We start from the raw sequence: 56,830 nt of genomic DNA, 5'->3' as shown, positions 1-56,830 counted from the left end.
CCGTGCGGGCCCGCTGGGGCGCCGCTACGCGCCGCGGGGCAGCCCGGGCAGCTCACCCTCCACGCGCAGCCCCCTCGGCTCGCGTCGCGCGAGCCAGAGCAGCAGGTCGGCCAGGCTCCCCTGCGCGTATGCCGTGGGCCGGCCGAGCGTCCAGACGTCGCCCTCGTCGGCCCGCAGCTCCACCGCGAGGTCGTCGGCGTGACCCTCGAGGCGGGAGACGGCGTCGTCCACGAAGAGGCGCAACAGGTCGGCCGGGACGTCCTCGAAGCCGAAGCCGGCGTCGAGGTCGACGTGGTGGAACACGACCTCGCGCAGCCGCAGGAACGGCAGGGCGGCGGGCGAGACCATGAGCCCTCCGCGCATCTCGACCTGCTCGGCGGCCCAGGCTCCCCGCAGGCCGTCGAGCCGTGGCGCGAGGTCCTGGGCCGTCGTGGCGACGTCGTCGACCAGGACCTCGACCGGGCGACCGGCACCGGCCTCGATGTCGGCGTCGCGCCCGGCGGCACCGCCCGGGTACATGGCGGCCGGAGTGCCGCTCACGGCCCAGCCCGCGAGCCGCCCGATCGCCTCGGCGTTGCGGGCCACGTGGCTGAGCACGTGGCCACGGCTCCAGCCCTCGCACAGCGACGGGGCGTCCGGGTCCGTCAGGCCCCGTGCCGTGTCGAGCAACAGCTCGGTCTGGGCGGCGACGTGGGCCAGGTCTGTCGTCAGGTCACGCCCGGGGTCGGTCATGCCTTCGCCTCGGCGGCAGCGAGCGCATGGGCGGCGCCGATGAACGTGAGGTGTGAGAAGGCCTGGGGGAAGTTGCCCACCATCCGTCGCTCGTGGGGGTCGTACTCCTCGGAGATCAGGCCGACGTCGTTGAGCAGGGCCACCAGGCGGTCCATGAGGTCGCGGGCCTTGTCGAGCTGGCCGCACACGGCATACGCGCTCACCAACCACCACGAGCAGGCGAGGAACGGGTGCTCGTCACCCGCCAGGCCGTCGATCCCGGTCTCGGTGCGGTAGCGCAGCAGGAAGCCTTCGCGCATGAGGTCACGCTCCACGGCGGCGATCGTCCCCAGCACGCGCGGGTCGTCGGGTGGCAGGAACCCGACGAGGGGGATGAGCAGGAGCGAGGCGTCGACCTCGGTGGTGTCGTAGTGCTGGGTGAAGGTGTTCTCGCGCGTGTTGAACCCCTTGCTGAGCACCTCCTCGCGCACGCGTTCGCGCAGCTCGCGCCAGTGTTCGACCGGCCCCTCCTCGCCCCACTCCTCGACGCCCCTGACCGCGCGGTCGAGGGCAGCCCAGACCATGACGCGGGAATGGGTGAAGTGGCGCAGGGGACCGCGGATCTCCCACAGCCCGTTGTCGGGCTGGTCCCAGTGCTCCGCGAGGTTCTGCACGAGGGCCCGCTGCATGGCCCAGGCCTGGTGCGACACCTCGAGTCCGGCGCGGCGGGCCTCGTCGAGGGCGATCATCACCTCGCCGAGGACGTCGGACTGCCGTTGGTCGACGGCGCCGTTGCCGATGCGCACCGGTGTCGAGCCGGCGTAGCCCGGCAGGTGGTCCAGGGTGCGCTCCGGGAGCCGGCGGGAGCCGTTGATCGCGTACATGATCTGCAGGTCCTCCGGGTCGCCGGCCACGGCGCGGATCAGCCAGTTGCGCCACAGCCGTGCCTCGTCGACGTAGCCGGAGGCGACCAGCGCCTCGAGGGTGAGCGAGGCGTCGCGCAGCCAGCAGTACCGGTAGTCCCAGTTGCGCTCGCCGCCGAAGTCCTCGGGCAGGCTCGTCGTCGGCGCGGCGACGATGCCACCGAAGCGCGAGTGCGTCATGCCGCGCAGCGTCAGCAGCGAGCGGACGACCTGCTCGCGGTAGGGCCCTTCGTAGGTGCAGTGCGACGCCCACTCGTTGGAGACCCGGATGGTCTCGGCGATGCGGGAGTCGATGTCGAGGGGTGCCGGGACCCGCTCGTAGGACGGGAACCACGTCGTGGTCCACGTGTGCGTCTCGCCCGCGGCCACCTCGAACTCGTCCTCGTGGTGGCCGTCCCGCGCGTGCGGGAGGCGCGACCCTCGCAGGACGAGCATGTCGGGGCCGGCCACGGCCGTGATCACGTCGCTGTCGAGCCGGTGCCCGACGCTGTGCGACACCCACGGCCGGACCTTGCCGTAGTCGAAGCGGACGATCCACTCGTGGCGCATGAGGACGGTGCCGCGGACGCCCTCGACGCTGCGGATGATGTCGGCACGCCCGTCGCCCAGCGGCATGAGGTCGGTCACCTTGACGACACCGGTGTCGGTCTCGTGCACCGTCTCGAGGACGAAGGAGTTCTCGACGTAGCGACGGGTGCTCCGCGCCGGTCCCGCGGGTCCGAGCAGCCAGCGGCCGTTGTCGGGCGTGCCGAGCAGCGCCGCGAAGCAGGCCGTCGAGTCGAACCGCGGCAGGCACAGCCAGTCGATGGAGCCCTCCCGGCTGACCAGGGCCGCGGTCTCCGTGTCACCCAGGACGGCGTACTCCTCGATGGGGGTCGTCATGACGCGAGCGTATTGCGCGCTGCGGACCGCGGCGGGGCGGCGCACCGCGTCACCGGTCGGACTGCCAGAGGTGGGTGGCGCCGGTCGCGTCGCGGGTGACGACCAGGAGGTGGCCGTCGTGCGCGACGACGGCGACGGGGGTCCCGAGTGGGCCGTCCTGGACGTCCCAGCCCTGCGAGCCGTCGCCGGTGGACTGCATGACCAGCGTGCGCTGGCGGCCGGGCACGACCACGACGGGGCGCGTGGCGAGGTGCACCGGGGCGAGGGCCCTCGCGTCGTCGGCCAGCGTCACCTCCGGCACCCCTTTGCCGACCTGCGCCTCGGTGCCGGAGACCCACCACAGCACCAGACGGCCGCCTGAGGCGCCGGCCACGAGGCAGCGCCCCGGGCGACAGGCCGCGGCGTGGGCCTCGGTGGTGGCCGAGCCGGCCGGCCGCGGCAGGTCGACCCGCCGCCAGGGACCCGAAGGTCCCGCCGCGGTCCAGACCGCGGGGTCGACGCGGACGCTGCCCGGGCCCAGCCGGGTGACGGAGCCACTGAGCACCAGGCCGTCGTCGTCGCCGTCTCCGTCACGGTCTCCCGCCGACGCTATGGCCCCGGCGGACAGCAGCTCGGTCGGAGTGCTCCCCAGGGCGGTACCCGTGGAGCGCTGCCGGGCCCAGCGGTCGCCGGTGCGCAGCCACGTGGCGATGTCGAGCCCCGTCTGCTCGCTCTGCCACGCGCCGAGGATGACGGGGGAGTCGCCCGCGAACGCCACTCCCACGAGGTCGCCTGCGCCCCAGCTGCCGAACACCCCGAACGGCTGCTCCTGCTCGGCCAGGTGCCCCGTGCCGCCGGTGGTGCTGCTGCGGGTGCTGGTGGTGCTGGTAGTGCTGCTGGTGGTGGTGGTGCTGCTGGTACCGCTGGTGGTTCCCGTCCACGTCGACCAGCGGTAGTTGCCGTGGGCGCCCCCGCGGGCCCCGCCGACGGCCTCGACCCGGTCGCCCTTCGTCGCGATCGATAACCAGGTGGCCTCGAAGGCGTAGGGGGACCGTGGGGTGAGGGGAACCGCGTGGAGGTCGGTGGTCGTGGGCCCGGCGAGCAGACGGGGCACGGGTCGCTGCCCGGCCCGGGCACCGACGAGCAGCGTCGGCCCCGAGCTCGCCAGCGTGACGGGGGCAAGACCAGCCGGCAGCGGCACCTCGCGCCAGGCCAGCCTCGCGGCGCCGACGGGTTGGGGGCCCGTGTCCTGCCTGCAGGCAGCGGCCGTGCTCACCGCCACGACGAGGACGAGCACGCCCAGGGCCCTGCGAAACCTGCCACCCCTCCGCACACCGTCCACGGTAGGCGCACCCCCGTGGGGAAGGGCGGAAATGGCGTTGTCGGTGTGGCCACCTACGATGGGCCGGTGACTTCAGCCGTGCCCTCCCACCGCCACCAGCACGACCAGCTCATCGTGCGCGGCGCCCGCGAGCACAACCTGCGCGACGTGTCGGTCGAGCTGCCCCGCGACTCCATGATCGTGTTCACGGGCCTCTCCGGGTCGGGCAAGTCCTCGCTCGCCTTCGACACCATCTTCGCCGAAGGCCAGCGTCGCTACGTCGAGTCCCTCTCGGCCTACGCCCGGCAGTTCCTGGGCCAGATGGACAAGCCCGACGTCGACTTCATCGAGGGTCTCTCGCCCGCCGTCTCGATCGACCAGAAGTCCACCAACCGCAACCCGCGGTCCACGGTCGGCACGATCACCGAGGTCTACGACTACCTCCGCCTGCTGTTCGCCCGGGCCGGGCGGCCGCACTGCCCGGTCTGCGGCGAGCCGATCACCCGGCAGAGCCCCCAGCAGATCGTCGACCGCCTGCTGGAGCTCCCCGAGAAGACGCGCTTCCAGGTGCTCGCGCCGGTGGTGCGGGCTCGCAAGGGCGAGTACGTCGACCTGTTCGCCGAGCTCCAGAGCAAGGGCTTCTCCCGGGCTCGCGTCGACGGCGAGGTCGTGACGCTCACCGAGCCGCCCAAGCTCGAGAAGCAGGTCAAGCACACCATCGACGTGGTGGTCGACCGCCTCGTGTCCAAGGGGGGCGACTCCGGCGCCAAGCGCCGGCTCACCGACTCGGTGGAGACCGCCCTGGGCCTGGCCGGTGGCGTCCTCGTCGTCGAGTTCGTCGACCGCGACGCCGACGACCCCGACCGCGAGCGCCGGTTCTCCGAGCGCATGGCCTGCCCCAACGACCACCCCCTCTCGATGGACGAGGTGGAGCCGCGGTCGTTCTCGTTCAACAGCCCGTTCGGCGCCTGTCCCAAGTGCACCGGCCTCGGCACCGAGCTCGAGGTCGACCCCGAGCTGCTGGTCCCCGACGAGGACCTCACGCTCAACCAAGGTGCGATCGCGCCGTGGTCACAGGGCAGCGGGTCGGCCGAGTACTTCCAGCGCGTCATGAAGGCCCTCGGCGACGACCTCAAGTTCGACATGGACACCCCGTGGGCGGCCCTGCCGGAGCGGGCCAGGGAGGCCCTGCTGCACGGCCAGAACTACAAGGTCCACGTCAGGTACAAGAACCGCTACGGACGCGAGCGCTCCTACACCACCGGCTTCGAGGGAGTCGTGCCGTTCGTCAAGCGTCGGCACTCCGAGACCGACTCCGAGTGGAGCCGCGAGCGCTACGAGGGCTTCATGCGAGAGGTGCCGTGTCCCGAGTGCGGCGGCGCCCGGCTCAAGCCCGAGTCGCTCGCGGTGCACATCGGTGGGCGCAGCATCTCGGCCATCTGCGCCCTGGCCATCGCGGACTGCGCGAAGTTCCTCAAGGAGGTCGACTTCACCCCGCGCGAGCGCCAGATCGCCGAGCGCGTGATCAAGGAGATCGACGCGCGCCTCGGGTTCCTGCTCGACGTGGGCCTCGACTACCTCTCGCTCGACCGACCCGCCGGGACGCTGTCCGGTGGTGAGGCCCAGCGCATCCGCCTCGCGACCCAGATCGGCTCCGGGCTGGTGGGCGTCCTCTACGTCCTCGACGAGCCGAGCATCGGCCTGCACCAGCGTGACAACCACCGGCTGATCGAGACGCTCACCCGGCTGCGCGACCTCGGCAACACCCTCATCGTCGTCGAGCACGACGAGGACACCATCGCCACGGCCGACTGGGTGGTCGACATCGGCCCCGGGGCGGGCGAGCACGGGGGCAAGGTCGTCCACTCCGGCCCCGTCAAGGGCCTGCTCGAGCACCCCGACTCCATCACCGGCAAGTACCTCTCGGGCCGGCTCGAGATCCCGACGCCGTCGCTGCGCAGACCCCAGGAGCGGGGCCGCGAGGTGACCGTGGTGGGCGCGCGAGAGCACAACCTGCACGGGGTCGACGTGTCGTTCCCGCTGGGCAACCTGGTCGCGGTGACGGGGGTCTCGGGCTCTGGCAAGTCCACGCTCGTCAACGACATCCTCTACAACGTCCTGGCCAACAAGCTCAACGGTGCCCGCCACGTGCCGGGGCGCCACAAGACGGTCAGGGGGCTCGAGCACCTCGACAAGGTCGTCCACGTCGACCAGAGCCCGATCGGCCGCACGCCCCGGTCCAACCCGGCCACCTACACCGGGGTCTTCGACTCGATCCGCAAGCTCTTCGCCACGACGACCGAGGCCAAGATCCGCGGCTACCAGCCGGGGCGCTTCTCGTTCAACGTCAAGGGCGGTCGCTGCGACGCCTGCTCCGGCGACGGCACGATCAAGATCGAGATGAACTTCCTGCCCGACGTCTACGTCCCCTGCGAGGTCTGCCACGGCGCGCGCTACAACCGCGAGACGCTCGAGGTGCACTTCAAGGGCAAGACGATCGCCGACGTCCTCGACATGCCCATCGAGGAGGCCGCGGACTTCTTCGCGGCAGTGCCGGCGATCTCGCGCCACATGAAGACGCTCAACGACGTCGGACTCGGCTACGTCCGGCTCGGCCAGCCCGCTCCCACGCTCTCCGGTGGGGAGGCCCAGCGCGTCAAGCTCGCCTCCGAGCTGCAGAAGCGATCCACTGGCCGCACCGTCTACGTCCTCGACGAGCCGACGACGGGGCTGCACTTCGAGGACATCCGCAAGCTGCTCATCGTCTTGCAGGGGCTGGTCGACAAGGGCAACTCCGTCATCGTCATCGAGCACAACCTCGACGTCATCAAGAACGCCGACTGGGTGGTCGACATGGGCCCCGAGGGCGGCAACGGCGGTGGGCGCGTGATCGCCGAGGGCACGCCCGAGCAGGTGGCCGAGGTCGAGGAGAGCCACACCGGTCGCTTCCTCGCGCCGATCCTCGCGCGCAGCGCGCGGACGCCGCAGCGGCCGACTGGCGCCAAGCGCACGGCTGCGGCGGCTGCGCCCACCAAGACCAGGACCGCGACGGCCGCCACCACAACGGCCACCACCACAACGGCCGCCACCAAGGCCTCGGCGAAGAAGGCCCCGGCGAAGAAGGCCACCGCCACGAAGACGACCGCGAAGCGGGCCACTGTCACCAAGCCGGTCGCGAAGAAGGCCTCCACCCAAGCCGCCTCGCCCCGGCGCGCGCGCTAGGGCTCGTCTCGACAGCCGAACGGCGCCCCCGTCCGGGAGGCGCCGTTCGTGCGTATGCCGGCTGGGCGGCATACCGGGGTCGGCTCGGTCAGTCCTCGCCGAGGTAGGCCTTGCGGACGTCGTCGCTGGCGAGCAGCTCCTTGCCCGTGCCGGAGAGGACGATCTTGCCGACCTCGAGGACGTAGCCCTTGTTGGCCCGGTTGAGCGCGGCCTGGGCGTTCTGCTCCACGAGCAGGATGGTCGTGCCCTGCTCCTGGAGCGTGGTCACCGTGGTCATGATGCGCTTCATCATGATGGGTGACAGGCCCATCGACGGCTCGTCCAGCATGAGCAGCTTGGGGCGGCTCATCATGGCCCGGCCCATGGCGAGCATCTGCTGCTCGCCACCGGAGAAGGTCCCAGCCGGCTGGTTGCTGCGCTCACCCAGGATCGGGAAGAGGTCGTAGGCGGCCTTGAGGTCCTTCCTGATGTCGCCGTCGCGGCGCGCGAACGCGCCCAGCAGCAGGTTCTGCTCGACCGAGAGCCGCGGGAAGATCCGCCGGCCCTCGGGCGAGTGGGCCAGGCCGAGCGTCACGATGGAGTGGGCTGGGGTGTCGTCGATGCGGTTGCCCTTGAAGCGGATCGAACCGCTCGCGGGGCGCAGCAGACCCGAGATCGTCCGCAGGGTGGTGGTCTTGCCGGCGCCGTTGGTGCCGATCAGCGTGACCACCTCGCCCTCGTCGACCGAGAAGCTGATGCCCTTGACGGCCTTGATCTTGCCGTACGTGACGACGAGGTCCTTGACCTCGAGCATGGCGCTCACTGGTCCACCTCCGTGGTCGTGGCAGGGGCATCGTCGGGCGACGCCTCATCGGCCTCGTCGTCGTCGCCACCGCCGATGTACGCCTCGATGACCCTGGGGTCGGACTGCACCTCGGCCGGGGTGCCCTCGACGAGCACCTCGCCGCGGACCAGACAGAGCACGCGGTCGCAGAGGTTGAAGATGAACCGCATGTCGTGCTCGATCACCACGACGGCCAGACCGCTGTCGCGGATCTTGAAGATCAGGTCACTGGCCTGCCTGGTCTCCTGGGGGTTCATGCCGGCCGTGGGCTCGTCGAGCAGGATGAGCTTCGGGTCGGTGGCCAGGGCGCGGGCGATCTCGAGCCGGCGCTGGTCGCCGTACGGCATGTTGCGCGCGAGGTGCTCGGCCGACTTGCCCAGCCCCACGAAGTCCAGGAGCTCCTGGGCCCGCTGGCGGGTGGCTGCCTCCTCCTTACGGAACTTGGGGCCCCGCAGGATCGACGTGAGCGCCATCGAGCTGGTGCGGCAGTAGCGCCCCACCATGACGTTCTCGAGGGCGGTCATGTTCGCGAACAGCCGGATGTTCTGGAACGTGCGGGCCATGCCGGCGATCACGACGGCGCGGGGACGCGGTGGGATCACCGACCCCATCAGCGTCACCTCGCCCTCGGTCGGCTTGTAGAGCCCGGTGAGGCAGTTGAAGAACGTGGTCTTGCCGGCCCCGTTCGGGCCGATGAGGCCGACGATCTCGCCCTCGTTGACGGTCATGTCGACGTCCTTGACGGCCGTGAGGCCGCCGAAGCGCATCGTCACACCGCGGGCCTGCAGGATGGTCGCGCCCGCGGCGGGTGCCGCGGTGGTGGGGGGCGTGTCGGTGACGGTCATGCCGTGGCCTCCTGCTCCTCGAGATGGACCTCTTCTATTCGTTGCGCGAGCTCCTCGTCGTCCTCGTGGAACTCGAGCTTGCGCCGCTGGCTGGCCACGAGACCCTCCGGGCGGAATCGCATCATCAGCACGAGCAGCAGACCGAAGATGAGCAGCCGGTAGTCGGCGACGAACCGCAGCTTCTCGGGGAGGAGCTTGAGGATCGTGGCACCCACGAGGACACCGGCAACGGTGCCCATGCCGCCGAGGACGATCGCCGCGAGCAGGAACGCCGACTCGAGGAACACGTACTGGTCAGGGGAGACCGAGACGTCGTGGTGGGCCTTGACCGTGCCGGCCATGCCGGCGAGGAACGCACCACCGGCGAAGGCGAACAGCTTGAGCCCGAAGACGTTGACGCCCATGGCCTCGGCAGCCTTCTCGTCCTCGCGGATGGCAACCCAGCCACGACCGATCCGGCTGTTGTTGAGCCGGGAGAAGATCGTGATGATGATCCCCGCGATCAGCAGGAGCAGGAAGTAGTAGTTCGCGAACCTGCCCAGCGTGATGCCGAGGATGTCGTGCGGCTGGCCGAAGTCGAACGAGCCGAGCTTCAGGTCGGGGATGGCGGGGATTCCGTTGGGACCGTTGGTGAGGTCGGGTCCGTTGGAGCCGTCGAGGTTGCCCATCGTGAGGCGGAAGATCTCACCGAAGGCGAGCGTCACGATGGCCAGGTAGTCGCCGGAGACCCGCAGCGTGGGGGATCCGATGATGAGTCCCAGGGTGGCGGAGAACATCGCGCCCAGCAGCACGACCACGATGAACGGCGGCTTCCACCCGATCGTCGCGAACGTCGAGCTGGACAGCGTCGCGCCGACGTAGGCACCGGCTCCGAGGAAGGCGATGTACCCGAGGTCGAGCAGACCGGCGAGCCCGACGACGATGTTGAGGCCCAGCGCGGTGGCCGCGAAGATCAGGACCTGGGTCGCGATCGACATGTTCTCGTCGGAACCGCCCTGCGTGAAGGGGAACAGGAAGGCCACGGCGAACGCGCCGAGCATCAGCACCTGGCGGTTCTTCTGGGCGATCAGGCTGACCCACGTGAACGCGCCGGCCTTGGCCAGGGCTAGGGCCACGGCCCCGATGAACACGAGGAAGAGCACGAAGCTGCCACCGTCGTCGACGCCGAGCGCGTAGGCGGCGCCGAAGAGCACCAGCGCCATCATCGCGATGATCGTGCTGATCTCGAGCCACGACGACGTCTTGGCGAACAGCGGGTCCTTGTGGCTGCGGGGGAACAGCATGAGGCCCGACGCGGCCAGCAGCAGGGCGCCGAGGAAGGACACCCAGCCACCCGGGTTGACGTTGACGAGCCCGCCCGACTGGTAGGCGATGAGCACCAGCGTGAGCGTCATGTAGGCCAGCGCACCGAGCCCGAGGACCCGGACGGCGGTGGCGGAGTCCAGCCACTCACCCAGGCGGGTGAGCGGGCCCTGGTGGGCCAGCAGGAACCCCAGCGCGACGAGCCCGAGCACGATCATGACGATCTGCACGCCGCCGGGGTAGAAGTTGATCGACAGGTCCCCGAGGACGTCGTTCGTGTAGCTCCAGGAGAGGAAGCAGCCGGCGACCAGCAGGACGACGCCGGCGAGGCCGAGCGGCCACGCGGCGGCACTGCCGCGACCGGGGAAGCGCTCGAGGAGGGGGACCTTGCGCTCGTCGTCGTGCTCGACGACCTGGGTTGAAGTGCTCATGCGCGGTCCACCACCCTTGCGCCGAGGAGGCCCTGTGGTCGGAAGACCAGGACGAGGATGAGGAGCGCGAACGCCCACACGTCCTTCCAGGCCGATCCGCCGAACTGGCCGGGGATGAACTGGGTGGCCATGGACTCGGCGATACCGAGCGCGAGGCCGCCGACGACGGCGCCCTGGATGTTGCCGATGCCGCCGAGGACCGCGGCCGTGAAGGCCTTGAGGCCGGCGAGGAAGCCCATCCGGAAGTCGATGTTGGAGTTGAGCAGGCCCTGGGCGACGCCCGCGATCGCGGCCAGGGCGGCACCCACGGCGAACGCGATCACGATGATGAGGTTGACGTTGATCCCCATGAGCTGGGCGGTGTCGGGGTCCTGCGAGACGGCCTGCATGCCCTGGCCGAGCCTCGTGCGGTTGACGAAGTACCAGAGCAGCGCGGCACACATGAGCAGCGCGCCGACGGTGAAGACCGCAGCGCGCTGGATGGTGAGGCCGCCGATGGACAGGGCCGAACCTGTCACGACGTCGATCTCGGGGAAGGGCAGCTTGCTCTTGGCACCCGGGTAGAAGAGGCGGACGGCCTCCTGGAGGAAGACCGAGATGCCGATGGCGGTGATGAGGGGCGCCAGTCGTGGGGCGTTGCGCAGGGGTCGGTAGGCGACCCGCTCCATCACGACGGCGGTGAGCACCGACACGGCCACGGCTCCGAGGACCATGACCGGGAGCACCCACAGCCCGGTCTGTCCCTTGAAGAGCACGGTCCAGGTGGCGAGGGCCCCGAACGCGCCGATCATGAACACCTCGCCGTGGGCGAAGTTGATCAGCTGGACGATCCCGTAGACCACGGTGTAGCCGACGGCAATGAGGGCGTACAACGACCCCAGTGTCAGCCCGTTCACAATCTGTTGCAGGAACTCGGTCATCGCTAACCCGGTACCTCTCTGTGGTGGTGGTGGCACATGAAAGCAGGGGTGCCGCACATTCAAGCAGGGGCGGGCACCCGCCCGCCCCTGCTTGAACCAGTTACTTCTGAGTGAGCCCGGCCGAGTGACCTCAGCCGGGCTCAGCCGCTCAGCTCAGCGTCTCGGTCTTGACCGCGACCCACTTGCCGCCGTCGACCTTGTAGCCGGTGATGACCTTGGCGAGCGTGTCGCCGAACTCGTCGAACTTCACCGTGCCGGTGACACCGTCGAAGGACACGCCCGACATGGCGTCGACCGTGGGCTGACGGGCGCTCTTGGCGTCCTTGGCGTCCTTGAGCGACACCTTCAGCGCGGCGATGATCGCGTTGGCGGCGTCGTAGGAGTAGCCGCCGTAGGCAGCGGACGGCTCGGCGTACTTCTCCGCGTCGTACGCAGCGAGGAAGGTCTTGCCCGCGTCCGTGCTGTCAGTCGGGGCGCCGACCGAGGTGGCGAGGTCGTTGTTGGCTCCACCGAGCTCGATGTACTTCGGGTCGAAGATGCCGTCGCCACCCATGAGCGGAACAGCCAGGCCACCGGCCTTCATCTGCTTGGACAGCGGACCAGCCTGCGGGTACTCGCCACCGTAGAAGACCGCGCCGGGCTTCTTCGGGGCCACCTTGGAGACGACCGGGCCGTAGTTGGACTCGTCCGGGTTGATCGTCTCGGCGGCCACGATGGTGCCGCCGCCCTTCTTGTAGGCCTCGGTGAAGTAGCTCACCAGGCCCTGGCCGTACGTCTTCTTGTCGTGGATCGTCGCGACCGTCTTGATGCCCTGGTCGAGGAGGTACTTGGCAGCGAAGCCACCCTGCACGATGTCGTTGGTGCAGGTACGGAAGTACGTCTTGTAGGGGCGGGCCTTGAGGTCCGCACCACGGGTCAGCGTCGGGTTGGTGTTGGCCGGCGAGACCTGGGTGATGTTGGCGGCAGAGAAGACCGGCTGGGTCTGCTGGCTGACGCTGGAGTTGAGGTTGCCGACCACGCCGACGACCTGGTCGTCCGCCGCGAGCTTGGTGGCGGCGTTCTTGCCGACGTCGGCCTTGGCCTCGTCGTCGACTGCCTCGACCTCGAGGGTCCAGCCGGGGATGGCCTTCGAGTCGTTGGCCTGCTTGACGGCCAGCTCGACCGAGTGCTGGATGCCCTTGCCGAGTGCGGACAGGTCACCCGAAAGGGGGGCGATGACGCCGATCTTGGCGACCTTGCCGCCACCATCGCCACTGCTGTTGGTGTTGCTCTCGCCGCGGTTGCCACATCCGGCAAGCGCGAGAGAAGCCACGAGCAGCGAGGTGCCGACGGCTACCACGGAACGCTGAGGCACGTTTCCTCCTGAGACAAATTTTCTACGAGCGAGGGCTCGACGGCTCACGTTTGCTGCAAGCACTCGCAGGTTAGACCGTTGCGTGCGGGAAATCAGGCACCTGACGCAAGCCCGTGTTCATGTCGTTACCAGCCTCGGGACGCCCGGACGGAGCGCGGTGTGGCAGCGTCACAGGATGGACACAGGCGGGCGCGGCAGCGTGGTGCCCGCGAAACGACATCAGCACTGACTCGACCGAAAGGTGCACCGATGAACAACCCGGACAACATCCCCGCAGGGGGTGGCCCGACCCGCCGGACGGTGGTCGCCTCGGCCGGCCTCGTGGGCGTGGGCGCGATCGGCCTCACGGCGTGCGGTGGCGCGGGGGACGCTGCCACGGACGCGGCCAACTCGGCCGGCAGCGCGGCGACCGACGCCGTCAAGGACGCCATCTCCAAGGCCACGATCCCCGTGGGCGGCGGCAAGATCCTCTCCGACCAGAAGGTCGTCGTCACCCAGCCGACGGCAGGGGACTTCAAGGCGTTCACCGCGGTCTGCACCCACCAGGGCTGCATCGTGAGCAGCGTGTCGGGCGGCAGCATCAACTGCGCGTGCCACGGGTCGAGCTTCGACATCGCCACCGGAGCGGTCAAGAACGGGCCTGCGACCACGGCGCTGGCCGAGAAGACGGTCAAGGTCAGCGGGGACGGCATCACCGTCACGTGACCCGCACGTGACGGGTCGTATGCCGCGTGGGCGCCCACGCGGCATACGACCCGTCGGTGGCGCTCCATAGAGTGGAGTCGTGGCTGACCCGTCGACGTACCGTCCTGCCCCGGGCGAGATCCCGGTCGATGCGGGGGTCTACCGCTTCCGCGATGCGAGCGGTCGGGTCGTCTACGTCGGCAAGGCCAAGTCGCTGCGCCCGCGACTGTCGTCCTACTTCCAGGACATCGCCGCCCTCCACCCGCGCACCGCGACCATGGTCACCACCGCGGCGAGCGTCGAGTGGACCGTCGTCGCCAACGAGGTCGAGGCCCTGCAGCTGGAGTACTCCTGGATCAAGGAGTACGACCCCCGGTTCAACGTCAAGTACCGCGACGACAAGTCCTACCCGTACCTCGCGGTCACCCTCGGTGAGGAGTTCCCCCGGGCGCAGGTGATGCGCGGCGCCAAGCGCAAGGGCACCCGCTACTTCGGCCCCTACGCCCACGCCTGGGCGATCCGCGAGACGCTCGACCAGCTGCTGCGCGTGTTCCCCCTGCGCACCTGCTCCTCCGGGGTGTTCAAGCGCGCGGGCCAGGTGGGTCGGCCGTGCCTGCTGGGCTACATCGACAAGTGCTCCGCGCCGTGTGTCGGCCGGGTCTCCGCCGAGGAGCACCGCGCGATCGCCGAGGACTTCTGCGACTTCATGGCCGGCAACACGACCCGTTTCGTCAAGCGGCTCGAGCGCGAGATGAAGGCCGCCTCCGACGCCATGGAGTTCGAGCAAGCCGCCCGGCTGCGCGACGACCTCGTGGCCCTGGGCAAGGCGCTCGAGAAGTCCGCCATCGTCCTGGGCGACGGCACGGACGCCGACGTGTTCGCCCTCGCCGACGACGAGCTCGAGGTCGCGGTGCAGGTCTTCCACGTGCGTGGCGGGCGGGTGCGCGGACAGCGCGGCTGGGTCGCCGAGAAGGACGCCGAGACGCTCCCCGAGATCGTCGGCCACCTGCTCCAGCAGGTCTATGGCGGCGAGTCGGGCGACGGGGTGCCGCGCGAGGTGCTGGTGCCGGTGCGGCCCGAGGACGCGGGGGCGGTCTCGACCTGGCTCGGGTCCCTGCGGGGTTCGGCGGTCGACCTGCGGGTGCCCCAGCGCGGCGACAAGAAGGCCCTCATGGAGACCGTGCACCGCAACGCCCAGCAGTCGCTGGCCCGGCACAAGCTGGCGCGCGCCGGCGACCTCACTGCGCGCAGCCAGGCGCTGCAGGAGCTCCAGGAGTCGCTCGACCTCTCGGACGCCCCGCTGCGCATCGAGTGCTACGACATCAGCCACATCCAGGGCTCGCAGGTTGTGGGGTCGATGGTGGTGTTCGAGGACGGGCTCGCGCGCAAGTCCGAGTACCGCAGGTTCATCGTCCGCGGTGCCGAGGTCGACGACACGGCCGCGATGGACGAGGTGCTGACACGTCGGTTCCAGCGCTACCTCGAGGACCGCGACCAGGCCTCCGACGTCGAGATCGCGCCCGACCCCGGCGAGGGGCCGTCCGGGCCTGACCGGATCGACCCCGACACCGGCAAGCCCAAGAAGTTCGCCTACCCGCCCAACCTCGTCGTCGTCGACGGTGGGCTGCCGCAGGTCAACGCCGCCCACTCGGCCCTCACGACCCTCGGGATCGACGACGTGGCCGTCGTGGGGCTGGCCAAGCGCCTCGAGGAGGTCTGGGTGCCCGGGCAGGACCACCCGGTGATCCTGCCGCGCACCAGCGAGGGCCTCTACCTCCTGCAGCGGGTCCGCGACGAGGCGCACCGCTTCGCGATCACCTTCCACCGGCAGCGCAGGTCCAAGGCGATGACCACCAGCGTGCTCGACGGCATCCCCGGGCTGGGCGAGACCCGCCGCAAGGCGCTGCTGCGCGAGTTCGGCTCGGTCAAGCGCATCCGGGCTGCCTCCGTCGAGGACCTCCAGGCGGTCTCGGGGATCGGCCCTGCGCTGGCCGCCACTATTGCGGCAGAGTTGGCCACGCAGCGTGCCGCCGCCCCCGCGGTGAACCTGATGACCGGCGAGATTCTCGACGAGGACGGAGCAGGGCAGTGAGTGAGGGACAGGCCGAGCTCGTCATCGTCACGGGCATGAGCGGTGCCGGGCGGTCGACGGCCGCCAACGTGCTCGAGGACTCCGGCTGGTACGTCGTCGACAACCTGCCGCCACAGCTCCTGGTCGAGCTCACCGACCTGGCCGGCGAGGCGGCCCGGCGGGTCGACCTGCCACGGATCGCGGCGGTGGTCGACGTCCGGGCGCGCGGCTTCTTCGACCACCTGCAGACGGCGATCGACGAACTGCGGTCCCGCGGATGGTCTCCCAACCTGGTCTTCCTCGACGCCACCGACGAGGCCATCGTCCGGCGGTTCGAGTCGGTCCGCCGGCCGCATCCCCTGCAGGGGGACGGCCGCCTCCTCGACGGCATCACCCGGGAGCGTGACCTGCTCGCCGACCTGCGCTCGGTCGCCGACATCGTCATCGACACCTCGGGGCTCAACGTCCACCAGCTCGCCAAGAAGCTCCACCCGGTGTTCGCCCCCGAGGGCGGCCCTCGGATGCGGATCGCGGTGATGTCGTTCGGGTTCAAGTACGGCGTCCCGCTGGACGCCGACTTCGTCTTCGACATGCGGTTCCTGCCCAACCCGTTCTGGATCCCCGAGCTGCGCAACTTCACCGGCCAGGACAAGGCCGTGTCCGACTACGTCCTGGGTCAGGAGGGGGCCGGTGAGTTCATCGAGCGGGTCGTCGCCCTGATGCAGCCGGTGACGGCCGGCTACGTCCGCGAGGGCAGGCGCTACGTCACCGTCGCGGTCGGCTGCACCGGCGGCAAGCACCGCTCCGTGGCGGTGGCCGAGGCGTTGCGGGCCAGGCTGACGAGCGACGAGGTGGCGACCTTCGTCGTGCACCGCGACCTGGGGCAGGAGTGAGCGGTCCCGCGGTCGTCGCGCTCGGGGGCGGGCACGGGCTCGCCGCCTCGCTGAGCGCGCTCAAGCTGGTCTGCGACGAGATCACCGCCGTCGTGACCGTGGCTGACAACGGGGGCTCGTCCGGCCGGCTGCGCGAGGAGTTCGGGGTCCTGCCGCCCGGCGACCTCCGGATGGCGCTGACCGCGCTCTGCGACGACACCGAGTGGGGGCACACCTGGCGCGACGTGCTCCAGCACCGGTTCAGGGGTGACGGCCAGCTCGGCGGCCATGCCCTGGGCAACCTGCTCATCGCCGCGCTGTGGGACCTGCACCGTGACCCGGTGGCCGGGCTCGACCTCGTCGGGCGACTCCTCAACGCGCAGGGGCGGGTCCTGCCGATGGCCGCGGTGCCCCTCGAGATCACGGCCCAGGTGCAGGGTGCCGGTCCCACCGCTCCCCAGGCCGTGACCACCGTGCGCGGGCAGGTGGCGGTGGCCACCACCCGCGGCACCGTGCTGAGCATCGCCCTCGAGCCCGAGGACCCGCCGGCTGCCCCCGAGACGATCGACGCGGTCCGGGCCGCCGACTGGGTCGTCCTCGGCCCCGGGTCGTGGTTCACCTCCGTGATGCCGCACCTGATGGTGCCGGCGCTGCGCCAGGCGCTCCACGACACCACGGCGCGGCGGCTGCTCACCCTCAACCTCGAGGCGTCCGGCGAGACGGCGGGCTTCAGCGCCGCCCACCAGGTCGAGGTGCTCGCCGACCACGCGCCCCGCCTGCGTCTGGATGTCGTGCTCGCCGACCCCGGGGCGGTCGACGACGAGGCGGCCCTGCGCGACGTCGCGGCCCGGCTCGGGGCGCAGGTCGTCATCACCCAGGTGGCCAAACGCGGCGAACCGGGGCACCATGACACGCTGCGGCTCGCAGCGGCATATCGTGACGTCTTCGGGTGAGTGGCTGCCTGCGAGCGGCATGAGGCGCGGCATCACGCACGGTAGACACCGGGTGGGGGCATCCCCACCGAAGCACCACGGGGAAATGGCAGGATGACGGCATGGCGATGACGGCGCGGGTCAAGGACGAGCTCAGCAGACTCGACGTCACGAAGCCCTGTTGCCGCAAGTCCGAGGTCGCGGCGACCTTGCGCTTCGCCGGTGGGCTGCACATCGTCGGGGGGCGCATCGTGGTCGAGGCCGAGCTCGACACCGCCAACGCGGCTCGGCGCCTGCGCAAGAACATCTCCGACCTCTACGGCCACCCCTCCGAGGTGCTCGTGCTCGCCGCCGGCGGCCTCCGCAAGGGGTCGCGCTACGTCGTGCGCGTCGTCCAGGACGGCGAGGCCCTCGCTCGGCAGACTGGTCTGATCGACGCCCGCGGCCGTCCGGTCCGGGGCCTGCCGCCCAAGGTCGTCAGCGCCTCCGCGTGCGACGCCGAGGCAGCGTGGCGAGGTGCGTTCCTCGCCCACGGCTCCCTCACCGAGCCCGGGCGCTCGTCGGCCCTCGAGGTGACCTGCCCCGGACCCGAGGCGGCGCTCGCCCTCGTGGGTGCGGCCCGACGCCTCGGGATCCAGGCCAAGGCCCGTGAGGTGCGGGGCGTCGACCGGGTCGTGATCCGCGACGGCGACGCCATCGGGGCGATGCTCACCCGGCTCGGCGCGCACGACGCCGTCATGGCGTGGGAGGAGCGCCGGATGCGCCGCGAGGTCCGCGCCACCGCCAACCGGCTGGCCAACTTCGACGACGCCAACCTGCGGCGTTCGGCCCGTGCAGCGGTGGCCGCCGGGGCACGGGTGCAGCGTGCCATGGAGATCCTCGGCGAGGACATCCCGGACCACCTGCGCGAGGCCGGCTCCCTGCGGCTCGAGCACAAGCAGGCCTCCCTCGAGGAGCTGGGGCAGCTGGCCCAGCCGCCGATGACCAAGGACGCCGTCGCGGGACGCATCCGCCGGCTGCTCGCCATGGCCGACAAGCGCGCCCAGGACCTCGGCATCCCCGGCACCGATGCCAACCTCACGCCTGACATGCTGGAGGCGTGAACACGCGCATCGCGGTCGTCGGCACCGGCTATGTCGGGCTGTCGATGGCCGTCCTGCTGGCGCAGCACCACGACGTCATCGCCTTCGACATCGACCGCGACCGGATCGCGCGGCTGCGTGAGGGACACAGCCCGATCAGCGACCCCGAGATCGAGGACTTCCTGGTCAACCGCGACCTGCGGCTCACGTTCACCGACGACCCGGACGAGGCGTACGCCGACGCGCAGTTCGTCGTCATCGCCACCCCCACGGACTACGACCCGGTGACCAACTACTTCAACACCTCGACCGTCGAGAAGGTCGCGTCCGACGTGGCAGCCGCCAACCCGGCTGCGGTCATGGTGGTGAAGTCGACGGTGCCGGTGGGATTCACGGCCGACCTCGCGGCCCGGCTCGGCACCGACAACCTCATCTTCAGCCCCGAGTTCCTCCGCGAGGGCCGCGCCCTCTGGGACAGCCTCAACCCGTCACGGATCGTCGTGGGAGAGCGTGGCGAGCGGGGCAGGGCCTTCGCCGACCTGCTGGTCGAGGGAGCGCAGCTGAGCGACGTGCCGGTGCTGCTCACCGACAGCACCGAGGCCGAGGCGATCAAGCTCTTCGCCAACACCTACCTCGCGATGCGCGTGGCGTTCTTCAACGAGCTCGACACCTTCGCGGTGACCCACGACCTCGACACCCGCCAGATCATCGAGGGCGTCGGCCTCGACCCGCGCATCGGCCCCGGCTACAACAACCCCTCGTTCGGCTACGGCRGTTACTGCCTGCCCAAGGACACCAAGCAGCTGCTGGCGAACTACCGCAACGTCCCGCAGAGCCTCATCGAGGCGATCGTCACTGCCAACACCACCCGCAAGGACTTCATCGCGACCGACGTGCTGCGTCGCAACCCCCGGGTGGTCGGCATCCACCGGCTCATCATGAAGTCCGGCTCCGACAACTTCCGGTCCAGCAGCGTGCAGGGGATCATGAAGCGGATCAAGGCCAAGGGCGTGGCGGTCGTCGTGTTCGAACCCGCCCTCGCCGACGACGAGTTCTTCGGGTCGCGGGTGATCCGCGACTTCGACGAGTTCGCGGCGACCTCCGACGTCATCATCGCCAACCGGATGGTCCCCGAGCTGGAGTCCGTGGCCGACAAGGTCTACACCCGCGACCTGTTCGGCGGGGACTCCTGAGTGGCTGCAGTCACCAGTTACCCGCCCGTACGCCGGACCGCCGTGACTCCTGACCGGCCTGCTCGATAGGCTCCGTGACGAGCAATTCCGTGCCGCAGCACGCGGCATACCGTCCCCATCGTGAGAAGGACTTGGCATCGTGACTGTTCGCGTAGGTATCAACGGCTTCGGCCGCATCGGCCGCAACTTCTTCCGTGCCATCGAGGCGTCGGGAGCCGACATCGAGGTCGTGGCGACCAACGACCTGATGGACAACAAGACGCTGGCCCACCTGCTCAAGTACGACTCCATCCTGGGCCGCTTCCCCGGTGAGGTGACCTACGACGACACCTCGATCACGGCCGGCGGCAAGACCTTCCGGGTCTTCGAGGAGCGCGACCCCGCCAAGATCGACTGGGCCTCCGTCGGCGCCGACATCGTCGTCGAGTCCACCGGCTTCTTCACGGATGCGACCAAGGCCAAGGCCCACATCGACGGTGGCGCCAAGAAGGTCATCATCTCCGCGCCGGCGTCCAACGAGGACATCACCATCGTCATGGGCGTCAACGACGACCAGTACGACGCCGCGAAGCACACCATCATCTCCAACGCGTCCTGCACGACGAACTGCCTGGGCCCGATGGCCAAGGTCCTCAACGACGAGTTCGGCATCGTCAAGGGCCTGATGACGACCATCCACGCCTACACACAGGACCAGAACCTCCAGGACGCCCCGCACAAGGACCTGCGTCGCGCCCGCGCCGCCGCGCTCAACATCGTGCCGACCTCGACCGGCGCTGCCAAGGCCATCGGCCTCGTGCTGCCCGAGCTCAAGGGCAAGCTCGACGGGTTCGCGCTGCGCGTGCCGATCGCCACCGGCTCGGCCACCGACCTCACCTTCGAGGCCGGTCGCGAGACGACCGCTGACGAGGTCAACGCCGCCGTCAAGGCTGCGGCCGAGGGCCCGCTCAAGGGCATCCTCGTCTACACCGAGGACGCCATCGTCTCCAAGGACATCGAGACGGACCCGGCGTCCTGCATCTTCGACGCGGGCCTGACCAAGGTCATCGGCAACCAGGTCAAGGTCATCGGCTGGTACGACAACGAGTGGGGCTACTCCAACCGCCTCGCCGACCTCGTGGTCCTCGTCGGCCAGTCCCTCTGACGCGGGCCGGCCACTGCTGATGAAGTCCGTCTCCGAGCTGGGCGACCTGCGCGGCAAGCGCGTCCTCGTCCGGTCCGACCTCAACGTGCCCCTGGACGGCACGACCATCACCGACGACGGGCGGATCCGCGCGTCGGCGCCGACGATCCGCGCGCTCTCCGAGGCGGGTGCCCGCGTCGTCGTGTGCGCCCACCTCGGACGTCCCAAGGGCGCCCCCGAGGAGCGCTACTCGCTCGCCCCCGTCGCCGCGCGCCTCGACGAGGTGCTCGGCCGTGAGGTCACGTTCGCCACCGACACCGTGGGCGAGAGCGCGCGGGCAGCGGTCGAGGCGGCTCAGGACGGCGACGTCGTGCTGCTCGAGAACCTGCGCTTCAACCCGGGTGAGACCGCCAAGAACGACGAGGAGCGGGCCGAGTTCGCCCGCCAGCTCGCGTCGCTGGCCGACGTCTTCGTCTCCGACGGGTTCGGCGTGGTCCACCGCAAGCAGGCCTCGGTCTACGACGTGGCGCGACTGCTCCCGTCGGCGGTGGGCGGGCTCGTCGAGACCGAGGTGGGCGTCCTGCGACGCCTCACGGTCGAGCCCGAGCGCCCCTATGCCGTGGTGCTCGGCGGCGCCAAGGTCTCCGACAAGCTGGGCGTCATCGACAGCCTGCTCGGCACCGCGGACCGGCTGCTCATCGGTGGCGGGATGGTGTTCACCTTCTTCAAGGCGATGGGCTACGAGGTCGGCAGCTCGCTGCTTGAGCAGGACCAGGTCGAGGCGGTCCGGGGCTACCTCGACCAGGCCAAGGAGCGCGGGGTCGAGATCGTCCTGCCCGTCGACATCGTCGCCGCCACCGAGTTCTCCGCCGAGGCGGACCACGAGGTCGTGGCTGCCGGGGCGATCCCGGCCGACCGGATGGGCCTGGACATCGGCCCCGAGTCCGGGGTGCTCTTCGCCGAGAAGCTCAAGGACTGCCGGACCGTGTTCTGGAACGGCCCGATGGGCGCCTTCGAGATGCAGCCGTATGCCGCGGGCACGGCAGCCGTCGCGCAGGCCCTGGTCGAGCTGACCGAGGACGGTGCGCTCACGGTGGTGGGTGGCGGAGACTCCGCGGCCGCGGTGCGCCAGCTCGGCTACGAGGACGGCCAGTTCGGCCACATCTCGACCGGCGGCGGCGCCAGCCTCGAGTACCTCGAGGGCAAGGAGCTCCCCGGGCTGACGGTGCTCGACGAGACCACCGCCTGACCCAGCGCGGACCAACTACCCTCGGTGGGCCGGGCAGCGAGCCCGGCCCACCGGCATACCACCAAAGGAAACCTCCATGGCACCCAAGTCCTCCGGTCGCACCCCGCTCATGGCGGGCAACTGGAAGATGAATCTCGACCACCTGCAGGCCACCCACCTCGTGCAGAAGCTCGACTGGACCCTGCGCGACGGCCGGCACGACTTCGGGGCCGTCGAGGTTGCGGTGCTGCCGCCGTTCACCGACCTGCGCTCGGTGCAGACGCTGATCGACGGCGACCGGCTCGAGCTGGTCTTCGGCGCGCAGGACCTGTCGATGCACGACTCGGGCGCCTACACCGGCGAGGTCTCCGGCGCGTTCCTCGCCAAGCTGGGCTGCACCTACGTGCTCGCGGGGCACAGCGAGCGACGCGAGTACCACCGCGAGTCCGAGGACGTCGTCAACGCCAAGGTCAAGGCGGCCTACCGCCACGGCCTGACCCCCATCTTCTGCGTCGGGGAGCACCTCGAGGTCCGACAGGCCGGGACGCACCTGGAGCACGTCCTCATGCAGCTCGAGGCCGGCCTCGCGGATGTCACCGCCGAGCAGGCCAAGACGATCGTCGTCGCCTACGAGCCCGTGTGGGCGATCGGCACGGGCGAGGTCGCGACGCCGCAGGACGCCCAGGAGGTGTGTGCGGCGATCCGCACCAAGCTGGCCGAGCTCTACTCGGGTGACCTGGCCGACGCGGTGCGCGTGCTCTACGGCGGGTCCGTCAAGGCGGGCAACGTCGCCGCGATCATGGCGCAGGAGGACGTGGACGGCGCCCTCGTCGGTGGCGCGTCGATCGACCCCGCCGAGTTCGCCTCGATCTGCCGCTACAAGGACCACCTGGCAACCGCGTAGCGGTCGAACAGGTATCCTGACCGTCGCTGCCTCTTGGTGGCCGTTCCAACCTCGACACGATGGGTGATCACTACCGTGGAAGCCGTTCGCATTGGCCTGCAGGTCCTGCTGGTCATCGGTGGTCTGTTCCTGACCCTGCTGGTCCTGCTGCACAAGGGCAAGGGTGGGGGTCTGTCCGACATGTTCGGCGGTGGCATGTCCACCTCGCTGGGCTCGTCGTCGGTGGCCGAGCGCAACCTCGACCGCTTCACCGTCGCGGTGGGCATCGTGTGGTTCGCCTGCATCGTCGGCATCGGTCTCATCGACCGCTTCTCGTCCTGAACACCCCCGACCCGAAGGGAACCTGAGCAACCATGGCAGGTGGAAACGCAATCCGCGGCAGCCGTGTCGGCGCCGGCCCGATGGGCGAGGCCGAGCGCGGCGAGGCGGCCCCCCGGGTCTTCGTGTCGTACTGGTGCGCCAACGGCCACCAGACGCGCCCCTCGTTCGCCGAGGAGCCAGGCCTGGCGGTCCCCGAGACCTGGGACTGCCCGCGCTGTGGCTTCCCGGCCGGCCAGGACGAGGCCAACCCGCCCGCCCCGCCGAAGGTCGAGCCCTACAAGACGCACCTGGCCTACGTGAAGGAGCGCCGCTCCGACGCCGACGGCAAGGCCATCCTCGAAGAGGCCCTGGCGACCCTGCGCGACCGCAAGCTCATCCAGTAGTCGTCACGCACCTCGCACCTCGCACGTCGCTGCGAAGCCCCGCCCGGACTGCTCCGGTGSGGGGCTTCGCGCGTCTGGTGATCGTGGGGGAGTGCGCGGCTCAGCCTGCGAGCTCGCTGGCGGCGTCGGCGTCGACCAGCCAGATGGTCTCGCGGATGCCGTGCACCTGCGCCGCCGACGACTCGGCCGGGTCGGCTCCGGCCAGCGAGACCGCCACCGCATGCGCCTTGTCGGCACCGGCCACGAGGAACCAGACCCGCTCGGCGCGGCCCAGGCACTCGAACGTCAGCGAGACCCGGTCCGGTGGTGGCTTGGGGGAGTCGTGCACCGCGACGGCGATGGCATCCGCGCTGAGCTGCGCCGGATGCCCGGGAAACAGCGACGCGACGTGCGCGTCCGGGCCCACGCCGAGGATCACGATGTCCCAGGTGCCGCCGCTGCCGTGCCGGCGCAGCGCCTCGGAGTACGCCAGCGCACTGGCCTCCGCCGACTCACTCGTGTCGGGGCCGGCGACCCGGTGCACGTTGGCCGGATCCAGGCCGAGGCGGTCCAGCCCCGCGGCGTCGTTCTGGGTGTCGTTGCGGTCCGGGTCGCCGGCAGGCAGGTAGCGCTCGTCGCCCCACCACACCGACACGTTGGACCAGTCGACGGCCCGGTGCGCGGGCACCTGCAGGATCGAGGCGATGATCGCCGAACCCAGGGAGCCGCCGGTCAGTGTCACGTGGGGTGTGCGCCCCTCGGCCTGGACGTCCAGCAGCGTAGTGACCAGGCGAGCCGCCCCTGCGTCGGCGACAGCCTGCTTGTCAGGGTGGACGACGACCGCCGGGCGGGCGGTCACGACGAACCCTTCGAGGCCTTCGTCGCAGCCCTGGCCTTGGAGGTGGGACCAGCGTCCTTGGCCTTGGCGAGCTGACTGGCGGCCGCCTTCTTCACGACCTTGGGGTCGCTGCTCGGGGCCGGTGGGGGCGCTGTCACCATCTGGGAGCTGGCGGCCTTCGAGTTGGCCCGCGCGATCCGCTTGGAGGCGCGCTCGGCCTCGGCCACCGAGGGGGCTTCGCCCTCACGCACGGCCTCGCTCGCCGTCACGGACCGGGCTCCGATGCGGGGCAGGCCCTTGCGGATGGTCTCGTCGTATATCTCGTCGGGGTCGAGTCGTCGCAGCTCGTCGGCCAGGCACTCGGCCGTCGCCCGGCGAGCCAGCGAGATCCGGCGCGTCGGCTGGCCCGGCTGCGTCAGGGTGGCGATCGCGCCGTCGGGGCGGACCAGGTCGATCGCACCGCTGCGACGCTCGAGGCGGACACTGACCATGCCGGTGCCGGGCCGCGTCCTCGCCCGCGTCACCGGGCACTTGAGGGTCTGCGCGAGCCACGCGGCGAGCAGGTCGGTCGACGGCGAGTCGGTCCCGCCCGTGACGGTGGCCTCGAGGACGGGCTCGAAGGGCGGTTGGTCGAGGGCGGCCGCGAGCAGCCCGCGCCAGAGCGTGATCCGGGACCAGGCCAGGTCCGAGTCGCCCCGCGCGTAGTTCTTGGCGCGGCCCTTGAGGGCGGCCTTGGGGGAGCTGGCCTCGGCGGCGTCGGTGATCCGGCGCTGGGCCATCGAGCCGATCGGGTCGGTCGAGACGTTGGCGGGCGCGGCCGTGGGCCACCAGGCGACGACGGGGGAGTCGGGCAGCATCAGGGGGATGACCACACTGCGGCCGTGGTCGGTGAGCGGGCCGTAGAGCCGCAGCACGATGACCTCGCTCGCTCCGGCGTCACCCCCGACCCGGATCTGGCCGTCGATGCGGGACTGCCCGCGCTTGTTGCCGATGACGACGGCGATGATGCGGCACGGGTGCTGGCGGCTGGCGTCGTTGGCCGCCTCGATGGCCCCCTCGGCGTCGGCCTCGTCGACGACGATGAGCATGGTCAGGACGCGACCGAGGGCCATCGCGCCGGTGTCCTGGCGCAGCCGCACGAGCTTCTTGCTGATCGCGACGGTTGTCGTGTTGGGCAGGTCGACGATCATGGCATCCTCCAGACCCGGCCGTCGCGGTGCATCATCTCGTCGGCGCTGGCGGGCCCCCAGCCGCCCGCGACGTAGGAGTCGGGGCGCTTCTTCTGCTTGGCCCAGAACGCCTCGACCGGGTCGAGGATCTGCCAGGAGAGCTCGACTTCCTCGTGGCGCGGGAACAGCGGCGGGTCGCCGAGCAGGACATCGAGGATCAGCCGCTCGTAGGCCTCCGGGCTCGACTCGGTGAAGGCGCGGCCGTAGCCGAAGTCCATCGTCACGTCGCGCACCTCCATCTGGGCACCAGGCACCTTGGCCCCGAACCGCATCGTGATCCCCTCGTCGGGCTGCACGCGGATGACGATCGCGTTCTGCCCGAGCTCCTCCGTCGCCGTGTGGCTGAACGGCAGGTGCGGGGCCTTCTTGAACACGACGGCGATCTCGGTGACCCGCTTGCCGAGCCGCTTGCCCGTCCGCAGGTAGAACGGCACGCCGGCCCAGCGGCGTGAGTCGATCTCGACCTTCATCGCGGCATACGTCTCGGTGTGCGAGGTCTTGGCCACGCCGTCCTCGTCGAGGTAGCCGATGACCTGCTCGCCACCCTGCCACCCGCCGGCGTACTGACCGCGGGCCGTGGCCTTGGCGAGGTCCTTGGGCAGCCGCACCGCCGAGAGGACCTTCTCCTTCTCGGCGCGCAGGTGGTCGGCCTCGAACGAGACGGGCTCCTCCATCGCGGTCAGGGCCAGCAGCTGGAGCAGGTGGTTCTGGATCACGTCGCGGGCGGCGCCGATGCCGTCGTAGTAGCCCGCGCGCCCACCGATGCCGATGTCCTCGGCCATGGTGATCTGCACGTGGTCGACGTAGTTGGCGTTCCACACCGGCTCGAACATCTGGTTGGCGAAGCGCAGCGCCAGGAGGTTCTGGACCGTCTCCTTGCCGAGGTAGTGGTCGATCCGGAACACCGCGTCGGGCGGGAACACGCCCTCGACGATGTCATTGAGCTCGCGGGCGCTGGTGAGGTCGTGGCCGAACGGCTTCTCGATGACCACGCGTCGCCACGAGTCGCCCTCGGGCTTGCTCAGCCCCGAGCGCTCGAGCTGCTCACACACCACCGAGAAGAACCCGGGCGGGATCGACAGGTAGAACGCGAGGTTGCCACCGGTGCCGCGCTCGGCCTCGAGGTTCTTGACGGTGGTCGCGAGCAGGTCGAAGGCGTTGGGGTCGTCGAACGTGCCCGGCACGAACCGGAAGCCCTCGGCGAGGTTGCGCCACACGTCCTCGCGGAACGGCGTGCGGGCGTACTGCTTGACCGCGTCGTAGACGATCTTGCCGAAGTCCTGGTCGGCCCAGTCGCGACGGGCGAAACCGACCAGCGAGAAGCCCGGCGGCAGCAGACCACGGTTCGCGAGGTCGTAGATCGCCGGCATGAGCTTCTTGCGGGCCAGGTCGCCGGTGACTCCGAACAGCACCAGGCCCGAGGGGCCGGCGATGCGGGGGAGTCGCTTGTCGCGCGGGTCGCGCAGGGGGTTGGCACCCTGCGCCACTCGGGTCGGACTCATGCGTCGCCTTCCGTGGGGGAGAGCTGGGAGAGCACCTCGCTGACCTGTGCCAACCCGGCGTCGTGGTCGGTCAGGTGCAGCTGCAGGACCGGGCGCTGGTGCTCGGCGAGCACCTGGGCGTCACCGGCGGCCTGGCTGGCGATGAAGTCGCCGAAGCTGAACTCGCGTCCGGGGATCGCGAGGTCCTCGTGGGGTGCGGTCGTGATCTGGAGGTAGACGCCGGTCGGCGGGCCACCCTTGTGGAACTGGCCGGTGGAGTGCAGGAAGCGCGGCCCCCAGCCGAACGTCGTGGGACGTCCGGTATGGCGGGCCAGCCCCGCCCGCACGTCGGCCAGGGCGGCGTCGGTGAGCCGGTCGAGGTAGGCCATGACCGCGACGTAGCCGTGCTCCGGGTCGAGCTGGTCGAACAGGGCGGTCACGGCGTCGGACACGGTGGCGGCGTCACCCAGCCAGTCACCCCCGAGGGCGCGGATCTCCACCGCACCGTCGGTGGCGGCGGGAGCCTCTGCGGTGCCCAGGCCCTGGTCGAGGAGGGCACGGGCTGCCTTCTTGGCGCTCTCGACGTCAGGCTGGTCGAACGGGTTGATGCCGAGCAGGCGTCCCGCCGCGGCGGTGGCGACCTCCCACAGCAGTAGCTGCGCACCGAGCGGTCCACTGACCTCGACCTCGGAGCGCGACCCGTCGACGACCGTGTCGGCGAGGTCGTCGGCGTCCAGCTCGTCGGAGGCGGAGTCGGCGACGAGCCGGGCCACGGTCACGTCCGCTGCGGGCCAGGCCACCTCGGGGTCGGAGTCGCCGGCCACGACGACGGGCAGGATCCCGGTGCCGAGCTTGCCGGTGCTCTCGGCGATCAGCTGCTCGGCCCAGTCGGCGAACCCCACGATCCCGGAGCCGTTGTCGACGATGACCAGCTTGTCGCGCAGGGGCTCGGTGCCGGCCATGGCAGCACCGAGTCGCAGGGCGGGGTTGGCGTCGTCGTCGGCCGACAGCACGTCGGCCACTGCCTCGGCGTCGTCGAGCAACGCCTCGATGTCGGCACCGGCCAGACCCGACGGCACCAGCCCGAAGGCCGTCAGCGCGGAGTAGCGGCCGCCGACGTTGGGGTCGGCGTTGATGACGCGGTAGCCGCCGGCCCGGGACTCCTGGTCGAGCGGGCTGCCGGGGTCGGTGACGACGACGATGCGGGCGGTCGGGTCGATGCCCGCCTCGGTGAAGGCGGCCTGGAACGCCCGGCGCTGGGAGTCGGTCTCGACGGTGGACCCGGACTTGCTGGACACCACGACGACGGTGCGCTCGAGGTCGACGATCGCGGCCCGGACCATGTCGGGCTGTGACGAGTCGAGGACCACGAGGTCGACGCCGGCGGTCGCACAGATGACCTCGGGCGCGAGGGACGAGCCACCCATGCCGCAGAGCACCACCCGGTCGACACCCTGCTCGGCCAGCTCGCCACGCAGGGCCGCGACCTCTCCGAGGAGGGGGCGGGACGCGCGCGGCAGGTTGACCCAGGAGAGCCGGATCGCGGACTCGGACTCGGCGTCCTTGCCCCACAGCGTGGCGTCCTGGGCGAACAGCTTGCTGGCGAACTGGGCCTGCACCAGCTCGGGCACCGCGGTGGCGATGGCGTCTGCCGCAGCCCCCGATGCGACGACCCCCAGTGCGCTCACTGCTCGTCCTGCCCGCCGGTGTTGTCGACGTCGGCACGGGCGAGGTCCAGGTCGTGCTGGGCCTCGTCGATCAGCTCGCCCCAGGCAGTCTCGAACTTCTCGACACCCTCACGCTCGAGGAGCGCCGTGACCTCGGCGTACGAGATGCCGAGGTCCTCGAGGGCGTCGAGCACCTGGCCGGCCTCGCCGTAGGCACCCGTGACGGTGTCGCCGGTGACCTGGCCGTGGTCGATGACCGCCTCGAGGGTCTTCTCAGGCATCGTGTTGACGGTGTTGGGGGCCACCAGCTCGGTGACGTAGAGCGTGTCGGAGTAGGCGGGGTCCTTGACGCCGGTGGAGGCCCACAGGGGGCGCTGGGCGTTGGCGCCGTCATCCGCGAGGTTCTTCCAGCGCGGGGTCGCGAAGACCTCCTCGTAGGCCTGGTAGGCGAGCCGGGCGTTCGCGACGGCTGCCTTGCCCTTGAGGGCTTTGGCCTCGTCGGTGCCGAGGGCGTCGAGCCGCTTGTCGATCTCGGTGTCGACGCGCGACACGAAGAACGAGGCCACGGAGTGGATCTTCGACAGGTCGCGTCCGGCCTCACGCGCCTGCTCGAGCCCGGTGAGGAAGGCGTTCATGACGCCGCGGTACCGGTCGAGGCTGAAGATCAGCGTGACGTTGACGCTGATCCCCTCGGCGAGGACCTGCGAGATGGCCGGCAGCCCCTCGACCGTGGCGGGGATCTTGATGAGGACGTTGTCACGGTCGACCGCCGCGGCGAGCTCCTTGGCCTGCTCGACGGTCTTGGCCGTCTCGTGCGCCAGCCGGGGGTCGACCTCGATGGACACGCGGCCGTCGACGCCGTTCGTCGAGTCGTAGATCGGCTTGAGGATGTCGCACGCGTTGCGCACGTCCTCGGTGGTGAGGCCGAAGACGGTCTCGTCGACGGTCTTGCCCTCCGAGGCGAACTGGCGCAGGTCAGCGTCGTAGCGGTCGCCCTTGGCCAGCGCGGCCTGGAAGATCGACGGGTTGGTGGTCACGCCCACGACGCCCTTGGTGTCGATGAGCTCCTGGAGGTTGCCGGTCTCGATGCGCTCGCGCGAGAGGTCGTCGAGCCAGACGGAGACGCCGTTGTCGGCGAGGGCCTTGAGGGCTGCGTTGTCAGTCATGGCAGTTCACTTTCCCTTGACGGTCTTGAGGGACTTCTTGGCAGCGGCCACCACGGCAGCCGCGGTGAATCCGAACTCGCGGAAGAGGGTGGCGGCGTCGGCGGACGCGCCGAAGTGGTCGATGGCGATGATCTCGCCGGCATCGCCGACGATGTCGCGCCAGCCCTGGGGGACGCCGGCCTCGACCGAGACCCTGGCCCTGACGGCCGCAGGGAGGACCTTCTCGCGGTAGGCCGGGGTCTGCTCCTCGAACCACTCGCGGCAGGGCATCGACACGACGCGGGTGGCGACGCCGGACTTCTCGAGCGTCTCGCGCGCCTCGACGGCGAGCTGAACCTCGGAGCCCGTGGCGACGAGGATGACGTCCGGGGTGGGCTTGCTGGCCTCGAAGAGGACGTAGGCACCCTTGGCGACCCCGCTGACCTTGCCGGCGCCGTTGGCGCCACTCCGGTCGACGATCGGCAGGTTCTGGCGGCTGAGCGCGAGCCCGGCCGGACGCTTGTTGCGCAGGATCGCCAGCCACGCCGCGCCGGTCTCGTTCGCGTCCGCCGGGCGGACCACGTCGAAGGACGGGATCGCCCGCAGGGCGGCGAGGTGCTCGATGGGCTGGTGGGTGGGTCCGTCCTCGCCGAGGCCGATGGAGTCGTGCGTCCACACGAAGGTCACCGGCGCCTGCTGGATGGCGGCGAGCCGGACGGCGGGACGCATGTAGTCGGAGAACACGAGGAACGTGCCGCCGTAGGGGCGGGTGAGCCCCTCGAGCGCGATGCCGTTGAGGATCAGCCCCATGCCGAACTCGCGGATGCCGAAGTGCAGGGTGCGGCCGTAGGGGCCGCCGGACCACTCACGGGTCTGCTTGGACTTCGGGATGAAGGAGGGCTGGCCCTCCATGGTCGTGTTGTTGGACTCGGCGAGGTCGGCCGAGCCACCCCACAGCTCGGGTGCGACGTCGGCGAGGGCACCGAGCACCTTGCCCGAGGCGGCGCGGGTCGCGATCCCCTTGGCGTCCGGCGCGAAGGTCGGCACCGCCTTGTCGAGCCCGTCGGGCAGGTCGCCCTTGACGAGGCGGTCGAGCAGCGCGGCGCGCTCGGGCTGGGACTTGCGCCACGCGGCATACGACTTGTCCCACGTCTTGTGGGCGGCCTTGCCGCGCGCCACGACCTTGCGGGTGTGTGTCAGCAGCGACCGCGGGACCTCGAAGCTCTTCTTCGGGTCGAAGCCGAGCAGCTCCTTGGTGGCGGCGATCTCGGCGTCGCCGAGGGCGGACCCGTGCGACTTGCCGGTGTCCTGCTTGGTCGGGGCCGGCCAGGCGATGATCGTGCGCAGGACGATCAGCGTGGGCTTGCGGGAGCTGCGGCTCCTCTCGCAGGCGGCCAGCAGCTGGTCGACGTTCTCGACGTAGTCGCCGCTCGTGCCGTCGCCGCGCCAGTCGACGGTCACGGTGTTCCAGCCGTACGCCTCGTAGCGGGCGGCGACGTCCTCGGAGAACGAGATCTCGGTCTTGTCCTCGATCGAGATGGTGTTCTGGTCGTAGATCACGGTGAGGTTGCCGAGCTCCTGGTGACCGGCGAGGGCGGACGCCTCGTGGGTCACGCCCTCCATGATGTCGCCGTCGCTGGCCATGACCCAGATGTGGTGGTCGAACGGGCTCTCGCCCGCCTTGGCCTCGGGGTCGAACAGGCCGCGCTGGCGCCGCTGCGCCATCGCCATGCCGACCGCCGACGCGAGCCCCGACCCGAGCGGGCCCGTGGTGATCTCGACACCCTTGGTGTGGTGCACCTCGGGGTGGCCAGGCGTGAGCGAGCCCCACGTGCGCAGCGCCTTGAGGTCGTCGAGCTCGAGGCCGTAGCCGGAGAGGTACAGCTGGATGTACTGCGTGAGGGAGGAGTGCCCGCAGGAGAGGACGAACCGGTCACGACCGAGCCAGTGGGGGTCGGACGGGTCGTGTCGCATGACGTTCTGGTAGAGCAGGTAGGCCGCCGGGGCCAGGCTCATCGCGGTGCCGGGGTGGCCGTTGCCGACCTTCTGGACGGAGTCCGCCGCGAGCAGCCGCACGGTGTCGACCGCACGCACGTCGAGGTCGGTCCAACCCGCTTTGCGGGCCACCGGCTTGCGCAGCGAACTGCTGCGCTGGCGGGTGGGCTGGGACTTGGCGGAACGGGTGGGGGTGGGCACTGGTGGTTCTCCTCACACTGAGCGTCAGAGTCGGCGCGCGACAACGGTTCCGAGCCTAGCCCTGAGGGTGACCTGCGTCGCATCCAGTCCCCGTCCGTGGACTGCCCACCAGCGGGGATAGACTCGGGCGCGAAGCACCAGCACCCTGCCCCTGCACCACCCGCGAAGGACGCCGTGACCGCAACCGATCCGTCTGCCCGGATCTCCGCGTCCCCGCAGCCTCGTCGCGGAGGTAAGGCGGCGGCATACCTCGCGCTCACCAAGCCCCGCATCATCGAGCTGCTCCTGGTCACGACGGTGCCCGTGATGTTCTTGGCCCACAAGGGGATTCCCCCGCTGTGGCTCATCGTGGCGACGTTCGTCGGTGGGTGCCTGAGCGCCGGCGCCGCCAACACGTTCAACTGCGTCTACGACCGTGACATCGATGCCGAGATGCACCGCACGAGCAACCGGCCGATGGTCACCGGTGAGATCACCCCGCGCGAGGGACTCGTCTTCGGCGCGATCCTCACCGTGGCCTCCACGGTGTGGTTCGCGGCGTTCGTCAACGTCCTGTCGGCGGCCCTCTCGCTGGGCGCCATCGTCATGTATGCCGTGGGCTACACGATGATCCTCAAGCGCCGGACCGCGCAGAACATCGTGTGGGGCGGGGCGGCCGGGTGCATGCCCGTCCTCATCGGCTGGTCGGCGGTCGCGAACTCCGTGTCGTGGTCGGCCGTGGTGCTGTTCCTCGTGATCTTCTTCTGGACGCCGCCGCACTACTGGCCGCTGTCGATGAAGTTCAAGGACGACTACGCCGCGGCGCACGTGCCGATGCTGCCGGTCGTGGAGGGGTTCGTCGTGGTCGCGCGCCAGGTGGTCGCGTACTCGTGGGCCATGGTCGCCGCGTCCCTGGCGCTGGTCTGGGTCAACCCGATGGGCTGGATCTACCTCGTGACCGCGCTGGCGACCGGTGCCCTCTTCGTCGCCGAGGCGCACCGGCTGCTGCGTGCCGCGAAGGCCGGCGCCGGACCCACGGTGCTCAAGCCGATGCGGCTGTTCCACTTCTCGATCACGTACGTCGGCATCCTCTTCCTGGCCGTCGCGGTCGACCCGCTGGTCTACCTGCCCATCACCGCCGGCTGACCGGGCTGCTCCGCGTCGCGCGGGACGTCCGCGTCGTGCGGGGCCTCCGTGGCGTCCCGCTCCGGCATGTCACGCAGTCCCCGCAAGGGGCTCCACCACATGGCGAGGCAGGCGACGACGTGGATGGCTGCCATCAGCAGGATCGTCGGGCGCAGGCCGATGGTCGCGCCCAGCGAGCCCGCGGCGAGGCCCGCCAGGGGCATCCCTCCCAGGTTGACGACCTGGGCGGTCGTCACCTGGCGCGCCACCATGTGCTCGGGGACGTACCGGTTGCGCCAGGCTCCGCGGATCACGTTGCCGGCCACCACACCGATCCCGACCAGGAGCATGCCGGCCACCATGGCGACCAGGCCGGCCCCCGGCCGGCCCAGGGGCACGAGCAGGGCGGGCGGTCCCGCGACGACCTGCAGGGCGAGCAGGGCCCGGGCCGAACCGAGCCTGCGGGAGACCCGGGTGGCGATGGTGGCGCCGAGGACGCCGCCCAGCGACCCGATCGCCATGACGAGGCCGACCGCCCCCGCGGACAGGTGCACCTGACGGACGAGGAAGAGCACGAGCAGGGCGTTGTAGCCGGTCAGACCGAAGTTGCTGATGCACCCCATGACCGTGAAGAACCGCAGGAGCCGGTCGTGCCGGATGTAGTCGACACCCTCCCGGATGCGCTGGCGCAGGGGCGCCGGCTCCGGGAGGTGGTCGCCGTCCTCCTCGGGCAGCCGCAGCCGGAGCAGGCAGACCGCCGACACCACGAAACTGACGGCGTCGGCGACCAGCCCCCACGCCGCCGACGCGACCTGGGCCATCAGCCCGCCGACGCCGGGGCCGGCGACCTGCATGGCCGACTCCGTGCCGAACAGCGTGGCGAAGGCGGTCTCCTGTTGTTCGGCGGGAGCGACGCGCCGCACCAGCCCGGGGTACGCCGCGCGGAAGAACACCGTGCAGACGCCGTTGCAGAAGGCCGCGGCCGCGAGGTGGGGGAGCGTCAGCCAGCCGGCCAGCCACGCCACCGGCACGCTGGCGAGGGTGGCGGCCGCGGCGAGGTCGCTCACGACCATCACCCGGCGGGCTGGGAGCCGGTCGACCCAGGCGCCGGCGGGCAGGCCGACGACGATCCACGGCACCCACGCCGCAGCGGTCAGCAGGCCCATCCAGCCGGGGCCGGCGTCGAACTCGACGACGGCCAGCAACGGCAGCAGGATCGACGTGGTGGCGTTGCCGAGGACACTGACGCCCTCGCCGGTCCAGAGCAGGGTGAAGTTCCGGTTGCGCCTCAGTGGGGGAGCGGCAACCGGTGCGGGGTGGGTCGTCATGGCTGGGCCGGGAACCCTCGGGCGAACACGTACACCGACTCGCGTTCCTCGCCGTCGTCGGGGATGGCACGGGTGGACCAGCGCATCAGCACGTCGACCATCTCCTCGGCGACCTGCTCGAGCTCGGCCGGGGTCAGCCGCATCCAGTTCTGGGTGGCGAAGGCCGCGTCGTCCCAGACGGGCACCGTGGCCGCGTTGGCGTTCCACTCCTGGACGCGCTCGAACTGGCGCTGCAGGGAGAGCGCCTCGGCCGCATAGGCGGCGGTGACGGCGGCCGTGTCGTCGGCGAAGTCGCCGCGGGACCACCGGGTGCCGGCGTCGACGAGCCGCCACCAGCGCTCGCGCCGGTCCCTGGCGAGCTCGGGAGCCTCCTCGACCAGACCGGCCTCGGACAGGACCTTGAGGTGGTGGCTGGCGCTGCCGACCGCCTGGCCGGTGCGCTGGGCGAGCGCCGAGGCGGTGGAGGGGCCGTCGACCTTGAGGGCGTCCATCATCCGCGAGCGGAACGGGTTGGCCATGGCCGAGAGGGCCTTGGCGTCGGTGACCGTCCGGATGCCGGGTCGTTGCTTGGGTGCCATGCGCACAAGGGTACTTGCACAAGCGCTATTGCACAAGAGCTCTTGTGCAATCCGAGGTTGTGCAGCACCGGGACTAGGCCGCGGTGTCACCCCGCAGCGCGAGCATCGCGCGGGTGAGGGCGACCACCAGCAGGCTGGCCAGCAGCATGTGCAGCAGCACGACCGGCCAGGGCAACCCGGTGAAGTACTGCGTGTAGCCGACCAGCCCCTGGGCCACGGTGACGGCGCCGACCGCGAGCCAGGCCCGGAACGGGACCGCGGTGGGGGCGGTGAGCCGCGTGGCCACGAGCAAGGCCACGACCAGGCCGCAGAACAGCATCACCGAGTCGGCGTGCAGCCAGGAGACGCTGCGCGGGTCGAAGCCGAACCTGGCCGGCTCCTGCGCGTCGCCGGAGTGGGGCCCGGAGCCCGTCACGGCCGTGCCCAGCATCAGCACCACGATCGCGACGCCACAGGTGACCCAGCCGAGCCGCTCGACGAGCCTCGGGACGAGGAGCGTGCGCGGGCCCGGAGGTCCGGCCGAACGGAACACGAGGTAGGCCGACGTCGCCACCAGCACCATCGAGACGAGGAAGTGCGCGGCCACCGTCAGAGGGTGCAGGCCGGTGAGCACGGTGATGCCCCCGAGCACCGCCTGCAGCACGACCCCGGCGAGCACGACCAGGGCGGGGACGAGCAGGTCGCGACGGCGCGCGGCCCACCGCCACACGGCATACACGGCCAGCAGGGCGGCCACGCCCACGACGCTGGTGAGGGTGCGGTTGCCGAACTCGACGTACCGGTGCCAGCCCTCGGCCTGGTGGGGAACAGGGGTGTAGGACCCGGGCACGCACTGCGGCCACGTCGGGCAGCCCAGACCGCTGCCGGTGAGGCGCACGAGGCCGCCGGTCACCACGATGAGGACCTCGACCAGCAGGTTGGCGACCAGGACGAGTCGCAGTGGACGGGGTGGTGCGGCGGTCACGCGTCGAGGGTACGGGTCAGGGTCGACCCCGGTGTCTTTGGGGGAGGTCCCTCATGGTGGAGGCGGCTCGCGGCTGGCTGACTGGTTCCATGCTGAGGAACGCGTGGCGGGTGAGCGTGACCTGGATGGTGCTGTTCGCGGGGGTCCACGTCTACTGGGGGTTCGGCGGGACGCGGCTGCTGCCCGCGGGCGTGTCGGTGCTCGAGTCGGGCTCGCTGTTCGTCTTCGACCTCATCGCCATCCCACTGTGCCTCGCCGGCGCGGCAACGGCCTGGCTGCTGCGGCCGGGGCAACGGCACGGCAAGCTCGCGTCGCGGGCCTGGCTGTTGTGGCCGGCCACGCTGGCGACGGCCGTGCTGCTCGGGCACGTGGCCTCGAGCCTGCTCCTGGCGCTGCCGGATGAGCGCTCGCGCCCCGCGCTCGCCCACGAGGCGTTCTGGCTGGTCGGCGGCTTGGCGCTGCTGGGCACAGTCGTCGCCTTCCGCAGGGCGTGGGGTCAGTCGCTCCAGCGGAAGAACCTGCGGGCCAGGAGGGTCGCGCCCAGGGCCCACACCACCATGACGAGCCAATCGCCGACCCGGGCCTGGCCCGACACGAGGGCGGCCCGCAGGCTGTCGCCGAGCGCGCCCGAGGGCAGCAGCTCGACCACCGGTGCCAATGCCCCTGGCAGCTCCGTGCCGGAGACGACGACGCCGCCGAGGCCGAGCAGGGCGACCCAGACGAGGTTCGCGAGCGCGAGGACGCCCTCGGCTCGCACCGTGCCCCCGAGCAGCAGGGCCAGGGCGGTGAACGCCCACGTCCCGAGCAGCGTGGAGACGAGCGCAGCCGGTATGCCGGCGAGCGTGGGCTCCCAGCCCAGTGCCAGCGCCAGGGTGCCGATCACGACGACCTGAAGGGCGACGACCGCGAGGACGGCCAGTGCCTTGCCGAGCAGCAGTCCGGTGCGACCGAGGGGAGTCACGCCGAGCAGGCGCAGGACGCCGTAGCGACGGTCGAAGCCGGTGGAGATCGCCTGGCCGGTGAAGGCCGAGGAGATGACGCAGAGGGCCAGCACGCCGGGGACGGCCAGGTCGATGCGGCGCCCGGTGCCGAGCGGGACCGACTCGGCCTGGACGAGGCCCACGAGGACCGCGGCCGGCAGGACGAGCGCGACCAACAGCTGCTCGCCGTTGCGCAGCAGCGTCGTCGCCTCGAACCGTGCCTGGGCGAGGACGCGACGGGAGTGTGGTGCTGCGCTGACGCTCATCGGACTGACTCGTGGGTGAGGGCGAAGTAGCGGTTCTCGAGCGGCTCGCCGGCGGTGACCTCGGCCAGCGACCCCTCCGCCATGGTGCGACCCCCGGCGACCACGACGATGCGGTCGGCCAGCCGCTCGGCCTCGTCGAAGGAGTGCGTGGTCAGCACGACCGCAGTGCCGGCATCGGCCGTCTCGCGGACCAGGTCCCACACCTCCCGACGGGCGTGCGGGTCGAGGCCCGCGCTCGGCTCGTCGAGGAAGGCGACCTCGGGCTCGGCCACGAGGGCAGCCGCGAGGGCCAGCCGCTGCCGCTGCCCACCCGACAGCCGACGGGCCGCGGTCCCCGCGAACTGGTCGATGCCCAGCCGGGCGACGAGCTCGTCGACCCGGCCCGGACGGACTCCGGCATACAGGGACTCGAGGTGGTGCAGGAGGCGAAGGGGACGCACACCGCCCGGCAGGCCGCCGTCCTGGAGCATCACGCCCACGCGGGCCCGGTGGTCGGGTCCGGCCGCCCACGGGTCGGCGTCGAGCACCCTGGCCGTGCCCCCGTCGGGACGGCGAAGCCCCTCGCAGATCTCGACCATCGTCGTCTTGCCCGCGCCGTTGGGTCCCAGCACGGCCGTCACCTGTCCCGACTCGGCGCTCCACGTGGCGCCGTCGAGGGCGACCACGGCGCCATAGCGCTTGGTGAGGCCCGAGAGGGCGACGGCGGGGGACACGAGCGAAGTGTAGGTCCGGCTCGCCACCGCGGGCTGAGGCGGGTGGTCTGAGGTGGGTGGCCCGGCAGGCCCACCCAGGACTGGGCAGATGCCCCATGTCCGGGGGGACCTCAGACGCGGACGGTGGAGCCATCGCACCACCCGACCAAGGAGTCAGGATGAACCTCACCGCACACCCGCTCGTCGTGGCCGCAGAGCTCGCCTGGAAGCAGGAGTCCCTGGGCAGGGCCAACGTCCACCCGCAACGCGACGACAGTCGCCGCTGGCGCTGGCCGCGCCGACCGCGGCGTCACCCCGTGCCCGTCCAGCGGCACACGCCTCGACCCGTCTGACGACCGTGGTCGGCCCGGCCCGATGGCCACCTAAGGCCCCCGCCCTCGGACCGGCGGGAAGGGATAAGGCATCCGCCCCATGTGTCCGGCCACCTCAGACACGCACTGTCGAGTCGTCAGCAGGAACCACACCCCGCATCATCCAGAGAGAGGCACGACCATGAGCATCACCGCAGACCCGCTGTTCATCGCCGCCGAGATGCAGTGGCGCTACGACCGGCACCCGAGCGGCCCCGCCCTCGAGCTGCCGCTTCCCGAGGAGCACCGGCACCACTCGTGGCGCCGGGCCGTCTCCGACCGGATCCACCACCGCCACCACCGCCAGCAGGGCGCCACGCGTCCGTCGACGCCTCGCGTCGCGTGACGGCCGCCCCGGCGACGGCTCCCGTGCCGGCCACCCACCTCAGGACCCACGCGGACCTGTCGGACCTCTCCGACATACTGTGCTGCGTGGGTCTCGAGGGTGCCGCCGGGGGAGTGTTCGTCGGGCGCGACGACGACATCGACCGCATGGTCGACCTGTTGCGACTGGACCGCGAGTCCGGCTCCGGGCTGGTGCTGCTCTCCGGCGACGCCGGCATCGGCAAGACCCGCCTGCTGGCCGAGACGAGCGCCCGCGCGAGGGCCGCCGGCTGGACCGTCCTCGTCGGCCACTGCCTCGGTGAGGCCGGGCAGGCCCTTCCCTACCTTCCGTTCAGCGAGATGCTCTCGCGCCTCGAGGTCGCCGAGCCCGCCACGGTCGAGCGCATCATCGCCACCCACCCCCACCTCGCGGGCCTGTTCCCGAGCCGTCGGCGCCGGGCCGCCGATGCCACCGACGACCGGCTGCGTGACACCGTCGACCGCAGCGACCTCGTCGAGGACACCCACGCCGCCCTCGAGGACCTCGCCCTCGAGGCTCCCGTCCTGCTGGTCATCGAGGACGTCCACTGGGCCGACCAGTCCTCGCGCGACCTGCTGACCCTGTTGTTCACCCGGGGGTTCTCCGGGCGGGTGAGCATCGTCGCCTCCTACCGCAGCGACGACCTGCACCGGCGCCACCCGCTGCGCAGCACGCTGGCCCACTGGTCCAGGCTCGCCGACCTCCACCGCCTCGACCTCGAGCCGCTGACCGACGCCGCCGTCCGCGACCTGGTCCGTGGCGTGCAGCCCCGCGACCTGACCGAGCCCGAGGTGCGGGCCGTCGTCGAGCGCGCCGAGGGCAACGCCTTCTTCGCCGAGGAGCTCGTCGCCGCGAGCGCCCTCGGGGGCAGCGCCGAGGACCTCTCCCGGCTGCTGCTGGTCCGATTCGACCAGCTCGGTGACGCCGGCCAGCACGTCGTCCGCATGGCCTCGGCCTCCGGCCGCCACGTCACCCACCTGCTGCTCGCTGCCGTCGCCGGCCTCGGCGACGCCGAGCTCGACCAGGGCCTGCGTGACGCGGTCGAGCACCACGTGCTCGTGTCCACGGACAGCGGCGGCTACGCCTTCCGGCACGCGTTGCTCGCCGAGACCGTCTACGACGACCTGCTGCCGGGCGAGCGCGTCCGCGCGCACGAGCGGTATGCCGCGAGCCTGGCCGCCGACCCCTCGCTGGGCACCTGGGCCGATGTCGCCAGGCACGCCGCTGCCGCGGGCGACCGGGCCCTCGCCCTGACCGCCAGCGTGAGCGCGGGCGATGCGGCGATGTCCGTCGGTGGCCCGCAGGAGGCCTGGCGCCACTACCAGCAGGCCCTGGCCCTGATGCCCGACGGTCACGACGACGCCGACCGGGTCGTCCTGCGCGCCGCTGCCGCCGCCACCGCCAAGGGCGAGGCGGTCAAGGGCGTGGCCCTGCTCGTGGAGCGGCTGACCCGGCGCTCCGCCGACGCCGATCCCGTGGGGCGGGCCGCGCTGCTGGCGTCGCTCGCGACGACCGCCCGGCTGACCGAGAGCACGCTCGACACGCTCGCCGCCACCAAGGAGGGGCTCGGCCTGCTCGACGCGGTCGACCCCAGCGACGAGGTCACCGAGGTCCGGGCCAGGCTGCTCGGCGCCCGCGTCCAGGCCCTGGTCGACCGCGGCCGCGACGAGGAGGCCGTCACGGCCGCCTCCGAGGCCGTCGAGGCCGCGACCGCGGCAGGCCTGCCCGAGGTCGCCAACGAGGTGCGGGTCGTCGAGACGCGGGTGCTGGAGCGCGTCGGTGACCCCGAGACGAGCCGCGAGACGCTCGAGCAGATCATCGCGGCGAGCACGACCGTCGGCGACCCGGCCCAGGTGCGGGCCTTCCACCACCTCGGGTCGCTGCACCACCGGTCGGGCCGGCTGGAGTCCGCTGTCGAGATCTACATGCAGGGCGCCGAGGCGGGCCGGGCCGCCGGGCACGCCTGGGCTCCCTACGCGTTCGACTCGCGGCTGTTGGCGGGCATCGCGGCCTACGAGGTGGGTCGCTGGGACGAGGCTCTCGAGATCCTCGACGACGCCACCGACTCCGCACCGCAGCCGGCCGGCGCCCTGCTCACCAGCGCCCGCCTGTACATCTCGGCCGCGCGCGGTGACACCGACTTCGCCGAGGCCCTCGAGTCGACCCGCGAGTGGTGGGAGTACGAGGGCCTCGTGGCCGTCCTGGCCGGTGGCGCGGGGATCGACCTGGCCGGGCACGCGGGCGACCTGTCCGGGGCGCTGGCCGTGCACGACGACGTCGTCGACACCCTGACGCGCATCTGGCACCCCCACTTCCAGGCGCAGACCCGGGTGAGCGCGCTGCTCCTGGGGCAGCTGGCGTCGTTCGTCCAACGGGTCCCGACCGCTGACCGGGCACACCTGCTCTCCCGAGGCCGTGACGCCGCGGACGCCGCCGAGCAGGTCTGGGCGCGCGTGTCCGAGGTCCCGGGCCAGCACGGACCCGAGGCCCAGGCCTGGATCGCGCGTTCCCGGGCCGAGTCGCTGCGGCTGCGCTGGCTCGGCGGCGAGCAGGTCGACCCCAGCGAGCTCGAGACGGCGTGGCGCGAGTCGGTCCAGCGCTTCGTCGACTACGGCCACCGCTACGAGACGGCGCGGTCGCAGGCTCGGCTCGGGGCAGTGCTCCAGGCCGCCGGGTCCGCCGAGGCCTCCGAGGTGCTGCAGACCGCCCTGGCCACCGCGCGCGAGCTCGGGGCCGAGCCGCTGCGGGCCGAGCTGCGTGGGGCGTCGGGACGCACGGCACCGGGGCGCGCGCTCGACCGCCACGGTGAGGCGCTGACGCCTCGCGAGCGCGAGATCCTCGAGCTCGTGGCCCTCGGCCGCAGCAACCGCCAGATCGGCACCCAGCTGTTCATCAGCGGCAAGACCGCGAGCGTCCACGTCTCCAACATCATCGCCAAGCTGGGGGTGGCCGGCCGGGGAGAGGCCGTGGCCGTGGCCCGCGAACGCGGCCTGCTCGACTGACCGATGACCGACCGACCGACGGCCGGTTCGCAGGTTAGGTTCACCTTGCTTTCCCCTGCGGGCGGCAATTACGTAACATCAGTGTTGTGAATATCCCGGCCCCGAGCGCGCCGACGGCAGAGCGGCCCCCCGTGGGCCCGCTGGCCGAGGCCCGCACGCGCGACCGGGTGCTCCAGGCGATCAGCGAGCGGGGCCCGATCACGGCGGCCACCCTCGCCGACGACCTCGGCCTCGGCTCGCCGGCCGTGCGACGCCACCTCGAGAACCTCGCGGACGCCGGCCTCATCGCCGAGCGGGAGGTCTCGCACACCACGCGCGGCCGCGGCCGTCCCGCCCGGGCCTTCGTGCTCACCGACGGCGGTCACCAGGCCCTCGAGTCCGACTACGACCACCTCGCCACGCAGGCGCTGCGGTTCCTCGCCGACGAGGCGGGGGAGCCCGCGGTGCGGCGCTTCGCCGAGGCGCGGGTGGCCGAGCTCGAGCAGCGGTATGCCGTCGAGCTCGCCGAGGCGGGCACCGACACCCCCGCACGGGTGGACGCCCTGGTCGGCGCGCTGACGCGCGACGGGTTCGCTGCCTCGGCCCGCCCCGTGGGCGAGCCGGGCTCGGCAAGCCCCTTCACCGGCATACAGCTGTGCCAGGGTCACTGCCCCGTCCAGCACGCCGCCCGGGAATTTCCCCAGTTCTGTGACGCTGAGACAGATGCGTTCTCCCGACTGCTGGGCGTCCACGTCCAGCGACTCGCGACGCTCGCGCACGGCGACCACGTCTGCACCACCTTCGTCCCGACCAGCACGGTCGCCTCCCACCACGTCCCCACCGATTCCTCCACGTCTGTCCCCCCAACAGAAGGGTCCACACGATGAGCACCCACATCGAAGAGCTCAACCCGGGTCTGAAGGACCTCGGGCGCTACGAGTACGGCTGGGCCGACAGCGACACCGCCGGCGCCACCGCCAAGCGCGGGCTCAACGACGAGGTCGTGCGCGACATCTCGGCCCGCAAGAACGAGCCCCAGTGGATGCTCGACCTGCGCCTGAAGTCGCTGCGCCTTTTCGGCAAGAAGCCGATGCCCAGCTGGGGTTCCGACCTCACCGGCATCGACTTCCAGAACATCAAGTACTTCGTGAAGTCGACCGAGAAGCAGGCGACCACCTGGGACGAGCTGCCGGCCGACATCAAGAACACCTACGACCGGCTCGGCATCCCCGAGGCCGAGAAGCAGCGCCTCGTCTCCGGCGTGGCCGCCCAGTACGAGTCGGAGGTCGTCTACCACCAGATCCGCGAGGACCTGGAGGAGAAGGGCGTCATCTTCGTCGACACCGACACCGGTCTGCGTGAGCACGAGGACCTGTTCCGCGAGTACTTCGCCTCGGTCATCCCCGCCGGTGACAACAAGTTCGCCGCGCTCAACACCGCGGTCTGGTCGGGTGGCTCGTTCATCTACGTCCCGCCGGGTGTCCACGTCGACATCCCGCTGCAGGCCTACTTCCGGATCAACACCGAGAACATGGGCCAGTTCGAGCGAACGCTGATCATTGCCGACGAGGACTCCTACGTGCACTACGTCGAGGGCTGCACGGCGCCGATCTACAAGTCCGACTCCCTGCACTCCGCGGTCGTCGAGATCATCGTCAAGAAGAACGCGCGCGTCCGCTACACGACCATCCAGAACTGGTCCAACAACGTCTACAACCTCGTCACCAAGCGGGCGACCGCGGCCGAGGGAGCGACGATGGAGTGGATCGACGGCAACATCGGCTCCAAGGTCACCATGAAGTACCCGGCCGTCTTCCTCCTCGGCGAGCACGCCAAGGGCGAGACGCTGTCGATCGCGTTCGCGGGCGAGGGCCAGCACCAGGACGCCGGCGCCAAGATGGTGCACGCGGCCCCGCACACCTCGAGCACCATCGTCTCGAAGTCGGTGGCCCGCGGCGGTGGCCGCACGTCCTATCGCGGTCTCGTGCAGATCCTCGAGGGGGCGCACGGCTCGCGGTCCAGCGTGGTCTGCGACGCCCTGCTGGTCGACACGATCAGCCGCTCCGACACCTACCCGTACGTCGACATCCGCGAGGACGACGTGACGATGGGCCACGAGGCGACCGTCTCCAAGGTGTCCGAGGACCAGCTGTTCTACCTCATGTCCCGCGGCATGACCGAGGAGGAGGCCATGGCCATGATCGTGCGCGGGTTCGTCGAGCCCATCGCCCGTGAGCTGCCCATGGAGTACGCCCTCGAGCTCAACCGCCTCATCGAGCTCCAGATGGAAGGGGCCGTCGGGTGACCGCTCCACGACGTCCTTCCTCCACCCCGTTCCCCCAGACCCTTCGCGAGGACCCCGCCCGATGAGCCTTCTGGCCCAGAAGAACCCCACCGACGACGCCCACACCGACTCCGTCGCTGCCTTCGTCCCCGACCAGTCGCGGGCCGAGCGCAAGACCTCGTATGCCGTGGACGACTTCGCCGTCCCCGGTGGCCGTGAGGAGGAGTGGCGGTTCACCCCCGTCGACCGCCTCTCGTCCCTGTTCCAGGTCGCAGCGACCGAGGCCGACAAGGTCACGGTCGACGTGCAGGCGCCGGCCGAGGTGACCACCACGCGGGTCGACCCGCAGGCCGCCGGTGTGCTGGTGCCCGCCGACCGCGCCTCCGTGGTCGCGTGGGCCGGCGAGGACCAGGCCACCCTGGTGAGCATCCCCGCCGAGGCCGAGCTGAGCGAGCCGGTGCGCATCACCGTGACCGCCCGTGACCTCGCCCGCGTCAACGGCCACCTCGTGGTCGAGGCCGGTCGCCACTCCCGGGCGACCGTGGTGCTCACGCACCGCGGCTCCGCCGAGTGCGGCGCCAACGTCGAGCTCAAGGTCGGCGACGGCGCCGACCTCACCTTCGTGACGGTCCAGGAGTGGGACGACGACTCCCTCCACCTGACCCAGAACGACGCGGTCATCGGCCGTGACGCCAAGCTGCGCCACATCTCGGTGACCTTGGGCGGCAAGGTCGTCCGCGTCTCGACGAACGCGCGCTACTCGGGTCCGGGTGGCTCCTTCGAGGGTCTGGGTGTCTACTTCGCCGACGCGGGCCAGCACCAGGAGCACCGCCTGTTCGTCGACCACGAGGCGCCGCACTGCCACTCGAACGTCGAGTACAAGGGCGCGCTCCAGGGCGACACGGCGCACACGGTCTGGGTGGGTGACGTCCTCATCCGCGCGAGCGCCGAGGGCACCGACACCTACGAGCTCAACCGCAACCTCATCCTCACCGACGGCGCGCGAGCGGACTCGATCCCCAACCTCGAGATCGAGACCGGCGAGATCGTCGGCGCGGGCCACGCCTCGGCGACCGGCCGCTTCGACGACGAGCAGCTGTTCTACCTGATGGCCCGGGGCATCTCCGAGGAGGTCGCCCGACGCCTCGTCGTGCGCGGCTTCTTCGCCAGCATCGTGGCCCGGATCGGCGTGCCCGAGATCTCGGAGCACCTCATGGAGGTCATCGACGCCGAGCTGGGCGCCGTGCCCGGCATCGCCGCCGCCGAGGACGTCGCGTGAGCGCAGCCGCCGAGTTCGTGCGCGACGACTTCGTCCGGGTCTGCCGCGTCGACGAGCTGCCTGCCACGGGCGCAGCCGCCGCCGACCTCGGCGACGGCCAGGTCGTGGCGATCGTCCGCACCGAGGACGGCACGATCCACGCCGTCGACGACACGTGCAGCCACGCCAACGTCTCGCTCTCCGAGGGTGAGCTCGACGGGTGCACGCTCGAGTGCTGGTTGCACGGCTCGCGCTTCGACATCCGCACCGGTGAGCCGTCCGGCCCGCCCGCGATCGTCCCCATCAACGTCTATCCAGTCCGGGTCGAGGACGACGAGGTCTTCGTCGGCACGACCCCCCTGAACTCCTGAGCTTCGAACAGAAGGAACGAGAAACCATGTCCACTCTGGAAATCCGCGGCCTCACGGTCACCGTCGACGTCGAGGACGGTGTCAAGGAGATCCTCCGCGGCGTCGACCTCACCGTGAAGTCGGGCGAGACCCACGCCATCATGGGCCCCAACGGCTCTGGCAAGTCGACCCTGGCCTACTCCATCGCCGGGCACCCGAAGTACACGATCACCGGCGGCACCGTCACCCTCGACGGCGAGGACGTGCTCGCGATGAAGGTCGACGAGCGTGCCCGCGCCGGCCTCTTCCTCGCGATGCAGTACCCCGTCGAGGTCCCCGGTGTGACGGTCAGCAACTTCCTGCGCACCGCCAAGACCGCCATCGACGGGCAGGCCCCCAAGCTGCGCACCTGGGTCAAGGACGTCAAGGGCGCCATGGAGGACCTCCGCATGGACCCGGCCTTCGCCGAGCGCAACGTCAACGAGGGCTTCTCCGGTGGCGAGAAGAAGCGCCACGAGATCCTGCAGATGGAGCTCCTCAAGCCCAAGATCGCGATCCTCGACGAGACCGACTCCGGCCTCGACGTCGACGCGCTGCGGATCGTGTCCGAGGGCGTCAACCGGGTCAAGGAGGGCACCGACGTCGGCGTCCTGCTGATCACCCACTACACGCGCATCCTGCGCTACATCAAGCCCGACTTCGTGCACGTCTTCGTCGACGGCCAGATCGTCGAGGAGGGTGGCCCCGAGCTGGCCGACCGCCTCGAGGCCGAGGGCTACGACCGCTACCTCGTCCCCCAGGCCTGAGCGCCAGACCCAGCCACACGGCATACGCCATGAGTGCAACGACCTTCAGCGACCGGGAGCTGGCCCAGATCCGGGCCGGTTTCCCGATCCTGTCCCGCACCGTCCGCGACGGGAAGCCGCTGGTCTACCTCGACTCCGGAGCCACCTCACAGCGGTATGCCGGTGCGCTTGACGTCGAGCGTGCGTTCAGCGAGCAGGTCAACAGTGCCGTCCACCGCGGTGCCCACCAGCTGAGCGAAGAGGCCACCGACGCCTACGAGGGCGCCCGCGCCAAGGCCGCGCGGTTCGTCGGGGGAGCCGACGAGGAGGTGGTGTTCACCAAGAACGCCACCGAGTCCCTCAACCTGGTCGCCTACGCGTTCTCGAACTCGGTCGCCGGCCAGGCCAAGGACCCCCGGCTCGACCTGCGCGAGGGTGACGAGATCCTCGTGACCGAGATGGAGCACCACGCCAACCTCGTGCCGTGGCAGGAGCTGGCCCGCCGGACCGGTGCGACCCTGCGATGGGTCGGCGTCACCGACGACGGACGGCTCGACCTCGACGGCCGGCACGGCCCGGCGCTGGACGACCTGCTCACCGAGCGCACCAAGGTCTTCGCGTTCACCCACGTCTCCAACGTCCTCGGCACCATCAACCCGGTGCGCCGGCTGACCGAGACTGCCCGTGCCGTGGGTGCGCTGACGGTCCTCGACGCCTGCCAGTCGGCCCCTCACCTCCAGCTCGACCTGGATGAGCTCGGGGTCGACTTCGCAGCCTTCTCCGGGCACAAGATGTTCGGTCCCACGGGGGTCGGGGTGCTCTGGGGGCGCAGCGAGCTGCTCCACGCGATGCCGCCGTTCATCACGGGGGGCTCGATGATCGAGACCGTCCGCATGGAGGCGACGACCTATGCCGCGCCGCCGCAGCGGTTCGAGGCCGGGTCACCCAACTCCGCGCAGGCCGTCGGCCTCGGCGCGGCCATCGACTACCTCGGCGAGCTCGGCATGCAGCGCATCGCCGACCACGAGCACGCGCTCACCGAGCGGCTGCTGGCCGGCCTCGCCGCGCGGCCGTGGGTCCGCGTCGTCGGCCCGGCCGACGCCACCGACCGGGTCGGTGCCGTGGCGTTCGACGTCGACGGCGTGCACGCCCACGACGTCGGGCAGGTGCTCGACGACCAGGGTGTCGCGGTCCGGGTCGGCCACCACTGCGCCTGGCCGCTGCACCGCCGGATGGGCGTGACCGCCACCGCGCGGGCCACGCTCGCGGCCTACAACACGCCCGCCGAGGTCGACACCATGCTCGACGCGCTCGACCGGGTCCCCGAGATCTTCGGGGTGGCGAGCTGATGGACCTCTACCAGGAGCTCATCCTCGAGCACTCCAAGCGGCCTCACCACGCGGGCCTGCGCGAGCCGTTCGGCTCGCAGGTGCACCACGTCAACCCCACCTGTGGCGACGAGGTCACCCTGCGCGTCCACGTCGAGGGCGAGGGCACCACCGCCGTCATCCGCGACGTGTCCTACGACGCCCTCGGCTGCTCGATCTCGACCGCCTCGACGAGCGTCCTCACCGACGAGGTCATCGGCCGCACCGTCGCCGAGGCGATGACCACCCACGAGGCGATGCGCGTCATGCTCACGTCCCGGGGCGAGGTCGAGGGCGACGAGGACGTCATCGGCGACGGCGTCGCATTCGCCGGCGTCAGCAAGTACCCCGCACGCGTGAAGTGTGCTCTGCTGGGATGGATGGCGTTCACGGACGCGTTGCACCAGGCAGGCATTGACACCAGCCAGACCAAGGAAGAGCAGGACGATGACTGAGACCACCGCAGTCCCGAACGTTGCAGACGTCGAGGAGGCCATGCGCGACGTCGTCGACCCCGAGCTCGGGATCAACGTCGTCGACCTGGGGCTCGTCTACGGCATCACCGTCGACGCCGAGCGGCACGCCGTGCTCGACATGACCCTCACCTCGGCGGCCTGCCCGCTGACCGACGTCATCGAGGACCAGACCGCCCAGGCCCTCGAGGGTCTCGTCGCGTCCTACCGGGTCAACTGGGTCTGGATGCCGCCGTGGGGACCCGACAAGATCACCGACGACGGCCGCGAGCAGCTGCGCGCCCTCGGCTTCAACCTCTGAGTCCCCCGACGCGCGCCGGCTGGCCACCCCGATGACCACCCGCGTCGTCGAGGTCGCTCCCGAGCGCCTCGAGGGGTGGCTGGAGCGTTTCGCCGCCAACAACCCCGAGGCCCCGGGCTCGCCCGCGCCGCAGCGCATCGTCGCGCGTGAGGACTTCGCGCACGACCCGTTGGGGGTCCTCCTGGTCCGCCGCGGGGGGTATGCCGTGGGGCTGGCCCGCGGCGTCGCGTTCGCCGACTCCAAGGTCGGGAAGCGCCACGTGCAGTCGCGGACCGCGGCGGGTGGCTGGTCGCAGCAGCGTTTCGCCCGGCGACGCGGCAACCAGGCCGACGAGCTCGTGCGCGCCGTCGCCGAGCACACCCTGCGGATCCTGCCGCACGGCATACCGGGGGCCCTGGTGGTCGGGGGAGACCGCGCCCTCGTGCGCGCGGTCCTCGACGACCCGCGGCTGGCCCACCTCGACGCGCTGCCGCGGCGCGAGCTGTACGACCTGCCCGACCCGAGGCGCGCGGTCCTCGAGGAAGCCCTGCGCCGTGGCCGCGCCGTTCGGGTGACCATCGAGGGCTGACCTGTCGCATGATGGCGGGATGGCGAAGTACACGGTCAACCGCGCAGCCGTACGGCACTGCCGCGACCTGATCGAGGCCGGCAAGGTGGTGCTCGACAGCGAGTGGGGCGAGGTCCAGCCCGACGCGGACGCGCAGAACACCTTCCTCGAGGAGAACGGCTGGGACGACTACCCGCTGTGGTTCCTCGGGCTCACCGAGGGCGCCAACGACGAGACCAAGGCACGGCACGCCTTCGCCTACGGCGACTTCACCAAGGTCCACCGCAGCGGGCTGATCGCCTGTGTCTACCGCGCTGCCGAGTGGCGCCACAAGGACGTCGAGCTGGCCGCGCACCGGCTCCTGCAGGAGCTCGACAAGGCGTACCCGGGGTCCCACGGGTGACGGCGTCGGGTCACGGCGTGGTGACGGCGTCGGGTGACGGGGTGAGGACGACGGCTACTCGACGTTGTCGACGCTGAACGTGTCGCAGTTGTTGAGGTTGCCGCTCTCGTAGCCGGTCGTGAACCACTTCTGCCGGGCCGCTGCGGAGCCGTGCGTCCAGGACTCGGGGTTCACCCGTCCCTGCGTCTTCTGCTGGATCCGGTCGTCGCCCACCGAGGAGGCCGCCGAGAGGGCGTCCTTGATGTCCGCATCGGTGAGGGGCTTGAGGAGGGTCTTGCCGTCCTTGTCCTTGGTGGTGGCTGCGTGGTGGGCCCAGACGCCTCCGAGGCAGTCGGCCATCAGCTCGATGCGCACGGCGCCGCTCTCGGCCCCCTTGGGGTCCTGCTGGGCGCGGTCGAGCAGGCCGAGGGTGTCCTGGATGTGGTGGCCGTACTCGTGGGCCACGACGTACTCCTGGGCGAGCGGACCGCCGCTGGAGCCGAACTGCTGCTCGAGGATCTGGAAGAAGCTCGCGTCGATGTAGACCTGCTTGTCGAGCGGGCAGTAGAAGGGCCCGACCTGGTTGCTCGCGGTGCCGCACGCCGACTGCGTCGAGCCGTTGTAGATGATCGTCTTGGCCGGGGTGTACTCGCGCTTGTACTTCGGCAGCTCCTGGGCCCAGAAGGCGTTGACGGAGTTCACCGTCCCGATGATCCGGCACGTGGTGTCGCGGTTGGCGTCGGCGCCGGTCTTGCACTGGGAGAAGGCGCCCGCGTCCTGGTTGCCGCCCGGCTCGACCTGGCTCTGGTCGATGCTGCCGCCACCGGGGTCGGTGGGCAGCTGCCCGGGGTTGATGCCGAAGATCATCATGATGATGAGCAGGATGATGCCGCCGATCCCGCCTCCGACGACCATGCCGCCGGGTGCGCCGCCACCGCCTCCGCCGGACCCCACCTGGGAGGTGTCGAGACTGGCGTCCTCGTTGAAGCTCATCTGTCCTCCGCGTCCGGGTGGGCGTCAGCCCAGTGCGTTCCTGCTCGCTAGACTAGTGATCTCAGCCCCTGAGCGGCGTTTCCGCAAACTGTCGGAGCGTCCCCACCTGCACTGATGTCTGGAGTTCCGTCGTGATTGCCGCCAGTGGAATCGAGCTGCGCGCTGGGTCCCGACTCCTCCTGGACGGCGCGACCTTCCGCATCGCCGCCGGTGACCGCGTGGGTCTCGTGGGCCGCAACGGTGCGGGCAAGACGACGCTGACCAAGGTGCTCGCCGGGCAGGGCCAGCCCGCCGCCGGGTCGGTCACGAGCACGGGCGAGGTCGGCTACCTGCCCCAGGACCCGCGGACCGGTGACCTGCACGTCCTGGCCCGCGACCGCATCCTGTCGGCCCGCGGTCTCGACCGGATCATCACGCAGATGCGCGAGGCCGAGGGCGCGATGGCCAGCGCCGACGACGAGACGCGCGACAAGGCGATGCGCCGCTACTCGCGCCTCGAGGGCGAGTTCACCACCCAGGGCGGGTATGCCGCCGAGTCCGAGGCCGCGACCATCGCCAGTGCCCTGTCCCTCGAGGAGCGGGTGCTCGGTCAGCCGTTGTCGACGCTGTCCGGTGGTCAGCGCCGTCGGGTCGAGCTGTCCCGGATCCTGTTCTCGGGCGCCTCGACCCTCCTGCTCGACGAGCCCACCAACCACCTCGACGCCGACTCGATCGGCTGGCTGCGTGACTACCTCAAGGGTTACCAGGGGGGCCTGGTCGTCATCAGCCACGACGTCGAGCTGCTCGACTCCGTCGTCAACCGGGTCTTCCACCTCGACGCCAACCGCGGCGAGCTCGACGTCTACAACGTGGGCTGGAAGCCGTACCTCCAGCAGCGCGAGACCGACGAGCGCGCCCGCAAGCGGGAGTACGCCAACGCCACGAAGAAGGCTGCGGCCCTGATGGAGCAGGCCGAGAAGATGCGCGCCAAGGCCACCAAGGCCGTGGCGGCCCAGAACATGATCAAGCGGGCCGAGCGGATGCTCGCAGGTGTCGAAGGGGAGCGGACCTCCGACAAGGTCGCCAAGCTGCGCTTCCCCGACCCTGCGTCCTGCGGCAGGACGCCGCTGCGGGCCTCGGGGCTGTCGCGGTCGTACGGCAGCCAGGAGGTCTTCACCGACGTCGACCTGGCCATCGACCGTGGGTCCCGGGTGGTCGTGCTCGGCCTCAACGGCGCCGGCAAGACGACGCTGCTGCGGATGCTGGCCGGGGCGGACACCCCCGACACGGGTCAGGTCGAGCCGGGGCACGGCCTCAAGCTCGGCTACTACGCCCAGGAGCACGAGAACCTCGACGTCAACCGCAGCGTCCTGGCCAACATGAAGTCGGCGGCTCCGGACTCGTTCGGCGAGACCGAGGTCCGCAAGGTGCTCGGGTCGTTCCTGTTCAGTGGCGACGACGTCGACAAGCCCGCCAAGGTGCTCTCCGGTGGCGAGAAGACGCGGCTGTCGCTGGCCATGCTGGTCGTCTCGAGCGCCAACGTGCTGCTGCTCGACGAGCCCACCAACAACCTCGACCCGGCGTCGCGTGAGGAGATCCTCGGGGCGCTGCGGACCTACAAGGGCGCCGTCGTCCTCGTGACCCACGACGAGGGCGCCGTCGAGGCCCTCGAACCCGAGCGGATCCTGCTGCTGCCGGACGGCGTCGAGGACCACTGGGGCCCGGACTACCTGGACCTCATCTCGCTGGCCTGAGGGTCCGCGCGGTGGTCCAATGTCCCCCGATTCGAGGGGATTAGGGGTCAGATAATGGACGGTTATGCAATCCATAACCGAATTGGCAGAATGGATGGGTGACCCAGACCCCCACCCGACCGCAGCGCCAGGCCGGCAAGGCCACCGGCGCCTGGGCGGACGGCGACCGCACGCCGCTGAACCCCAACGAGGAGTTCAAGGCGGCCGACGACGGCCTCAACGTCCGGACGCGGATCGAGGAGGTCTACGCCAAGGAGGGCTTCGCCAGCATCCCGGGTGAGGACCTGCGCGGCCGGATGCGCTGGTGGGGCCTCTACACGCAGCGCAAGCCCGGCATCGACGGTGGCAAGACGGCCACGCTCGACCCCAGCGAGCTCGACGACGAGTACTTCATGCTGCGGGTCCGCTCCGACGGTGGCGCCCTCGACGGCGCCCAGCTGCGCACGGTGGCCCAGATCAGCACCGAGTTCGCCCGGGACACCGCCGACATCACCGACCGGCAGAACATCCAGCTGCACTGGATCCGGGTCGAGGACGTCCCCGAGATCTGGTCGCGGCTCGAGGCGGTCGGCCTCACGACGGCCGAGGCCTGTGGAGACACCCCGCGGGTCATCCTCGGCTCGCCCGTGGCCGGGATCGCCGCCGACGAGGTCGTCGACGGGACTCCCGCGGTCCAGGAGATCCTCGCCAAGTACATCGGCAGCCCCGAGTTCTCCAACCTGCCGCGCAAGTTCAAGACAGCGATCTCGGGCAGCCCCAGCCTCGACGTCGCGCACGAGGTCAACGACGTCTCCTTCGTCGGGGTCGAGCATCCGGAGCACGGTCCCGGCTTCGACCTCTGGGTCGGTGGCGGACTCTCCACCAACCCGATGTTCGCCCAGCGGCTCGGTGTGTGGGTCGCCCTCGAGGACGTGCCCGAGGTGTGGAAGGGCGTCGTGTCGATCTTCCGCGACCACGGCTACCGGCGGCTGCGCAACCGCGCCCGCCTCAAGTTCCTCATGGCCGACTGGGGCCCCGAGAAGTTCCGGGACGTCCTCCAGAACGACTACCTCAAGCGCGTCCTGCTCGACGGGCCGGCGCCGCAGCCGCCCAGCCGGCACCGCCGCGACCACGTGGGAGTGCACGCCCAGCAGGACGGTCGGTTCTGGGTGGGAGTGGCTCCCGTCGCCGGCCGCGTCAGCGGCACCAGCCTGTATGCCGTGTCGGAGCTCGCTGCCAAGCACGGGTCCGGCCGGGTGCGGCTCACCGCACACCAGAAGCTCCTGCTGCTCGACGTGCCGCAGAAGCAGGTCGCGCCGCTCACCAAGGCCCTCGACGAGCTGGGCCTGCCGAGCGCGCCCAGCGAGTGGCGGCGCGGCACCATGGCCTGCACCGGCATCGAGTTCTGCAAGCTCGCGCTCGTCGAGACCAAGGCCCGCGCCCACACCGTCATCGCCGAGATGGAGCGGCGGCTGCCGGACTGGGACGTGCCGTTCTCGATCCACATCAACGGCTGCCCGAACTCGTGCGCCCGGTTCCAGGTGGCCGACGTCGGCCTCAAGGGCATGGTGCAGGCCGGTGACGACGGCACCCTCGTCGAGATCTTCCAGGTCCACCTCGGTGGTGGCCTGGGCACCGAGCCGCAGCTGGCGCGCAAGACCCGGGCCCTGAAGGTCCGCGCCGAGGAGCTCCCCGAGTACGTCGAGCGCCTCGCCACCCGCTTCCTCGCCCAGCGCGACGGCGACGAGTCGTTCGCCTCCTGGGCCCACCGCGCCGACGAGGACGACCTGCGATGAGCGACTCGCCCCGCGCAGCCGTCTACCACTGCCCCTTCTGCGCCGAGGAGGACCTCTGGCCGGTCGAGGAGCCGCAGGGTGCCTGGGAGTGCCGCGCGTGCGCCCGGGTCTTCACGGTCACGCTGGTCAAGGTCGACGCCGCCGCCATTCCCGGGCGGATCCGTGAGGAAGCAGAGCTCGAGCAGGGGAGGCAGCCGTGAGCACCACCACCGGGACGCGCACCGTCGAGGAGCTGCGGCTCCTCGCCGCCGACGCCCAGCAGCGCTTCGCCGTGCTCGAGGCGGATGGCGACGGCACGTCATACGACCAGCGGGTGGAGCTGGCCCGGCAGGCGCTGGTGTGGGCCCATGAAACCTTCGGCGAGCACCTCACGGTCGCCTCGTCGATGGGCGACGAGGTGCTCGTGCACCTCGTCGGCACCACGATTCCCGGCGCCGACGTCTTCTTCCTCGACACCGGCTACCACTTCGTCGAGACGCTCGGCACCCGCGACGCCTACGAGGCCATGCTGCCGCTGCGGATCCGCACGATCCTGCCACTGCTGACCGTGCCGCAGCAGGACGACAAGTACGGCGCGAGGCTGCACGACCGCGACCCGAACTCCTGCTGCGCCATGCGCAAGGTCGAGCCGCTCAACCGGGCCCTCGAGACGCACCAGGCATGGGTCACCGGCATGAGGCGGGTGGACGCCCCGACGCGCACCGACATCGGCATCGTCGGGTGGGACGACAAGCGCTCGATGGTCAAGCTCAACCCGATCGCGGGCTGGAGCGACGACGACGTCGAGCGCTACGTCGCGGAGCACGGGGTCTTCCTGAACCCCTTGCGCCAGGAGGGCTACGCGTCGATCGGGTGCGCGCCCTGCACCCGCCCCGTCGCCGAGGGCGAGGACGCCAGGGCCGGCCGGTGGGCCGGTCAGGACAAGACCGAATGCGGGTTGCACACATGACCACCTCGACGACCACCTCGACGACCGCGGCGTCGGGCTCTGCCTCGGCTCAGGCCGGCGTGCACGACTACACGCTCGACCACCTCGACCACCTCGAGTCCGAGGCGGTGCACATCTTCCGCGAGGTCGCGGGGGAGTTCGAGCGCCCGGTGATCCTCTTCTCCGGGGGCAAGGACTCCGTGGTGATGGTGCACCTGGCGCGCAAGGCCTTTGCGCCCGCGCCGCTGCCGTTCACGCTGCTTCACGTCGACACCGGCCACAACTTCCCCGAGGTGCTCGACTACCGCGACGAGACCGTCGAGCGGCTCGGCGTGCGGCTGGTCGTCGCGCACGTCCAGGACTACATCGACGACGGCCGGCTGCGCGAGCGCCCCGACGGCACCCGCAACCCGCTGCAGACCGTGCCGCTGCTCGACGCCATCGAGGCCGGCAGGTTCGACGCCGTCTTCGGTGGCGGGCGCCGCGACGAGGAGAAGGCCCGGGCCAAGGAGCGGGTCTTCAGCCTGCGCGACTCCTTCGGTGCCTGGGACCCCCGCCGGCAGCGACCGGAGCTGTGGGACCTCTACAACGGCAAGCACGCCCCGGGGGAGCACGTGCGGGTGTTCCCGCTGTCCAACTGGACCGAGCTCGACGTGTGGCGCTACATCGAGCGCGAGGGCATCGCCCTGCCCGACCTCTACTACGCGCACGACCGCGAGGTGTTCCAGCGCGACGGCATGTGGCTGGCCGGAGGCGACTGGGGTGGTCCCAGGCAGGGGGAGTCGGTGGTCACCCGTCGCGTCCGCTATCGCACGGTCGGTGACATGAGCTGCACCGGGGCGGTCGACTCCGACGCCTCCGACGTCGCGGGCGTGATCCTCGAGCTCGCGGCCTCCCGGCTCACCGAGCGTGGTGCCACCCGGGCCGACGACCGGATGTCGGAGGCCGCCATGGAGGACCGCAAGAAGCAGGGGTACTTCTGATGAGCGCGACCCAGGAGGCACAGGCGCCCGTGGAGACCCCCGCACCCGCCCGTCGTCACGACCTGCTGCGGCTGGCCACGGCAGGCTCGGTCGACGACGGCAAGTCCACCCTCGTCGGTCGGCTGCTCTACGACACCAAGTCCGTGCTGGCCGACCAGCTCGACGCGGTCGAGCGGGTCAGCCGTGAGCGCGGCCTCGACGCCGCCGACCTCGCGCTGCTCACCGACGGCCTGCGGGCCGAGCGCGAGCAGGGCATCACGATCGACGTCGCCTACCGCTACTTCTCGACGGCAACCCGCTCCTACGTCCTCGCAGACACCCCCGGGCACGTCCAGTACACCCGCAACATGGTCACCGGGGCCTCCACCGCCGAGCTGGCCCTGATCCTCATCGACGCACGGCACGGGGTCGTCGAGCAGACCCGCCGTCACCTGGCCGTCACGGGACTGCTCGGCGTGCGCCACGTCGCTGTCGCCGTCAACAAGATGGACCTCGTCGACTGGGACCAGGCACGGTTCGACGAGATCGTGGCCGAGTTCTCGCGCCACGCAAGGCGATTCGGCATCGACGACGTGGTCGCCGTGCCCGTGTCGGCGCTGTTCGGCGACAACGTGGTGGACCGGTCCGACCGCGCCCCGTGGTACACCGGTGCCACCCTGCTCGAGCACCTCGAGGCGGTCCCGGTCGGGTCCGACCCGTCCACCCAGCCGCTGCGGATGCCGGTCCAGGTCGTGATCCGCCCCCAGAGTGCGGACCACCGTGACTACCGCGGGTATGCCGGGCGGCTGGCTTCCGGGGTCGTCCGCCCCGGCGACGCGGTGACGATCCTGCCGAGTGGTCGCACGACCACGGTGGCCGGCATCGACAGGGCGCGGCCCGACGGGTCGCTGGAGTCCCTCGAGGTCGCCTTCGCGCCCCAGTCGGTGACCCTGAGGCTCACCGACGACATCGACATCTCCCGGGGCGACCTCATCGCCTCCGCCGACGACCCCGGCCTGACGA

Annotated in this window: 53 protein-coding genes (1 of these 53 cut by a window edge); 32 read left to right on the top strand and 21 right to left on the bottom strand. The window is 70.9% G+C overall.

Annotated features, from left to right (window positions below; all coding sequences use genetic code 11):
- Positions 1-24: 24 nt before the first annotated feature.
- Genes AC1DV7_RS03155 through AC1DV7_RS03145 form a run of 3 tightly spaced genes read right to left on the bottom strand, consistent with a single transcriptional unit; the run spans position 25 to position 3,792 of the window.
- Positions 25-732: a maleylpyruvate isomerase family mycothiol-dependent enzyme gene (locus AC1DV7_RS03155; RefSeq protein ID WP_477594494.1), complete on the bottom strand. Its 708-nt coding sequence runs from the start codon at positions 730-732 to the stop codon at positions 25-27.
- On the bottom strand, positions 729-2,516 hold the full coding sequence (locus AC1DV7_RS03150; RefSeq protein WP_477594492.1) for a glycoside hydrolase family 15 protein: 1,788 nt from the start codon (positions 2,514-2,516) through the stop codon (positions 729-731). The genes AC1DV7_RS03155 and AC1DV7_RS03150 overlap by 4 nt, the downstream gene beginning before the upstream one ends.
- Positions 2,517-2,565: 49 nt before the next feature.
- A complete protein-coding gene (locus AC1DV7_RS03145) occupies positions 2,566-3,792 on the bottom strand; it encodes a hypothetical protein (protein WP_477594490.1) in 1,227 nt (408 codons plus the stop codon).
- A 111-nt stretch (positions 3,793-3,903) separates the two neighbouring features.
- Between AC1DV7_RS03145 and uvrA the strand changes: the two genes are divergently transcribed.
- The gene (gene uvrA / locus AC1DV7_RS03140) at positions 3,904-7,038 is read left to right on the top strand and encodes an excinuclease ABC subunit UvrA (protein ID WP_477594488.1); all 3,135 of its coding nucleotides are present in this window, start codon (positions 3,904-3,906) and stop codon (positions 7,036-7,038) included.
- A gap of 88 nt (positions 7,039-7,126) precedes the next feature.
- On the opposite strand, the gene AC1DV7_RS03135 is transcribed toward uvrA, so the two are convergent.
- The 5 genes from AC1DV7_RS03135 to AC1DV7_RS03115 all read right to left on the bottom strand — a co-directional run bounded on the left by AC1DV7_RS03135 (position 7,127) and on the right by AC1DV7_RS03115 (position 12,713).
- Positions 7,127-7,831 (bottom strand): ABC transporter ATP-binding protein, encoded by a 705-nt coding sequence (locus AC1DV7_RS03135; protein ID WP_477594518.1) that lies wholly within the window; start codon positions 7,829-7,831, stop codon positions 7,127-7,129.
- A 5-nt stretch (positions 7,832-7,836) separates the two neighbouring features.
- Complete coding sequence (locus tag AC1DV7_RS03130) at positions 7,837-8,706, bottom strand: ABC transporter ATP-binding protein (protein WP_477594486.1); 870 nt, start codon at positions 8,704-8,706, stop codon at positions 7,837-7,839.
- A complete protein-coding gene (locus AC1DV7_RS03125; RefSeq protein WP_477594484.1) occupies positions 8,703-10,439 on the bottom strand; it encodes a branched-chain amino acid ABC transporter permease in 1,737 nt (578 codons plus the stop codon). Before AC1DV7_RS03125 ends, AC1DV7_RS03130 begins: the two co-directional genes overlap by 4 nt.
- A complete protein-coding gene (locus tag AC1DV7_RS03120) occupies positions 10,436-11,359 on the bottom strand; it encodes a branched-chain amino acid ABC transporter permease (protein WP_477594482.1) in 924 nt (307 codons plus the stop codon). Before AC1DV7_RS03120 ends, AC1DV7_RS03125 begins: the two co-directional genes overlap by 4 nt.
- 148 nt (positions 11,360-11,507) lie before the next feature.
- A complete protein-coding gene (locus AC1DV7_RS03115; protein WP_477594480.1) occupies positions 11,508-12,713 on the bottom strand; it encodes a branched-chain amino acid ABC transporter substrate-binding protein in 1,206 nt (401 codons plus the stop codon).
- 249 nt (positions 12,714-12,962) lie between these two features.
- On the opposite strand from AC1DV7_RS03115, the gene AC1DV7_RS03110 reads away from it, so the two are divergent.
- From AC1DV7_RS03110 to AC1DV7_RS03060, 11 genes are all read left to right on the top strand, one after another.
- Positions 12,963-13,418: a Rieske (2Fe-2S) protein gene (locus AC1DV7_RS03110; RefSeq protein WP_477594478.1), complete on the top strand. Its 456-nt coding sequence runs from the start codon at positions 12,963-12,965 to the stop codon at positions 13,416-13,418.
- A 79-nt stretch (positions 13,419-13,497) separates the two neighbouring features.
- Complete coding sequence (uvrC, locus tag AC1DV7_RS03105) at positions 13,498-15,489, top strand: excinuclease ABC subunit UvrC (RefSeq protein WP_477594476.1); 1,992 nt, start codon at positions 13,498-13,500, stop codon at positions 15,487-15,489.
- Positions 15,486-16,361: an RNase adapter RapZ gene (gene rapZ, locus AC1DV7_RS03100; RefSeq protein ID WP_477594474.1), complete on the top strand. Its 876-nt coding sequence runs from the start codon at positions 15,486-15,488 to the stop codon at positions 16,359-16,361. The genes uvrC and rapZ overlap by 4 nt, the downstream gene beginning before the upstream one ends.
- Positions 16,358-17,293 (top strand): gluconeogenesis factor YvcK family protein, encoded by a 936-nt coding sequence (locus tag AC1DV7_RS03095; protein ID WP_477594472.1) that lies wholly within the window; start codon positions 16,358-16,360, stop codon positions 17,291-17,293. The genes rapZ and AC1DV7_RS03095 overlap by 4 nt, the downstream gene beginning before the upstream one ends.
- A gap of 101 nt (positions 17,294-17,394) precedes the next feature.
- The gene (gene whiA, locus AC1DV7_RS03090; RefSeq protein ID WP_477594471.1) at positions 17,395-18,375 is read left to right on the top strand and encodes a DNA-binding protein WhiA; all 981 of its coding nucleotides are present in this window, start codon (positions 17,395-17,397) and stop codon (positions 18,373-18,375) included.
- Positions 18,372-19,547 (top strand): nucleotide sugar dehydrogenase, encoded by a 1,176-nt coding sequence (locus tag AC1DV7_RS03085; RefSeq protein WP_477594469.1) that lies wholly within the window; start codon positions 18,372-18,374, stop codon positions 19,545-19,547. The genes whiA and AC1DV7_RS03085 overlap by 4 nt, the downstream gene beginning before the upstream one ends.
- Before the next feature lie 139 nt (positions 19,548-19,686).
- Positions 19,687-20,691 carry a type I glyceraldehyde-3-phosphate dehydrogenase gene (gap, locus tag AC1DV7_RS03080; RefSeq protein WP_477594467.1) on the top strand — a complete coding sequence of 335 codons (1,005 nt, stop codon included), beginning with the start codon at positions 19,687-19,689 and terminating at the stop codon, positions 20,689-20,691.
- Between the two features lie 19 nt (positions 20,692-20,710).
- Positions 20,711-21,919, top strand: coding sequence for a phosphoglycerate kinase (locus AC1DV7_RS03075; protein ID WP_477594465.1), 1,209 nt, complete (start codon positions 20,711-20,713; stop codon positions 21,917-21,919).
- 76 nt (positions 21,920-21,995) lie between these two features.
- On the top strand, positions 21,996-22,802 hold the full coding sequence (gene tpiA, locus AC1DV7_RS03070; RefSeq protein WP_477594463.1) for a triose-phosphate isomerase: 807 nt from the start codon (positions 21,996-21,998) through the stop codon (positions 22,800-22,802).
- 75 nt (positions 22,803-22,877) lie between these two features.
- Positions 22,878-23,123: a preprotein translocase subunit SecG gene (gene secG, locus AC1DV7_RS03065; protein ID WP_477594516.1), complete on the top strand. Its 246-nt coding sequence runs from the start codon at positions 22,878-22,880 to the stop codon at positions 23,121-23,123.
- Positions 23,124-23,155: 32 nt separating this feature from the next.
- Positions 23,156-23,506, top strand: a complete 351-nt coding sequence (locus tag AC1DV7_RS03060; protein WP_316009085.1) for an RNA polymerase-binding protein RbpA — start codon at positions 23,156-23,158, stop codon at positions 23,504-23,506.
- A 100-nt stretch (positions 23,507-23,606) separates the two neighbouring features.
- On the opposite strand, the gene pgl is transcribed toward AC1DV7_RS03060, so the two are convergent.
- From pgl to tkt, 6 genes are read right to left on the bottom strand one after another with little or no spacing between them, the layout of a single operon-like run.
- Entirely contained in the window at positions 23,607-24,344 is a 738-nt protein-coding gene (gene pgl, locus AC1DV7_RS03055) for a 6-phosphogluconolactonase (RefSeq protein WP_477594461.1), read from the bottom strand.
- On the bottom strand, positions 24,341-25,513 hold the full coding sequence (gene opcA, locus AC1DV7_RS03050; RefSeq protein ID WP_477594459.1) for a glucose-6-phosphate dehydrogenase assembly protein OpcA: 1,173 nt from the start codon (positions 25,511-25,513) through the stop codon (positions 24,341-24,343). The genes pgl and opcA overlap by 4 nt, the downstream gene beginning before the upstream one ends.
- The gene (zwf, locus tag AC1DV7_RS03045; RefSeq protein WP_477594457.1) at positions 25,510-27,054 is read right to left on the bottom strand and encodes a glucose-6-phosphate dehydrogenase; all 1,545 of its coding nucleotides are present in this window, start codon (positions 27,052-27,054) and stop codon (positions 25,510-25,512) included. The genes opcA and zwf overlap by 4 nt, the downstream gene beginning before the upstream one ends.
- Positions 27,051-28,721, bottom strand: a complete 1,671-nt coding sequence (locus tag AC1DV7_RS03040) for a glucose-6-phosphate isomerase (RefSeq protein ID WP_477594455.1) — start codon at positions 28,719-28,721, stop codon at positions 27,051-27,053. Before AC1DV7_RS03040 ends, zwf begins: the two co-directional genes overlap by 4 nt.
- A complete protein-coding gene (tal, locus tag AC1DV7_RS03035) occupies positions 28,718-29,866 on the bottom strand; it encodes a transaldolase (RefSeq protein ID WP_477594453.1) in 1,149 nt (382 codons plus the stop codon). Before tal ends, AC1DV7_RS03040 begins: the two co-directional genes overlap by 4 nt.
- Positions 29,867-29,872: 6 nt before the next feature.
- Positions 29,873-32,041: a transketolase gene (gene tkt, locus AC1DV7_RS03030; protein ID WP_477594451.1), complete on the bottom strand. Its 2,169-nt coding sequence runs from the start codon at positions 32,039-32,041 to the stop codon at positions 29,873-29,875.
- Between the two features lie 174 nt (positions 32,042-32,215).
- Between tkt and AC1DV7_RS03025 the strand changes: the two genes are divergently transcribed.
- Positions 32,216-33,166, top strand: a complete 951-nt coding sequence (locus AC1DV7_RS03025; protein ID WP_477594449.1) for a heme o synthase — start codon at positions 32,216-32,218, stop codon at positions 33,164-33,166.
- Here AC1DV7_RS03025 and AC1DV7_RS03020 read toward each other — a convergent pair.
- The 6 genes from AC1DV7_RS03020 to AC1DV7_RS02995 all read right to left on the bottom strand — a co-directional run bounded on the left by AC1DV7_RS03020 (position 33,142) and on the right by AC1DV7_RS02995 (position 37,974).
- A complete protein-coding gene (locus tag AC1DV7_RS03020) occupies positions 33,142-34,473 on the bottom strand; it encodes an MFS transporter (RefSeq protein ID WP_477594447.1) in 1,332 nt (443 codons plus the stop codon). The two genes, AC1DV7_RS03025 and AC1DV7_RS03020, sit on opposite strands and share 25 nt — an antisense overlap.
- On the bottom strand, positions 34,470-35,051 hold the full coding sequence (locus tag AC1DV7_RS03015; RefSeq protein WP_477594445.1) for an ArsR/SmtB family transcription factor: 582 nt from the start codon (positions 35,049-35,051) through the stop codon (positions 34,470-34,472). Before AC1DV7_RS03015 ends, AC1DV7_RS03020 begins: the two co-directional genes overlap by 4 nt.
- A gap of 73 nt (positions 35,052-35,124) precedes the next feature.
- On the bottom strand, positions 35,125-36,015 hold the full coding sequence (locus AC1DV7_RS03010; RefSeq protein ID WP_477594443.1) for a COX15/CtaA family protein: 891 nt from the start codon (positions 36,013-36,015) through the stop codon (positions 35,125-35,127).
- Positions 36,016-36,166: 151 nt separating this feature from the next.
- Complete coding sequence (locus AC1DV7_RS03005) at positions 36,167-36,484, bottom strand: hypothetical protein (protein WP_477594441.1); 318 nt, start codon at positions 36,482-36,484, stop codon at positions 36,167-36,169.
- A gap of 27 nt (positions 36,485-36,511) precedes the next feature.
- Positions 36,512-37,261 (bottom strand): ABC transporter permease, encoded by a 750-nt coding sequence (locus AC1DV7_RS03000; protein ID WP_477594439.1) that lies wholly within the window; start codon positions 37,259-37,261, stop codon positions 36,512-36,514.
- Positions 37,258-37,974 carry an ABC transporter ATP-binding protein gene (locus AC1DV7_RS02995; protein WP_477594437.1) on the bottom strand — a complete coding sequence of 239 codons (717 nt, stop codon included), beginning with the start codon at positions 37,972-37,974 and terminating at the stop codon, positions 37,258-37,260. The genes AC1DV7_RS03000 and AC1DV7_RS02995 overlap by 4 nt, the downstream gene beginning before the upstream one ends.
- Before the next feature lie 158 nt (positions 37,975-38,132).
- On the opposite strand from AC1DV7_RS02995, the gene AC1DV7_RS02990 reads away from it, so the two are divergent.
- From AC1DV7_RS02990 to AC1DV7_RS02930, 13 genes are all read left to right on the top strand, one after another.
- Complete coding sequence (locus tag AC1DV7_RS02990; RefSeq protein WP_477594435.1) at positions 38,133-38,306, top strand: hypothetical protein; 174 nt, start codon at positions 38,133-38,135, stop codon at positions 38,304-38,306.
- A gap of 160 nt (positions 38,307-38,466) precedes the next feature.
- Positions 38,467-38,670 carry a hypothetical protein gene (locus AC1DV7_RS02985; protein ID WP_477594433.1) on the top strand — a complete coding sequence of 68 codons (204 nt, stop codon included), beginning with the start codon at positions 38,467-38,469 and terminating at the stop codon, positions 38,668-38,670.
- A gap of 86 nt (positions 38,671-38,756) precedes the next feature.
- Positions 38,757-41,690 carry a helix-turn-helix transcriptional regulator gene (locus AC1DV7_RS02980; RefSeq protein ID WP_477594431.1) on the top strand — a complete coding sequence of 978 codons (2,934 nt, stop codon included), beginning with the start codon at positions 38,757-38,759 and terminating at the stop codon, positions 41,688-41,690.
- Positions 41,691-41,776: 86 nt separating this feature from the next.
- Positions 41,777-42,556: a helix-turn-helix transcriptional regulator gene (locus AC1DV7_RS02975; RefSeq protein WP_477594430.1), complete on the top strand. Its 780-nt coding sequence runs from the start codon at positions 41,777-41,779 to the stop codon at positions 42,554-42,556.
- Complete coding sequence (gene sufB, locus AC1DV7_RS02970; protein ID WP_477594428.1) at positions 42,553-43,974, top strand: Fe-S cluster assembly protein SufB; 1,422 nt, start codon at positions 42,553-42,555, stop codon at positions 43,972-43,974. The genes AC1DV7_RS02975 and sufB overlap by 4 nt, the downstream gene beginning before the upstream one ends.
- A 61-nt stretch (positions 43,975-44,035) precedes the next feature.
- Complete coding sequence (sufD, locus tag AC1DV7_RS02965; RefSeq protein WP_477594426.1) at positions 44,036-45,232, top strand: Fe-S cluster assembly protein SufD; 1,197 nt, start codon at positions 44,036-44,038, stop codon at positions 45,230-45,232.
- Complete coding sequence (locus tag AC1DV7_RS02960; protein ID WP_477594424.1) at positions 45,229-45,582, top strand: non-heme iron oxygenase ferredoxin subunit; 354 nt, start codon at positions 45,229-45,231, stop codon at positions 45,580-45,582. The genes sufD and AC1DV7_RS02960 overlap by 4 nt, the downstream gene beginning before the upstream one ends.
- Before the next feature lie 26 nt (positions 45,583-45,608).
- Positions 45,609-46,367, top strand: a complete 759-nt coding sequence (gene sufC, locus AC1DV7_RS02955; protein ID WP_477594422.1) for a Fe-S cluster assembly ATPase SufC — start codon at positions 45,609-45,611, stop codon at positions 46,365-46,367.
- Positions 46,368-46,396: 29 nt separating this feature from the next.
- Complete coding sequence (locus tag AC1DV7_RS02950) at positions 46,397-47,695, top strand: SufS family cysteine desulfurase (protein WP_477594420.1); 1,299 nt, start codon at positions 46,397-46,399, stop codon at positions 47,693-47,695.
- Entirely contained in the window at positions 47,695-48,168 is a 474-nt protein-coding gene (sufU, locus tag AC1DV7_RS02945; protein ID WP_477594418.1) for a Fe-S cluster assembly sulfur transfer protein SufU, read from the top strand. Before AC1DV7_RS02950 ends, sufU begins: the two co-directional genes overlap by 1 nt.
- Complete coding sequence (locus AC1DV7_RS02940) at positions 48,161-48,487, top strand: metal-sulfur cluster assembly factor (RefSeq protein ID WP_477594416.1); 327 nt, start codon at positions 48,161-48,163, stop codon at positions 48,485-48,487. Before sufU ends, AC1DV7_RS02940 begins: the two co-directional genes overlap by 8 nt.
- A 31-nt stretch (positions 48,488-48,518) precedes the next feature.
- Positions 48,519-49,055 (top strand): acVLRF1 family peptidyl-tRNA hydrolase, encoded by a 537-nt coding sequence (locus AC1DV7_RS02935; RefSeq protein WP_477594414.1) that lies wholly within the window; start codon positions 48,519-48,521, stop codon positions 49,053-49,055.
- 19 nt (positions 49,056-49,074) lie between these two features.
- The gene (locus AC1DV7_RS02930) at positions 49,075-49,437 is read left to right on the top strand and encodes a hypothetical protein (protein WP_477594412.1); all 363 of its coding nucleotides are present in this window, start codon (positions 49,075-49,077) and stop codon (positions 49,435-49,437) included.
- Positions 49,438-49,491: 54 nt separating this feature from the next.
- On the opposite strand, the gene ypfJ is transcribed toward AC1DV7_RS02930, so the two are convergent.
- Complete coding sequence (ypfJ, locus tag AC1DV7_RS02925; RefSeq protein ID WP_477594410.1) at positions 49,492-50,409, bottom strand: KPN_02809 family neutral zinc metallopeptidase; 918 nt, start codon at positions 50,407-50,409, stop codon at positions 49,492-49,494.
- 131 nt (positions 50,410-50,540) lie between these two features.
- On the opposite strand from ypfJ, the gene AC1DV7_RS02920 reads away from it, so the two are divergent.
- From AC1DV7_RS02920 to AC1DV7_RS02895, 6 genes are all read left to right on the top strand, one after another.
- Positions 50,541-52,142 carry an ABC-F family ATP-binding cassette domain-containing protein gene (locus tag AC1DV7_RS02920; protein ID WP_477594408.1) on the top strand — a complete coding sequence of 534 codons (1,602 nt, stop codon included), beginning with the start codon at positions 50,541-50,543 and terminating at the stop codon, positions 52,140-52,142.
- Between the two features lie 98 nt (positions 52,143-52,240).
- Positions 52,241-53,917, top strand: a complete 1,677-nt coding sequence (locus AC1DV7_RS02915; protein WP_477594406.1) for a nitrite/sulfite reductase — start codon at positions 52,241-52,243, stop codon at positions 53,915-53,917.
- Complete coding sequence (locus AC1DV7_RS02910) at positions 53,914-54,117, top strand: hypothetical protein (protein WP_477594404.1); 204 nt, start codon at positions 53,914-53,916, stop codon at positions 54,115-54,117. Before AC1DV7_RS02915 ends, AC1DV7_RS02910 begins: the two co-directional genes overlap by 4 nt.
- Complete coding sequence (locus AC1DV7_RS02905) at positions 54,114-54,866, top strand: phosphoadenylyl-sulfate reductase (RefSeq protein ID WP_477594403.1); 753 nt, start codon at positions 54,114-54,116, stop codon at positions 54,864-54,866. The genes AC1DV7_RS02910 and AC1DV7_RS02905 overlap by 4 nt, the downstream gene beginning before the upstream one ends.
- Positions 54,863-55,828: a sulfate adenylyltransferase subunit CysD gene (gene cysD, locus AC1DV7_RS02900; RefSeq protein WP_477594401.1), complete on the top strand. Its 966-nt coding sequence runs from the start codon at positions 54,863-54,865 to the stop codon at positions 55,826-55,828. Before AC1DV7_RS02905 ends, cysD begins: the two co-directional genes overlap by 4 nt.
- Positions 55,828-56,830: the 5' portion of a sulfate adenylyltransferase subunit 1 gene (locus AC1DV7_RS02895; RefSeq protein ID WP_477594399.1), read on the top strand. It continues 341 nt past the right edge of the window; 1,003 of the gene's 1,344 nt are visible here — the first part of the coding sequence; its start codon is at positions 55,828-55,830; the stop codon falls past the right edge of the window. The genes cysD and AC1DV7_RS02895 overlap by 1 nt, the downstream gene beginning before the upstream one ends.

This window comes from Pedococcus sp. P2_E4 (assembly GCF_056403935.1).
This window is presented reverse-complemented; position numbering and strand designations above follow the sequence as displayed.

Bases quoted from the DNA above. Each gene is read 5' to 3' on its own strand.
- AC1DV7_RS02950 (WP_477594420.1), top strand. From the start codon at position 46,397: ATGAGTGCAACGACCTTCAGCGACCGGGAGCTGGCCCAGATCCGGGCC.
- AC1DV7_RS02910 (WP_477594404.1), top strand. From the start codon at position 53,914: ATGAGCGACTCGCCCCGCGCAGCCGTCTACCACTGCCCCTTCTGCGCC.
- opcA (WP_477594459.1), bottom strand. From the start codon at position 25,513: ATGATCGTCGACCTGCCCAACACGACAACCGTCGCGATCAGCAAGAAG.
- AC1DV7_RS03110 (WP_477594478.1), top strand. From the start codon at position 12,963: ATGAACAACCCGGACAACATCCCCGCAGGGGGTGGCCCGACCCGCCGG.
- AC1DV7_RS03120 (WP_477594482.1), bottom strand. From the start codon at position 11,359: ATGACCGAGTTCCTGCAACAGATTGTGAACGGGCTGACACTGGGGTCG.
- AC1DV7_RS03135 (WP_477594518.1), bottom strand. From the start codon at position 7,831: ATGCTCGAGGTCAAGGACCTCGTCGTCACGTACGGCAAGATCAAGGCC.
- AC1DV7_RS02935 (WP_477594414.1), top strand. From the start codon at position 48,519: ATGACCACCCGCGTCGTCGAGGTCGCTCCCGAGCGCCTCGAGGGGTGG.
- AC1DV7_RS03015 (WP_477594445.1), bottom strand. From the start codon at position 35,051: ATGGCACCCAAGCAACGACCCGGCATCCGGACGGTCACCGACGCCAAG.
- cysD (WP_477594401.1), top strand. From the start codon at position 54,863: ATGACCACCTCGACGACCACCTCGACGACCGCGGCGTCGGGCTCTGCC.
- AC1DV7_RS03150 (WP_477594492.1), bottom strand. From the start codon at position 2,516: ATGACGACCCCCATCGAGGAGTACGCCGTCCTGGGTGACACGGAGACC.
- AC1DV7_RS03020 (WP_477594447.1), bottom strand. From the start codon at position 34,473: ATGACGACCCACCCCGCACCGGTTGCCGCTCCCCCACTGAGGCGCAAC.
- AC1DV7_RS03125 (WP_477594484.1), bottom strand. From the start codon at position 10,439: ATGAGCACTTCAACCCAGGTCGTCGAGCACGACGACGAGCGCAAGGTC.
- AC1DV7_RS02930 (WP_477594412.1), top strand. From the start codon at position 49,075: ATGGCGAAGTACACGGTCAACCGCGCAGCCGTACGGCACTGCCGCGAC.
- AC1DV7_RS03075 (WP_477594465.1), top strand. From the start codon at position 20,711: ATGAAGTCCGTCTCCGAGCTGGGCGACCTGCGCGGCAAGCGCGTCCTC.
- tal (WP_477594453.1), bottom strand. From the start codon at position 29,866: ATGACTGACAACGCAGCCCTCAAGGCCCTCGCCGACAACGGCGTCTCC.
- sufU (WP_477594418.1), top strand. From the start codon at position 47,695: ATGGACCTCTACCAGGAGCTCATCCTCGAGCACTCCAAGCGGCCTCAC.
- tpiA (WP_477594463.1), top strand. From the start codon at position 21,996: ATGGCACCCAAGTCCTCCGGTCGCACCCCGCTCATGGCGGGCAACTGG.
- sufC (WP_477594422.1), top strand. From the start codon at position 45,609: ATGTCCACTCTGGAAATCCGCGGCCTCACGGTCACCGTCGACGTCGAG.
- sufD (WP_477594426.1), top strand. From the start codon at position 44,036: ATGAGCCTTCTGGCCCAGAAGAACCCCACCGACGACGCCCACACCGAC.
- whiA (WP_477594471.1), top strand. From the start codon at position 17,395: ATGGCGATGACGGCGCGGGTCAAGGACGAGCTCAGCAGACTCGACGTC.
- AC1DV7_RS03155 (WP_477594494.1), bottom strand. From the start codon at position 732: ATGACCGACCCCGGGCGTGACCTGACGACAGACCTGGCCCACGTCGCC.
- AC1DV7_RS02940 (WP_477594416.1), top strand. From the start codon at position 48,161: ATGACTGAGACCACCGCAGTCCCGAACGTTGCAGACGTCGAGGAGGCC.
- ypfJ (WP_477594410.1), bottom strand. From the start codon at position 50,409: ATGAGCTTCAACGAGGACGCCAGTCTCGACACCTCCCAGGTGGGGTCC.
- AC1DV7_RS02990 (WP_477594435.1), top strand. From the start codon at position 38,133: ATGAACCTCACCGCACACCCGCTCGTCGTGGCCGCAGAGCTCGCCTGG.
- zwf (WP_477594457.1), bottom strand. From the start codon at position 27,054: ATGAGTCCGACCCGAGTGGCGCAGGGTGCCAACCCCCTGCGCGACCCG.
- AC1DV7_RS02985 (WP_477594433.1), top strand. From the start codon at position 38,467: ATGAGCATCACCGCAGACCCGCTGTTCATCGCCGCCGAGATGCAGTGG.
- AC1DV7_RS03130 (WP_477594486.1), bottom strand. From the start codon at position 8,706: ATGACCGTCACCGACACGCCCCCCACCACCGCGGCACCCGCCGCGGGC.
- AC1DV7_RS03000 (WP_477594439.1), bottom strand. From the start codon at position 37,261: ATGAGCGTCAGCGCAGCACCACACTCCCGTCGCGTCCTCGCCCAGGCA.
- AC1DV7_RS03060 (WP_316009085.1), top strand. From the start codon at position 23,156: ATGGCAGGTGGAAACGCAATCCGCGGCAGCCGTGTCGGCGCCGGCCCG.
- sufB (WP_477594428.1), top strand. From the start codon at position 42,553: ATGAGCACCCACATCGAAGAGCTCAACCCGGGTCTGAAGGACCTCGGG.